Annotated in this window: 42 protein-coding genes (1 of these 42 only partly in view); 18 read left to right on the forward strand and 24 right to left on the reverse strand. The window is 69.2% G+C overall.

Going from position 1 to position 57,671, the window contains the following annotated elements; genetic code table 11:
• From Amac_RS36585 to Amac_RS36615, 7 genes are all read right to left on the reverse strand, one after another.
• The coding region (locus tag Amac_RS36585; RefSeq protein ID WP_155359045.1) for a CaiB/BaiF CoA transferase family protein at positions 1–1,095 on the reverse strand (1,095 nt) is incomplete at its 3' end.
• 257 nt (positions 1,096–1,352) lie between these two features.
• A complete protein-coding gene (locus tag Amac_RS36590; protein WP_155358996.1) occupies positions 1,353–1,532 on the reverse strand; it encodes a DUF397 domain-containing protein in 180 nt (59 codons plus the stop codon).
• Complete coding sequence (locus Amac_RS36595; protein ID WP_246268954.1) at positions 1,529–2,374, reverse strand: SAM-dependent methyltransferase; 846 nt, start codon at positions 2,372–2,374, stop codon at positions 1,529–1,531. Before Amac_RS36595 ends, Amac_RS36590 begins: the two co-directional genes overlap by 4 nt.
• Before the next feature lie 32 nt (positions 2,375–2,406).
• Positions 2,407–3,273 (reverse strand): helix-turn-helix domain-containing protein, encoded by an 867-nt coding sequence (locus tag Amac_RS36600; protein ID WP_155358997.1) that lies wholly within the window; start codon positions 3,271–3,273, stop codon positions 2,407–2,409.
• Positions 3,274–3,554: 281 nt separating this feature from the next.
• Positions 3,555–5,372, reverse strand: a complete 1,818-nt coding sequence (locus Amac_RS36605) for a hydantoinase B/oxoprolinase family protein (RefSeq protein ID WP_155358998.1) — start codon at positions 5,370–5,372, stop codon at positions 3,555–3,557.
• Positions 5,359–7,404: a hydantoinase/oxoprolinase family protein gene (locus tag Amac_RS36610; protein ID WP_155358999.1), complete on the reverse strand. Its 2,046-nt coding sequence runs from the start codon at positions 7,402–7,404 to the stop codon at positions 5,359–5,361. The genes Amac_RS36605 and Amac_RS36610 overlap by 14 nt, the downstream gene beginning before the upstream one ends.
• Before the next feature lie 91 nt (positions 7,405–7,495).
• On the reverse strand, positions 7,496–7,873 hold the full coding sequence (locus Amac_RS36615) for a hypothetical protein (protein WP_246265356.1): 378 nt from the start codon (positions 7,871–7,873) through the stop codon (positions 7,496–7,498).
• A gap of 635 nt (positions 7,874–8,508) precedes the next feature.
• Between Amac_RS36615 and Amac_RS36620 the strand changes: the two genes are divergently transcribed.
• A complete protein-coding gene (locus tag Amac_RS36620; RefSeq protein WP_155359000.1) occupies positions 8,509–11,640 on the forward strand; it encodes an AfsR/SARP family transcriptional regulator in 3,132 nt (1,043 codons plus the stop codon).
• Between the two features lie 497 nt (positions 11,641–12,137).
• Here Amac_RS36620 and Amac_RS36625 read toward each other — a convergent pair whose 3' ends face one another.
• From Amac_RS36625 to Amac_RS36650, 6 genes are all read right to left on the reverse strand, one after another.
• Positions 12,138–13,034: a hypothetical protein gene (locus Amac_RS36625; RefSeq protein WP_155359001.1), complete on the reverse strand. Its 897-nt coding sequence runs from the start codon at positions 13,032–13,034 to the stop codon at positions 12,138–12,140.
• A 209-nt stretch (positions 13,035–13,243) separates the two neighbouring features.
• Complete coding sequence (locus Amac_RS36630) at positions 13,244–13,894, reverse strand: SRPBCC family protein (RefSeq protein WP_246268961.1); 651 nt, start codon at positions 13,892–13,894, stop codon at positions 13,244–13,246.
• Positions 13,895–13,979: 85 nt separating this feature from the next.
• Positions 13,980–14,777 carry an XdhC family protein gene (locus Amac_RS36635; protein WP_218041506.1) on the reverse strand — a complete coding sequence of 266 codons (798 nt, stop codon included), beginning with the start codon at positions 14,775–14,777 and terminating at the stop codon, positions 13,980–13,982.
• 75 nt (positions 14,778–14,852) lie between these two features.
• Positions 14,853–17,222, reverse strand: coding sequence for an aerobic carbon-monoxide dehydrogenase large subunit (locus Amac_RS36640; protein ID WP_155359003.1), 2,370 nt, complete (start codon positions 17,220–17,222; stop codon positions 14,853–14,855).
• Positions 17,219–17,686 carry a (2Fe-2S)-binding protein gene (locus tag Amac_RS36645; protein ID WP_155359004.1) on the reverse strand — a complete coding sequence of 156 codons (468 nt, stop codon included), beginning with the start codon at positions 17,684–17,686 and terminating at the stop codon, positions 17,219–17,221. The genes Amac_RS36640 and Amac_RS36645 overlap by 4 nt, the downstream gene beginning before the upstream one ends.
• A complete protein-coding gene (locus Amac_RS36650; protein ID WP_155359005.1) occupies positions 17,683–18,549 on the reverse strand; it encodes an FAD binding domain-containing protein in 867 nt (288 codons plus the stop codon). Before Amac_RS36650 ends, Amac_RS36645 begins: the two co-directional genes overlap by 4 nt.
• 176 nt (positions 18,550–18,725) lie before the next feature.
• On the opposite strand from Amac_RS36650, the gene Amac_RS36655 reads away from it, so the two are divergent.
• Positions 18,726–19,637, forward strand: coding sequence for a LysR family transcriptional regulator (locus tag Amac_RS36655; protein ID WP_155359006.1), 912 nt, complete (start codon positions 18,726–18,728; stop codon positions 19,635–19,637).
• A 4-nt stretch (positions 19,638–19,641) separates the two neighbouring features.
• Here Amac_RS36655 and Amac_RS36660 read toward each other — a convergent pair whose 3' ends face one another.
• On the reverse strand, positions 19,642–20,490 hold the full coding sequence (locus tag Amac_RS36660) for an NAD-dependent protein deacetylase (protein WP_218041507.1): 849 nt from the start codon (positions 20,488–20,490) through the stop codon (positions 19,642–19,644).
• Between the two features lie 16 nt (positions 20,491–20,506).
• Here Amac_RS36660 and Amac_RS36665 point away from each other — a divergent pair, with 16 nt between their 5' ends.
• Positions 20,507–21,355, forward strand: coding sequence for an ADP-ribosylglycohydrolase family protein (locus tag Amac_RS36665; protein ID WP_281356386.1), 849 nt, complete (start codon positions 20,507–20,509; stop codon positions 21,353–21,355).
• A 75-nt stretch (positions 21,356–21,430) separates the two neighbouring features.
• Here Amac_RS36665 and Amac_RS57510 read toward each other — a convergent pair whose 3' ends face one another.
• The gene (locus Amac_RS57510; protein ID WP_155359009.1) at positions 21,431–23,143 is read right to left on the reverse strand and encodes an HNH endonuclease signature motif containing protein; all 1,713 of its coding nucleotides are present in this window, start codon (positions 23,141–23,143) and stop codon (positions 21,431–21,433) included.
• Positions 23,144–23,173: 30 nt separating this feature from the next.
• On the opposite strand from Amac_RS57510, the gene Amac_RS36675 reads away from it, so the two are divergent.
• The 9 genes from Amac_RS36675 to Amac_RS36715 all read left to right on the forward strand — a co-directional run bounded on the left by Amac_RS36675 (position 23,174) and on the right by Amac_RS36715 (position 33,915).
• Positions 23,174–23,551, forward strand: a complete 378-nt coding sequence (locus Amac_RS36675) for a hypothetical protein (RefSeq protein WP_155359010.1) — start codon at positions 23,174–23,176, stop codon at positions 23,549–23,551.
• A 933-nt stretch (positions 23,552–24,484) separates the two neighbouring features.
• Positions 24,485–25,309, forward strand: coding sequence for a polysaccharide deacetylase family protein (locus Amac_RS36680; protein ID WP_155359048.1), 825 nt, complete (start codon positions 24,485–24,487; stop codon positions 25,307–25,309).
• Positions 25,310–25,901: 592 nt separating this feature from the next.
• A complete protein-coding gene (locus tag Amac_RS36685; RefSeq protein WP_155359011.1) occupies positions 25,902–27,356 on the forward strand; it encodes a cytochrome ubiquinol oxidase subunit I in 1,455 nt (484 codons plus the stop codon).
• A 10-nt stretch (positions 27,357–27,366) separates the two neighbouring features.
• Entirely contained in the window at positions 27,367–28,275 is a 909-nt protein-coding gene (gene cydB, locus Amac_RS36690; protein ID WP_155359012.1) for a cytochrome d ubiquinol oxidase subunit II, read from the forward strand.
• Positions 28,276–28,365: 90 nt separating this feature from the next.
• Positions 28,366–29,292, forward strand: coding sequence for an acyl-CoA desaturase (locus tag Amac_RS36695; RefSeq protein ID WP_373869915.1), 927 nt, complete (start codon positions 28,366–28,368; stop codon positions 29,290–29,292).
• Positions 29,289–30,518 (forward strand): cytochrome P450, encoded by a 1,230-nt coding sequence (locus tag Amac_RS36700; protein WP_155359013.1) that lies wholly within the window; start codon positions 29,289–29,291, stop codon positions 30,516–30,518. Before Amac_RS36695 ends, Amac_RS36700 begins: the two co-directional genes overlap by 4 nt.
• Positions 30,519–30,755: 237 nt before the next feature.
• On the forward strand, positions 30,756–32,297 hold the full coding sequence (locus Amac_RS36705; protein WP_246268955.1) for a peroxidase family protein: 1,542 nt from the start codon (positions 30,756–30,758) through the stop codon (positions 32,295–32,297).
• 53 nt (positions 32,298–32,350) lie between these two features.
• A complete protein-coding gene (locus Amac_RS57515) occupies positions 32,351–33,730 on the forward strand; it encodes a hypothetical protein (RefSeq protein WP_155359014.1) in 1,380 nt (459 codons plus the stop codon).
• Complete coding sequence (locus tag Amac_RS36715; protein WP_155359015.1) at positions 33,727–33,915, forward strand: hypothetical protein; 189 nt, start codon at positions 33,727–33,729, stop codon at positions 33,913–33,915. Before Amac_RS57515 ends, Amac_RS36715 begins: the two co-directional genes overlap by 4 nt.
• On the opposite strand, the gene cutA is transcribed toward Amac_RS36715, so the two are convergent.
• The 5 genes from cutA to Amac_RS36740 form a co-directional block, all read right to left on the reverse strand.
• Positions 33,897–36,287 (reverse strand): aerobic carbon-monoxide dehydrogenase large subunit, encoded by a 2,391-nt coding sequence (gene cutA / locus Amac_RS36720; RefSeq protein WP_155359016.1) that lies wholly within the window; start codon positions 36,285–36,287, stop codon positions 33,897–33,899. The genes Amac_RS36715 and cutA overlap by 19 nt on opposite strands.
• The gene (locus Amac_RS36725) at positions 36,284–36,760 is read right to left on the reverse strand and encodes a (2Fe-2S)-binding protein (protein WP_155359017.1); all 477 of its coding nucleotides are present in this window, start codon (positions 36,758–36,760) and stop codon (positions 36,284–36,286) included. Before Amac_RS36725 ends, cutA begins: the two co-directional genes overlap by 4 nt.
• Positions 36,753–37,604, reverse strand: coding sequence for an FAD binding domain-containing protein (locus Amac_RS36730; RefSeq protein ID WP_155359018.1), 852 nt, complete (start codon positions 37,602–37,604; stop codon positions 36,753–36,755). The genes Amac_RS36725 and Amac_RS36730 overlap by 8 nt, the downstream gene beginning before the upstream one ends.
• A 38-nt stretch (positions 37,605–37,642) precedes the next feature.
• Positions 37,643–38,980, reverse strand: a complete 1,338-nt coding sequence (locus Amac_RS36735) for a uracil-xanthine permease family protein (protein ID WP_155359019.1) — start codon at positions 38,978–38,980, stop codon at positions 37,643–37,645.
• A gap of 154 nt (positions 38,981–39,134) precedes the next feature.
• Positions 39,135–40,769 (reverse strand): PucR family transcriptional regulator, encoded by a 1,635-nt coding sequence (locus tag Amac_RS36740; RefSeq protein WP_155359020.1) that lies wholly within the window; start codon positions 40,767–40,769, stop codon positions 39,135–39,137.
• 152 nt (positions 40,770–40,921) lie between these two features.
• Between Amac_RS36740 and Amac_RS36745 the strand changes: the two genes are divergently transcribed.
• The 4 genes from Amac_RS36745 to Amac_RS36760 all read left to right on the forward strand — a co-directional run bounded on the left by Amac_RS36745 (position 40,922) and on the right by Amac_RS36760 (position 49,161).
• Positions 40,922–41,818 carry an oxamate carbamoyltransferase subunit AllH family protein gene (locus Amac_RS36745; protein WP_155359021.1) on the forward strand — a complete coding sequence of 299 codons (897 nt, stop codon included), beginning with the start codon at positions 40,922–40,924 and terminating at the stop codon, positions 41,816–41,818.
• Between the two features lie 12 nt (positions 41,819–41,830).
• Complete coding sequence (locus tag Amac_RS56670; RefSeq protein WP_246268956.1) at positions 41,831–44,650, forward strand: bifunctional FdrA/YlbE family protein; 2,820 nt, start codon at positions 41,831–41,833, stop codon at positions 44,648–44,650.
• A 202-nt stretch (positions 44,651–44,852) separates the two neighbouring features.
• Positions 44,853–47,261 (forward strand): serine/threonine-protein kinase, encoded by a 2,409-nt coding sequence (locus Amac_RS56675; protein ID WP_246268957.1) that lies wholly within the window; start codon positions 44,853–44,855, stop codon positions 47,259–47,261.
• 442 nt (positions 47,262–47,703) lie between these two features.
• Complete coding sequence (locus Amac_RS36760; RefSeq protein WP_155359022.1) at positions 47,704–49,161, forward strand: MFS transporter; 1,458 nt, start codon at positions 47,704–47,706, stop codon at positions 49,159–49,161.
• Positions 49,162–49,239: 78 nt separating this feature from the next.
• Here the strand turns inward: Amac_RS36760 and Amac_RS36765 are convergent, their stop codons facing one another.
• A complete protein-coding gene (locus Amac_RS36765; RefSeq protein ID WP_155359023.1) occupies positions 49,240–49,806 on the reverse strand; it encodes a TetR/AcrR family transcriptional regulator in 567 nt (188 codons plus the stop codon).
• A 119-nt stretch (positions 49,807–49,925) separates the two neighbouring features.
• Between Amac_RS36765 and Amac_RS36770 the strand changes: the two genes are divergently transcribed.
• A complete protein-coding gene (locus Amac_RS36770; protein WP_155359024.1) occupies positions 49,926–50,945 on the forward strand; it encodes an NAD-dependent epimerase/dehydratase family protein in 1,020 nt (339 codons plus the stop codon).
• A gap of 272 nt (positions 50,946–51,217) precedes the next feature.
• Here Amac_RS36770 and Amac_RS36775 read toward each other — a convergent pair whose 3' ends face one another.
• Positions 51,218–52,765, reverse strand: coding sequence for a bifunctional 3'-5' exonuclease/DNA polymerase (locus Amac_RS36775; protein ID WP_373869916.1), 1,548 nt, complete (start codon positions 52,763–52,765; stop codon positions 51,218–51,220).
• Positions 52,766–53,392: 627 nt separating this feature from the next.
• Between Amac_RS36775 and Amac_RS36780 the strand changes: the two genes are divergently transcribed.
• Entirely contained in the window at positions 53,393–54,373 is a 981-nt protein-coding gene (locus tag Amac_RS36780; protein ID WP_155359026.1) for a leucine-rich repeat domain-containing protein, read from the forward strand.
• Between the two features lie 318 nt (positions 54,374–54,691).
• Here the strand turns inward: Amac_RS36780 and Amac_RS36785 are convergent, their stop codons facing one another.
• Positions 54,692–56,203 carry a metallophosphoesterase family protein gene (locus Amac_RS36785; RefSeq protein ID WP_155359027.1) on the reverse strand — a complete coding sequence of 504 codons (1,512 nt, stop codon included), beginning with the start codon at positions 56,201–56,203 and terminating at the stop codon, positions 54,692–54,694.
• Between the two features lie 19 nt (positions 56,204–56,222).
• Positions 56,223–57,671: the 3' portion of an FAD-binding oxidoreductase gene (locus Amac_RS36790; RefSeq protein ID WP_155359028.1), read on the reverse strand. The gene runs 117 nt beyond the window's last position; only the last 1,449 of its 1,566 coding nucleotides appear in the window; the start codon falls outside the window, past its right edge — the gene reads right to left on this strand; its stop codon occupies positions 56,223–56,225.

A 57,671-nucleotide genomic window follows, 5' to 3' on the forward strand; every position in this document is an offset into this window, starting at 1 on the left:
GGGGGGTGGGGTGTGCGCGGGGGCGGGGTGGTCGTCGAAGCGGAGCGGCGGGCCTGGGAGCGTGATGCGGCCGAGGACGGGGTGGTCGACGTCGACCAGGAGGCCCTGCGAGTGGACCTGGTCCCAGCTGTAGACCTCGTCGATGGTGCGGATGGCTCCGGCGGGAACGCCGAGGTCGGCGAGCGCGGACAGCCAGTGTGCGCGATCGTGTCCGGCCAGGGCTTTCTCCATGTCGGAGATCAACTCATCCCGATGCGCAAATCTTTCCCTATTTGTCGCATATTTCGGGATGTTGGGGTCGATGTCTAGTAGGCGGGCGACCTTCTGCCACTGGCCGTCGTTCGCGACGGCGATCTGGAGCATGCCGTCCGCGCAGTGGAAGGCGCCGTACGGGGCGATCGAGGCGTGGTGGTTGCCGTTGGCGGCGGGGAGCTTGCCGCCGACCGTCCAGGAGGTGCCGTGGTAGGAGTGCACGCCGACGACGGAGGCCAGCAGCGAGGTGCGCACCACGGTGCCCTTGCCGGTGCGCTCGCGCTCGTAGAGTGCGGCCACCACGCCGTACGCGCCGTGGATGCCCGCGAGCAGGTCGGCGATGGACGCTCCCACCCGGTACGGCTCGCCGGGCGGCCCGGTGAGCGACATCAGGCCCGCCTCGCCCTGGGCGATCTGGTCGTAACCGGGGCGCCCGCCTTCGGGGCCGTCGTGGCCGAAACCGGTGATGGACAGCACGATCAGGCGCGGGTTGAGTTCGTGGAGCCGGTCAGCGCTGAAACCGAGCCGGTCGAGCACCCCCGTGCGGAAGTTCTCGATCAGCACGTCGCTCCGGCGCACCAGCCGCTCCACGAGCTCACGGCCTTCTGCGGTCTTCAGGTCAATGGTGATCGACTGCTTGTTCCGATTCGCCGCCAGGAAGTATGTCGAAATATCGGCATCTGGGCCGACGAAGGGCGGGCCCCAGCCGCGGGACTCGTCGCCGGACGGGTGCTCGACCTTGATCACGTGTGCGCCGAGGTCGCCGAGCATCTGGGCGGCATGCGGCCCGGCCAGCGCCCGGGACAGGTCGAGCACGACGACGTCGCCGAGAGGTCCCTGCATCATCACTCCTGGAACAGGCTGTGTATATGGCCGATCCTCCGGATCGGCGGGCTTGGCCGCCTTCAGCCTGTGTCTTCCCTCGTCACTCCGGGCCGCTTCGCGACCCTGCGTTCCTCAGTCCAGACACAGGCGCGGCCAAGCCGGGACATACGACTGAAGGCGCGGCGGTTGCCAGACTTCGGGAGCTGTGTTCCTCGGTCTAGACACAGGCGCTGCCAAAGCCTACCCTTCCTGCCCTGCCAGGTGTGATTACCCGATCATTCTGTGATCAGATCGTCGAACTCACCGTCCTTCACGCCCCGCAGGAAAGCGATGATCTCGGCCGTCGTGAAACACAGGACGGCGCCGTCCGGCTGTCCGGAGTTGCGCATCGCGAAGCCGTCGCCGAGCGCGGCCAGCTCGACGGCCGGGCCGTGGCTGGAGCGGATCCAGGTCATGGTTTCACTCCCACCGCGCCGAAGATCGGGACGTCCGGGTCGAAGCGGAGCACGAGATCGTCGGGGTGCCAGTGCTTGAGCCGGACCAGGCCGGGTTCGATCATGGTCAGGCCCTCGAAGAACGCGGCCACCTCGGCGTCCGAGCGCAGCACGGCGGGCGAGCTCGCCCGGGCATAGGCCCTGGTGGCCGCCTCCAGGCGTTTCGTGCGTTCCACGTGTGAGATGACCAGGCAGGAGCCGGGAACGAGGTGGGACATCAGCGACGCCACCGCGCCGTACGGGTCCTCGGCGTCGGTGACGAAGTGCAGGACCGCGACCATCAGCACGCCGACCGGGCGGGACAGGTCCAGCAGGCCGCGCAGTTCGGCGTCGGCCAGGATCTCCAGCGGTCGCCGGGCGTCGCCGGAGATTGCCAGCGTCTGCGGATCGCGGGCGAGCAACGCGCGGGCGTGCACGAGCACCACCGGATCGTTGTCCACGTAGACCACGCGGGCGTCGGGGTTGGCGCGTTGCGCGACCTGGTGCACGTTCTCCCGGGTGGGTAAACCCGCACCGATGTCAATGAACTGGTCGATGCCCTGCTCCTCGGCCAGGAACCGGACCGCCCGGCCGAGGAAACGCCGGTTCGCCCACGCGATGTCGCGGGTCTGCGGGATCTCGCGGATGACTTCTTCCGCGCACTCCCGGTCGGCGAGGGTGTTGTCTTTGCCGCCCAGGTAATAGTCATACATGCGAGCCACGTTGGGGACCTTCACGTCGATCGTGACGGGTGGTGGCTCGGGGCGTCGATGCCGGCGGAGGTCCGCGTCGGGCGGCTCCATCGGCAGTCCGTGAGGGGTCATGGCTTCACGCTAGGAAAGCGGATCATCACCGTCTAGGATGTTGCCAGATGTTGCACGAGGGCCTCGATATGGCGCTCGATGATCTCCACTGCTTGCTCTCCGTGCACGGCCGAACGCGCAAGGCTGTCGAAGACCTTGGCGTACATGGCGACCTCGCCGGGCTGGGTGACGCGGATGAATGCGGCGTACGTCTCGGTTTCGGCGGCGGTGTCGTCCAGGATCCAGAAGTCGCAGAGCGGTGGGTAGTGGGGGGAGCCCAGGGGGACGACGCCGAGCTGGACGGTGCGCAGGCGGGCGATGTGGAGCAGGTGGCGTAGTTGTTCCAGCATGACGTCCGGCGGCGCCATGGCGGCTATCAGGGCGGTCTCGCACAGGACCAGGTGGAACAGGGATTTGCCGGTCAGCAGCAGCTCGGTGCGCTCCATCCGGGCGTCCACCGCGGACTCCACGTCCGTCCTGATGCCGGACATTTCGGAAAATTCGGTGAATCGGATGGTGGCGTAGGCGCGGGTTTGGGCGACCGCTGGGATGAGGAAGGCGGAGAAGCTGCGAATCGAGCGGGTTCGCGCTTCTCGGTCGCGTAGTTCCTGCTGGAAGGCGGCGGATCCGACCTTCTCCAGGCGGCGCAGCTCGACGTACATCTTCTCGGTGTTGTCGCGCATCGCCAGGAGTTCGGCCAGGTCAGCCAGGGCGTGGCAGTGGAAGCACCACAGGCGCAGGTCGTCCTCGCTGGGCATGATCCGGCCGTGTTCCAGCTTGGACACTTTGGTGAAGTGCCAGCCGGCACGGCCCGCGAGCTCCCGGCCGGTCACCCGCGCCCCGGCCCTGATCTCCCGAAGCCGGGCCCCCAGCGCCTCCCTGGCCTGCTGCGCGCCACTGCTCACGCCAACGCCGCCCATGTCATATCTCCCGGGAAATGTTGCTCCAGCCGCTATGCAAAGCGGTGCTAGTCCAATGGGAAGGGGAGACGGCCCTAAGTGGTGCAGTGATGTCTCTATTTACCCAGGTCATGGTTGCTATAGTCTCGGAGCGCTCTCGGCTCGGCATGTTGCACATGTTGCACGATGATCGAGAATTGCGGAAGAGATGTAGCGCAGCGGCGACTCATTGGATGGCAGGACTCCCTCACGGGAGGGTTGCCCTCATATCCGGTGACGGAAATATCCCCCGCCACCGGATATCAGCGGAGATCGACCTCCGCGTGCGGCTGGCCGCCGGACAGCTTCGGATAGCCCGGCCCGCGGTCGAAGAACGCCTCCGACAGAACGGGCATACTCGCTCGAAGCTCCTCCGTGGCCGCCTCGTCCACGACCAAGTCGGCGGAGAGCACCACGCCGTACTCGTGCCGCGCGCACTCCAGGGACACCTTCCCGTCCCGCACGTCGTCCGCCACCCGCTGCGGCTCCCGCTCGAAGGGCGACCCCCAGCCACCCCCGCCGGTGGTACGAACCCGGACGATCTCCCCTTCCCGCACCGGGAAGTCGTCCACGAGCCCGTCCATCTCGACCCCGTTGACGGTCACCACGAACGGCCGCCCGGCCCGCCCGCCGTTGACTCCCCAGCAGCTCAGGATCGACCGGTCCGCGATGGACATGAACGACGCGTCCCGCAACATCCGGATGTGCTTGTCGTAGCCCAGACCGCCCCGGAACCTCCCAGGACCGCCGCTGTCCACGGCCAGGCCGAGGCGCTCCACCCGGAACGGCCAGCGGGCCTCGGCGAACTCGACCGGGATGTTCCGGGAATCCGGCACGATGTGGATGGTGTCCTCGCCGTCGGCGTACCAGCGTCCGCCGGAGCCGCCGCCGAGGACCTCGCGCATCAGGTAGTCGTTGCCGTTGTGGTCGTGGCCGTACACACCGGTGTAGCGGATCGTCTCCTGGTCGGCGGGCATGCGCCCGCCGGTCGCCTTGGCCAGCACCCCGGCGAGCACGCCAAGCAGGCGCAGGATCACGAACGTGCGGGCGTTGGTCGGGGCCGGGAAGATGGGCGTGAGCAGGGTGCCCTTCTCCGGGAACACCATCTTGATGAGCGGGACCACGCCCTCGTTGACGTCGAGCTCGGCCATGCGTTCCGGCGTCTCGGCCAGGTTGCGCAGGATCGGCGCCAGCCACTTCTTCAGGAACACCCCGTCGGCGTAGTCGCCCGCGTGGTTGATCGGGCCCTTGGCCTGCGGCGACGTGCCGGTGAAGTCGATGATCAGCGGCTCGGGGGCGGCGTGGTCGACGGTCAGCGTGATCCGCTGCGCGTGCAGCCGGGGCTCGTCCACACCGTCGTGCTCGGCGTAGTCCTCCCACACGTGCACGCCTTCCGGGATCTTCGCCAGCAGCTCGCGGCGGAAGGTCTCGGTGGTCTTGCCGATGATCGCGTCGAAGCAGGCGTCGACCGCGTCCCGGCCGTACCGGTCGAAGAGCTCGCCGAGGCGGCGGGCGCCCATCAGGCAGGCCGAGCACTCCGCGTCCAGGTCGCCGGCCAGCGAGTCGGGCATGCGCGAGTTGCGGGTCATGATCCGCAGCGCGGCGTCGTTGGGCGTGCCCTGGTCCCAGAGCCGGATCGGCGGGACCATCAGCCCTTCCTCGAACACGCTGCGCGCCCCCGACGGCATCGAGCCCGGGCAGGCCCCGCCGATGTCGTCGTGGTGCCCGAACGCCTGCACGAACGCGACCACCTCACCGGCGTGGAACACCGGGACGGTCACGCACAGGTCCGGCAGATGCCCAATGCCGCCTTCGGACAGGTACACGTCGTTGTGGAAGAACACGTCGCCGGGACGCATGGTGCCGATCGGGAAATCCCGCACGATCGGCTGCACCAGCGCCGAATACGACCGCCCGGTCAGCTTGCGCAGCTTGACGTCGTGGATGCCGGCCCGGAAGTCGTGCGCGTCCCGGATCATGGGCGAGCGGGCGGTCCTGGCGATGGCGGTCTCGACCTCCATCTCGACCGAGGCCAGCGTGCCTTCGACGATCTCGATGAGGATCGGGTCAGCCGAGCTCACGTCGGACCTCCAGGTTGCCGTAGTCGTCCATGGTCGCCGTGAAACCGGGATGGATCGGAAGCGTCGAGCCGTACTCCTCGATGACGGCGGGCCCGGTCACCACCGCGCCGGCGCCGAGCTCGCGCCGGCGATAGATCACCGTGCGGGCCCAGCCCTCGTAGAAGACGTCCCGCGTGCAGACCGGGCTGGGCTCCTCCGGCTGGTACGGCCTGCGCGCCACGGTCGGCCGGGTGATCGGCCCGATGCCGGAAACCCGCAGGTTCACCCATTCGACGGCGTGCTGGGGGTCGTCGCGGTAGCCGTACCCGTAAAGCTTGAAATGGGCTTCGTGGAAGCGCTCCAGGACGGCCTCGCGCCAGGCCGGGGTGAGGGGGCCTTCGGGCGCGGGCACGCGGACCTCGTAGGCCTGGCCGTAGTAGCGGAGATCGGCGCTGCGCGCGTACACGTGGTCGGTGAAGCCCTCCCGGTCCAGCGCCTCGGCGGCCTGGGCCTCCAGCTCCGCGAGGATCCCGGACATGGTCTCCAGCGACGGATCCCTGGTCACGTGAGTCCGGACATAGTCGTTCTTGACGTCCACGGTGAGCAGCCCGAACGCGGACACGTTGCCCGGCTCGGGCGGAATGATCGCGGCTTTGAGGCCCAGCACGTCGATCAGGCGGCAGGCCAGCAGCGGGCCGGACCCGCCGAACGCGACCAGCGGGAAGTCGCGCACGTCGAGGCCGCGCTTGACGGTGATCTGCCGGATCGCGTTGGACTGGTTGAACGCGCTGATCTCCAGGATGCCGGTCGCGCAGCGTTCCGGGGTGAGGCCGAGCTTGGCGGCGAGCCCTTCGATCCCGGCCCTGGCCGCCGCCGCGTCCAGCGGGATCTCGCCGCCGAGCAGGTGCGGGGGGACCCGGCCGAGGAACACGTGGGCGTCGGTGACGGTCACCTCGGTGCCGCCCTTGCCGTAACACATCGGCCCCGGGTCTGCGCCCGCGGACTTGGGGCCGACCTTGAGGGTGCCCTCCGGGGAGATCCACGCGATCGAGCCGCCGCCCGCCCCCACGGTCACGATGTCGATCATCGGGATCTTGCACGGGTAGCGGCCGATGCTGCCCTCGGTGGTCTGGGAGGGCTCGCCGTCCACGACCACGGCCACGTCGGTGGAGGTGCCGCCGCCGTCCAGGGTGATCACGGAGGGGTGCCCCGCCGTACTCGCGATCAGGGCCGCGCCGAGCGCGCCCGCCGCGGGTCCGGACAGGACGGTGGTGATCGGCTGGTGCACCACCTCGGCGGCCGAGAGCACGCCGCCGTTGCTCTTCATCACCGAGAAGCTCCGCCCGAGCCGGTCGGAGAGGTTGTCGATGTATTTCCGCATGATGGGTTTCACGGCGGCGTCGACCAGGGTGGTCACGGAACGCTCGTACTCGCGGTATTCGCGCAGCACGTCGCTGGAGAGCGAGACCACCGCGTCCGGATGCTCCGCGGCCAGGACCTGCCGCATGCGGCGCTCGTGCTCCGGGTTGGCGTAGGAGTGCAGGAAGCACACCCCGATCGCGGTGACGCCCTGCTCGCGGAACCAGCGCGCGACCTCGATCGCCGCGCCCTCGTCGAACGGGCGCACCTCCGCGCCCAGATGGTCGAGCCGCCCGCCCACCGTCTTCACCCGGTGCACGGGCACGATCCGGGGCGGTTTCACCCAGAAGTAGGAGTTCCCGTAGCCGTCCGGCACGCTCTGGCGGGCGATCTCCAGGATGAACTCGAAACCTTCGGTCGTGACGAAGCCCAGGTGGGCGGTCCCGTCCTGCCGGTCTTCCAGCAGCTGGTTGGTGGCCACCGTGGTGCCGTGCACCAGCGCGGACACGGCGTCCAGACTCTCTGTGCTCCCGTGCAGTTCAAGAACCTTGTGCACCCCTGCCAGAAATCCGTCGGCCGGATTGGCAGGAGTAGAGGGAGTCTTGGTCGTGACGATCTGGCCGGAAGCCTCATCCACCAGAACCACGTCGGTGAACGTGCCGCCGGTGTCGACCCCGATACGGACGCTGTGCATGCTCCAGTTTCTACCGACGACCTGCGAGGTGTGAAATCAGCGCACTATGCCGAAGAATCTGGAAATCGTCGTCAGAGCCTGCCCGCCGACCTCACCCACGACCCGGCCGCCGCACCGGCCCCATGATGTGGTCGATGTTCTGCGGCCCGACATACGCGGCCATCCTGGTCGCCCGATCATTGGCCCGCCGCAACTCCGCCTCGGCCCTGTCCTTCCCCGACTGCCCCGCCTGCACCCCAAAGTACGCCCCGATGATCGTCCCCACGACGCCGGCCATCCCCGCGAACAAGGTCCCCGCTTCCCCCGTCCGCAAGACGGCCACCGCGAACCCGACCAGAATCACCACCAGCCCAGTGAGCACGACATAGAACCCGTACCGCCAGCGCGCCGCGTCCGACTGCGCCTCGGTCATGTCATCCGGGACCATCATCGCGTCCAGATCAGCGGGGGTCTCGCCTGGTGTGGTCACGGTTGCCTCCTGGGGCTCTCAGATACCTAGGGGAGAAATCTCCCACGAAGCCCGGATCCAGCCAATACCCAGACCAGTACCACAACATCACGATAAGCGATCGATTAGTCACCCTGGGCAAGGTGGACTCTCTTGCCTTGCACGAGAAAACCTCCAACCTTACGGTCGGAGGCTTCCCGCAAACACGGTCCAAAACTAAGGCAACAAGCCGAAACCGAAGAGATAGAAGATAAACATCGGATCTTCGGTGCCATCTTGCCCGGGCTCTTCTTTGCGCATATCAGTCTTTCTTGTATCACTAAGTGTCCGATTGGACGAAATGTCGCCTTTGCCCGGTGATCTTGGGCACGACAGGAACACCTTAATGGTCTTCTCCCTAGACGTAAAGGGCTGCCAGAACAAGGTAGGTGAGCAGACCGAAACCCGAGAGTAACTTAGATGAAGAGTTCCGAGCGAACATAATTCGGTCGCGGCTCGACAGACCGAAACCATGGCCCGGCATCCGTTTCCGGCGACCAAGTCGCCCGCGAGCCGACGAACCTTACAGTTCACGCTGAAGCGGCCTAATCCTGGATTTCCGTATCCGATGATGAGAAACTCTCGGAAAGTCCCCTGTCCCCTACTTAGGGGCTCTCGTGGAATTCCGGATACTCGGCCCTATCGAACTCTGGCACAAACAGACACGCCATAATGTCGGGTGGGCGAGAGAGCGCCATGTGCTGGCGGCTTTGGCGCTCACCCCAGGGGAACCGGTCCCGACCGAAATACTCATCGACCGAGTATGGGACGGCCATCCACCGAATAATGCCCGGCGTAATTTATACAGCAATGCCAGCCGACTCAGAACACGGCTGCAGGATATCGGGGCCGATGCCTTGATCAGCAATCGCGCCGGGGCGTACATTCTGGAGACCGATCCCGAGAACGTGGATTACTACCGCTTCCGGCAATTGCGCACCCAGGCGCGGTCCATCGCCAAAAGCGGCGACGAGCAGGAGGCCGTGCGGCTATTGAACGAGGCGGCGACGCTGTGGCGCGGAGAACCGCTAGCGGGCCTTTCCGGATCCTGGGCCAATCGCGTCAGGAAGGGCATCGAAGACGAACTCCTCGGTGGCACCATCGAGCGCATAGAATTCGAACTACAGCTCGGACGGCACGCCGACATGGTGGCGGAACTTTCGGCCCTCGTGGACGGGTACCCGTACCACGAGAAACTGGTCGAATTGCTGATGACCGCGCTCTTCCGTAGCGGCCGTCAAATCGAGGCCCAGAAGGTCTACCTGCGCGCCCGGCAGCACCTGGTCACCGGATTCGCCTCCGACGCCGGTCCGCAACTACGGGAACTCCACCAGCGCATCCTGCACGGCGACGCCTCATTGCTGCTACCCCCCGGCATGGGCCAGGCGCGGAACAACCTGCCCCGCGACAGTTCCACCTTCACCGGTCGCACCAGCGAGATCACCCGACTGCTGGCCATGGCCACGCCGCACGAGACCGCGGTCACCGTGCTGGCCATCGACGGAATGCCGGGGGTCGGGAAATCCGCGCTGGCCGTGCATCTGGCTCATCGGCTCGCCGGGCGGTATCCGGACGGGCAACTCCATCTCGATCTTTATGGTCATGACGCGGAGCGCGCGCCGCTCGATCCGCTCACCGCGCTGGACCAGTTGCTGCGCATGCTCGGCATCCACGCCGCGCGGATCCCGGACGGCCTGGACCAGCGCGCGACATTGTGGCGGGCCGAGTTGGCCCGGCGTAAGGTCCTGATCGTGCTGGACGGCGCGGCCGGGCACGAGCAGATCCGCCATCTCCTGCCGGGCTCGCCCGGATGTCTGGTCCTGATCACCAGTCGTCGCCACCTGGCCGGGCTGGACGACATTCAATCGCTCCCGCTGGAAGTGCTGCCGCCGGAAGATGCGGCCACGCTGTTCGGCCGGATCATCGGCCACGGCCGCGCCCGCGAGACGGACGAGGTGTCCACACTCATGCGGCTGTGCGGCTACCTGCCCATGGCCATCCAACTGGTCGGCAACCGGATCCAGCACCGGCCTTCCTGGCAGGTCGCGGACCTGGTCGCGATGCTCGGCGACAACAATCGGCGGCTGGCCGAGATCCGGGCCGACAACCGGGAGATCACCGCGGCCTTCGAACTGTCGTATCAAGGACTCGACCCTCCGCACCAGGAGGCGTTCCGGCTGCTCGGACTCCACCCAGGAGCCGACTTCGGCGTCGACAGCTCCGCGGCGCTGCTCCAGGCGGATCCGCACAGCACGGCACGAATGCTGGACGACCTGCTCGATCACCACCTCATCGCCGAGCCACGACGCGGCAGGTACCAGTTCCACGACCTCATCCGCGACTACGCACGCCAGCTGTCCGCCGACCGACCCGAGCCCGAACGCCGCCTGGCACGTTCCCGGCTACTCGACTTCTACCTGCACACCGCGGATCGCGCCGATCGGCTCCTCCATGCGCGGAGTACGAGCCTGCCGATGGAGATCAGCGGTTCGCCACCCGTCCTGCCCCGGCTGGAGACCGCCGAGGACGCGCGGACCTGGCTGACCGACGAAATCGACAACCTTCTTCATCTCGCCGCGTACGCCGCCGACGATCAATGGCCGGGACACGCGGCATCGCTCGCGCACGTGCTCAGCCAGTTCTTGGAGACGTCCGGGCACTGGAAGGAGGCCGTTGCCCTGCATCAGCGCGCGATCGACGCATGCCGGCATCTCGGCGACCACGCCGGGGCTGCGCGGGCGCGCGCCGACATCGCCCGCATCTGGTCGCGGGCCGGTAATCTAGACGACGCCCTCGAACAAGCCACTCAGGCGCTGACCGTCCAGCGCGCGCTGAACGACCAGCGTGCTATCGCGGACCTTCTCGATCTGATCGGCGTCATCCATATATACCGCTCCGAATACACGATCGCCCTGGAGTACTGCCAGCTGGCGCTCCAGACCCACAGGACGCTGAGCAACCATCGGGGCGAGGCGGCGAGCCTTGGCTATGCGGGCATCGCCCTGTGGCACCTAGGCGACTATCCGGAGGCCGACGACCGGATGCGCCGGTCGCTGGCCATCTGGGAGCAAATCGATGATCCACGCGGCAGGCAGAGCACGTTGAACAACATGGGCGACCTGGATTTCCGGCTCGGTCGCCCGGCGTCAGCACTCCGGTACTACGAGCAGGCCGCCGCCGCCGACCCGGAAATGGGCCCGCAGATTCAGGCCATAATCTCCAACAATATTGCCAACGTGCGCCAGAAAATGGGCGACCTCGCCGAGGCCAATCAGCACTACCGGACTGCGGTGAAGCTCTACCGGGAGATCGGCGACCGACGCGGCGAAGCCGACGCGCTGAACAATATCGGCACTTGCTACCTACGTATGGGTCGCGACAACGAGGCCTTCATCCACTTCCAGAAAGCCCGGAATATCGCCGTCGAAATCTCCGAGAGATTCATCGAATCGGAGGCCGTCAGCCGACTCGCCGACGTGCACCAGCGCGCCGGACGCCACGACATCGCGCTGGACGGCTACGGCCAGGCTCTCGAGCTCGCCCGCGCCATCGGCGACCTCTACCAGCAGGCCCGCACCCTCGACCAGATGGGATTCTCCCTGCTCAACACCGGTAACGCGGGCCGCTCCGAAGAATGCTGGCAGCAGGCGCTCGCCCTGTACGACCAACTGGGCGTACCGGAAGCCGAAGACACCCGCACCCGTCTCGGCGCCGCACACGCTCCAGATCGAACGGATTCCACCGCTTGAGATAATCGTCACTTGCACGCAAGAATTCATCCCTGATCTGGAGGCCTTCCAACGGTTCAGCAGATGTTTCCATCGCATGGCGTGTCTCGATCGCAAATTGGTTTCACGGTGAGACGTTCGGCCGGAATTCATTCTCGCTGGGTGGTTTTATTGCGAGGCATGCGATCATTCGGTTCTGCGAAGGAGCCAGGAACAGTTGGAAGTAGAATCCGCCCCTACTCCGGTCATCCACGTAGCCGAGAACGGCCGACGCACCGTCGTAAGCAGTCAACGCATCAAGGGCACTATCAAACCCGAGCGAGGGCTGGCCCCTTCGTTCGGCGGTACGCCTGCGCCTGCTGTAGATCGACACAAGGCGCGCGGTCGGCACTTCCCCGGGCCAGATTTCGAATGCTGCACCCCCTGCGAGCGCCGCCCTCGCGAGGGCGAGCACGTCATCATCACCCGCCAGGAGTCGAGCCAAGCGTCCGACTCCCATCGTGCTCTCCTCTAGAAGGTCAGCGGGTCATGTCGTCAATGCGGCGGGCGAGCTGGTCGGGTTCGGCGTCGATGAGGGCGGAGACGGCGCGCCACCAGGCGAACCATTCGGCGCTGCGCCACATCCAGTCGACGCGTTCGACGGCGGCGGTTACGTCGCCTCGGGTTTCCCAGGGTGGGCCGACGTGGTCGAGGGTTGCGCCGTGGTGGAGGGCCCAGTCGCGGAGGATTGTGCTGGGGGTGGGGTCGACTGGGTCGGCGTAGGGGTCGGGGTTTTCGTCGGGGAGGGGGTGGGGACCGAGGCCGGCGGCGACGCCCCAGCTCCATTGGGCTTCGGCGGGGCGGGAGTAGCGGAGGGAGGAGAAGTCGAGGTTGGAGCCGAGGTCGTCGTCTTTGCGGGTGACGACGACGGCGTCCAGGCGGCCGCCGGCGTCGAAGGCGACGACCAGGCGGTTTCCGGCGCGGGCGTCGGGAGGGAGGGGGACGCGGTCTTCCGCTTGCCAGGAGTTGAGGTCGGCGGTGCCGACGGGTGGGCCCCAGATGGCGTCGGCGACGTCGTCGGAGATCCAGGCGGCGAGCATTTCCAGGACGGTCAGGTCCGTCCAGGGGTCGAGGGAGGCGGCTTTGACGAGGACTTCCTCGGGGGGTGGGAGGGTGCCGCCGCGGCTGACCGTCCACCAGCCGGGGCCTAGCTCGCCCGTACCCACGAAAAGGGCCGCGATGGCGGCGAGTTCGGCTGAGCGGCGGGTGAGGGGGGCGCCGCGGGCCAGTTCGGCGGCGCGGCGGGTGCGTTCCCGGCCGAGTACGGTTCGCGCCTCGTTGAGCAAGGTGCCGGCTGTGGGGCGTTCCTCGCCCAACAGGTCGAGAATCAGTCGCTTGGCCTCAGATCGTGCGTCCTCCGCGTGAGCCTCCCGCATAGGGCAAACCTACGCCCAAATGATCGCCCACGGCGATAGTGCCCCGGTGAGATGTGCTCACGTGCGCGTCACCGTTGCTCGAACGCGACCTACGCCGCCGTGCGCAGGGGAGATGTGCTCACGCGGACGGCACCGTTGCTCGAACGCGACCTCCCCCGACGCACGCAGGTCACGCGGGCGGCACCGTTGCGCAGGTGCGCTTACGTGCGTCACCGTTTGCGGGAGCGGCCGAGGAGCCAGCCGATGACCGCGCTGCCGAGGGCGATGCCGGCGCCCATGCCGAATGCCGTGATGACCGCCCAGGGTGGGGGGCCCTGCTTCGCGGCGGCGGCTTGCGGGAGGCGGGTGAAGATCTGGGCGGTCTCCGCGGCAGCCGGGATGGGGGCTTCGATTGAGGGCACGACCACGGCAGGACCGGCGAGGAGGTGTTCCTCGACGGCGGAGAAGAACTCGCCGGCGGTTTTGCGGGCGACCGAGCCGAGCATGCGCTGGCCGACGCCGCCGATCATGCCGCCCACGATGGCTTCGGCGTCGTAGTCGACGCGGGTGCCGCCGTCCACCTCGCTGAGCTGCACTCGGACGGTAGCGTCCACCGTTCCGGGAGCGCCCTGGCCGCGCGCCCGCAGTACGAAACGCTCCGGCTCCTCGGGTTCGGCCAGGGCGACCTCGCCCTGGTAGACGCCTTTGATCGACGCCACTCCGGCGTGGACGGTCATGCGGTAGGTGTCGACGCCGATGGACTCCAGACGTTCGCAGCCGGGGATCGTCCGGACGAGCACGCCGGGATCCTGCAGCGCGGACCAGACTTTCGCACGTTCCACCCCGAGCAAAGCGCTGCCGACGACCTTCAATGCTCCCACCTCCAATGCCGCACACTAGAGAATCTAGAGCAGCGAGGATAACGGCAAGATCTGCCCCCTCGGTCGAGTCCGCGCTTGCAGATCTTCACATTCGGGCGGCGAGCACCTCCGCGTAGACGGTGAGAGCGATCTCCGCGGGGGTCCTGGCGCCAAGATCGAGCCCTGCGGGGCTGTGCACGTCTTCGGAGCCCGGAATTCCCGCCAGTACGGCACTGCCCCGCTTGCGGCTGGCGACCAGGCCGATGTATGGAACGCGGGCCTCGATGGCACGAGTCAGGATCGGGACCTCCGCCACACCATGAGACGCCACGATCACGGCGGACGTGTCCGGAGCAAGCGCCACAAGAGGGTCGTCGGTGAGCTCGGTCGCGTAGCCCAGCGCGGATCCGACCGTGTCGAGGGACTGCGCGATCGGCCCCTGGCCGTACACGAGGACGAGCCTGGGCGGGATCACCGCTTCAAGGAAGATCTCCAAGGTCCCGCCGGACAGGCATGGCTGCCCGACCGCGACCAGCCCCTCCTCCTCGTACGGCTCCGCCGCCTCCGGCGTGATCCGCAGCAACGTGGAACTACCGCCGGTCAGCAGCCGAAGCCCCTGGGTACGCACCGCCGCCAGGGCGCAATGCCCCCCGACGAACCCTTCGATCGTCCCGTCCGCCAGCACGAGCGCGCGGTCCCCGGCCTTGGCGCTGGTGGGCCGCGCCGCCCGGACGACGGTCGCCATCACGTACGGCTGCCGCCCCGCGCTCAACGCTCTCGCCCGCTGGCCGAGCCCGGCGTCCCACCCAGCCGAGCCACCGAACGCGCGACCCTGCGACGGGGCCGCAGTACGCCGGATCTCCGGCATCCCAAGGAATTCGTCGGAAGTGTGATGTGTGGTCATGATTTGACCATTTCCGTTGGTTTTGTTCTCCGTGGATGCTCGGCCAGGCGGCCCGAAGCCGCCTGGCCAGGAATGTCATGAGATGGCCAGGTCCGTACGGATGGGGTTGCCCTGCATCGCGCGCCAGACTCCGGCGGGGGTGAGGGGCATGTCCGCATGCCGTACCCCAAAGGGCCTGAGGGCGTCGAGGACGGCGTTGACCACGGCGGGAGGCGAGCCCACGGTGGCCGATTCGCCGACGCCCTTCGCGCCGATGGGGTGGTGCGGAGAGGGAGTGACCGTTTCGCCCAGTTCCCAGGAGGGGCATTCCATGGCGGTCGGGAGCAGGTAGTCCATGAAGGAGGCGCCCAGGTGGTTGCCGTCCTCGTCGAAGGCCATGAGCTGCATGAGCGCCATGCCGACGCCGTCGGCGAGGCCGCCGTGGACCTGGCCTTCGACGATCATGGGGTTGATGCGCACGCCACAGTCGTCGACCGCGATGAAGCGGCGGACCTTCACCTGGCCGGTGCCGGGGTCGACGTCGACCACGCAGATGTACGCGCCGAACGGGTAGGTCAGGTTGGGCGGGTTGTACACACAGGTGGCGTCCAGATGGCCTTCGATGCCTTCGGGGAGTTCCAGGCTGGAATGGGCGGCGAGGGCGATCTCCTGGATGGTCTTTCCCGCGCCAGTTCCGGCGACCGTCCACGCGCCGCCGGACTCGTTGACGGCCCATTCGAGGTCCTCAGGGGAGGCCTCCAGCATGGCGGCGGCCACCTGGCGGGCGCGTTCCCTGACTTTTCTGGACACCATCGCGGCGGCGGCCCCGGAGACGGGCGTGGAGCGTGAGCCGTACGTGCCGAGCCCGAAGGGCGTCTGGTCGGTGTCGCCGTGCACGACGTCCACGTCGTCAGGGGAGATGCCCAGTTCAGAGGCGACGATCTGGGCGAATGTGGTCTCGTGGCCCTGGCCCTGGGACTGGCAGGAGACGCGGAGCACGGCCTTGCCGGTCGGGTGCACGCGGAGTTCGGCGCCGTCGGCCATGCCAAGGCCGAGAATGTCCATGTGCTTGCGCGGGCCGGCGCCGACGGCCTCGGTGAAGAACGCGATGCCGATGCCCATGAGCTCGCCGCGGTCCCGCTTCTCGGCCTGCTCGCGGCGGAGCGCGTCGTATCCGGCCATGTCCATGGCGAGTTGCAGAGTCTTCTGGTAGTCGCCGGAGTCGTACTCCCAGCCGGTCGGGGAGGTGTAGGGGAACTGCTCGGAGCGCAGCAGGTTCTTCATGCGCAGTTCGGCGGGGTCGGCGCCGAGTTCCATGGCGAGCACGTCGATCATGCGTTCGACCAGGTAGACGGCTTCGGTGATGCGGAAGGAGCAGGCGTAGGCGACGCCGCCGGGGGCCTTGTTGGTGTAGACGCCGGTGACTTCGCAGTGGGCGGCCCGCAGGTCGTACGAGCCGGTGAAAACGTGGAAGAAGCCGGCGGGGAACTTGGTCGGCTGGGCGGTGCCGTTGAAGGCGCCGTGGTCGGCGAGGACCTTGACGCGGATGGCCTGGATCTTGCCGTCCCGGGTCGCGGCGACTTCGCCGCGCATGTGGTAGTCCCGGGCGAAGGAGGTGCTCATCAGGTTCTCTGAGCGGTCTTCCATCCATTTCACGGGTTTGCCGGTGACGATAGACCCGACGATCGCGCAGACATATCCCGGATATATCCCGACTTTGTTGCCGAAGCCGCCGCCGATGTCGGGGGAGATGACGCGGATCTTGTGTTCGGGGAGGCCGGCGACCAGGGCGTAGAGGGTGCGGTGGGCGTGCGGGGCCTGGGTCGGGCACCAGACGGTCAGCTTGCCGGTGACCTTGTCGAAGTCGGCTACGGCGCCGCAGGTCTCCAGCGGGGCGGGGTGCACGCGCGGGTACAGCATGTCCTGCGTGACCGTCACCTCAGCCTGAGCGAAAACGGCGTCGGTGGTGGCTTTGTCCCCAGCCTCCCAGTCGAAGATCTTGTTGTCGGCCCGGCCCTCGTGATCGTCGCGGATGATGGGCGCGTCCGGGTCCAGGGATTTCCTGGCGTCAATCACGGCGTCCAGCGCGTCGTACTCGACGTCGATCAGCTCCAGCGCGTCCCGCGCCGAATACCGGTCCTCGGCGACGACGAACGCGACCTCCTGCCCCTGGAACCTGACCTTGTCGGTGGCCAGCACGGCCTGCGTGTCGGCCGAAAGGGTCGGCATCCAGGCCAGGTTCAGCCCCGCCAGCGTCTCGCCGGTGATGACCGCTTTGACCTTCGGGTGGGCGAGCGCCGCCGAAGTGTCGATGGAGACGATCCTGGCGTGCGCGTGCGGGCTGCGCAGGATCGCGCCGTACAGCATGCCGGGCAGGTTGACGTCGTCCACATAGCCGCCGCGGCCCCGGATGAAGCGCGCGTCCTCCTTGCGGTGCATGCGGCCGAATCCCATCGGAGTGCTCATACCGACGCCTCCTTCTCCGCCGCCCAGCGCACCGAACGGACGATGTTCTCGTAGCCGGTGCACCTGCACAGCTGCCCGGAAATGGCCTCGCGGATCTCGCCCTCGTCCGGGTCGGGGTTGCGGTCGAGCAGCCAGCGGGCGGTCATCAGCATGCCCGGCGTGCAGAACCCGCACTGCAGCCCGTGACACTGCACGAACCCCTCCTGAACGGGATCAAGCGCGCCGTCCTTCTCCAGCCCCTCCACGGTCGTCACCTCGTGCCCGTCGGCCATGACCGCGAGCACCGTGCACGATTTCACCGGTACGCCATCGAGTTGCACCACGCACACCCCGCAGTTGGAGGTGTCACACCCCCAGTGCGTGCCGGTAAGGCGGAGTTCGTCCCGCAGGAAGTGCACCAGCAGCAGCCTCGGCTCGACGTCCCGCACGTAGTTCTGGCCGTTCACCGTGACACTGACCCTCATGCTCGGCTCCTCTCGGCGGCGCGGCTGAGCGCCCGGTAGGTGAGTTCTCCGGCGAGATGCCGCTTGTAGTCGACCGGGCCGCGCTGATCGGCCTGCGGCGCGCAACTCGCCGCGGCGATCCGCGCCGCCTCCCGCAGCACGTCCTCCCCCGCCGCCTTCCCGATCAGGTACGCCTCCGCGTCCGGCGCCGCGAAATGCTCCGCCCCCACCGCCGTCAGCCCAAGCCCCGCCTCGACGATCATGCCTTCGTTCGTCCGCAGGTACGCCCCCACCGCGGCCACCGGCCAGTCCCCGACCCGCCGCTCGACCTTCTCGTACGCGCTGCCCGCGCCCGGCTTGATCCGCACCCGGAGCTCGGTGAGGATCTCGCCGGGCTCGACCACCGTCTCGTACGGCCCGACGTGGAACTCCCGGATCGGGACGGTACGGCTTCCGCCCGGCCCCACGATGACGGCGTCCGCCCGTACCGCGGCGAACGCGGCGGAAAGATCCTCGGAGGGATCCGCCTGGCAGAGCGATCCCCCCACCGTCCCCCTGTTGCGGACCACGGGATCCGCGATCACCCGCTCCGCTTCATGAAATATCGGGAAATATGCGCCTACAGCATCGTCGGCGAGCAGGGCGGCGTGCCGGACGAGCGCCCCGATGACCAGCGTGTCCCCCTCCACCCCCAGCTGGGACAACTCCGCGAGCCCGTTGATGTCGATCAGCGCGTCCGGCTGGGCCAGCCGCAGCTTCATCATCGGGATCAGGCTGTGACCCCCGGCGACCAGCCGGGCCTCCGGGCCATACCGTTCGAGCAGCTCCAGAGCGTGTGGCACGCTCTCAGCCCGCTCGAACTCGAAGCTGGCGGGAACCTGCATATCGACCTCCTCGCCGAGTGCCCCCGCCCATGCGACAGCGCACGGAACGGCAGGCACTTGTCACCTTCCCCCGCGCCGAATCCCGCCACAATCCACGAATAAGGGGTTACTTAATGCCAGTGGTGGGTCTAGAAAGAAGGTCAGACCGCGGTCCTGAGCCTGGCGAGGGAGGACAATTGACCTTGACCCAGCTGAGCGCCTTCGTCTTCGTCGGCAGGCTCGGATCGGTCAAAGCCGCGGCCCGCGCCCTCGGCGTCAGCGAACCCGCGATCTCCCAAGCCCTGGCCGCGTTGCGCGTACACATGGGCGATGCCCTCGTGGTCAGATCCGGCGACCGCATGCTCCTCACCGAGGGCGGCCGCCGCCTGTTCCCGATCGCCTCCCAGATGGTCGCGTTGGGCGCCGAAGCCGAAGCCGCCGTACAAACGGTCCGCGCCGACCGCCTGCACCTGGTCGCCTCCGGCGCGATCGCCGAATTCGTCGCCTCCTCCCTCACCGACGTCTTCGGCCGCCGCCGCGCCATGGAGACCACCTGCGGCGAAGCCGCCAGCGAGGAAATCCCCCTCCTCCTCACCAGCCGCGTCGCCGACGTCGCCCTGGGCCCCCGCATAACCGGAGAACGCCTGGTCAGCGAGCCCGTCCTCCGCTGCCGCCTGGTCGCCGTAGGCTCCCCGGCAGGCCACCGGGACACCTGGCTCGTCGACCCCTCGGTCGAAGACCCCGCCAGCGACGCCAGCCGATTACTCCAGCGCCTCCGCGTCCCCGAATCCCGCATCCGCGTCTTCCCCAACCAGACAGCCGCCTGGGACGCCGCCGCCGCGGGCACCGGAATCGCCCCCGCCATCGGCCACCTCGTCACCCGCCACCTCCGCAAAGGCGACCTCACCGTAATCGAAACAGCGGCCACCCCCATGGACATCAGCTGGTACGCCACCGCCTTAGAACCAGGCAACCGCTCCCCCCTGGCCAGCACATTCCTGGAATTCCTCGGCACCCCCGCCGCCACCCAACTCATGCACTCCCCGGAAGCCGGCGTCCCCAGAACCAGATTCCGCCCAACCGTCCACGTCTCCATCTGGAAACAGTGACCGTTCAGGCTGGGCGGGGTGTCGGTATCGCGTTGACGACGGCGGTGAGGGTGGGGCCGAGGGGAACGTCCAGTCGGATCAGAGCCAAGTCGTCACCCGCCGTCGGTTCTTGGTTGACGATGGCGATCGGGATGCCGAGGGCCGCTGCCCGTGCCACGAATCGATAGCCGGAGCGGACCGCGAGCGAGGAGCCGAGGACGAGCAGCGCGCGGGCTGCGGCGACCTGTGCGAAGCACGTGTCGACCCGGGGGCGGGGAACGTTCTCGCCGAAGAAGATCACGTCGGGCTTGAGTAGTCCGTCGCAGGTCAGGCAATCGACGACCTGGAAGGCCGCGACGAGTTCGTCCGGCAGAACCGCGTCGCCGTCGGGGTTGAACTGGGAGGCGGTGGCGTGCCAGCCGGGGTTGGCCGCGTGCAGCCGCCGGTCGAGGTCGGCGCGAGGGCTGCGCTCCCGGCAGCCCAGGCACACCACCCGATCGAGCCCGCCGTGCAGTTCGGTCACCCGCTGGGCCCCTGCCGCCTGGTGCAGTCCATCCACGTTCTGGGTGATGATCGCCTCGACCAGACTATGGCGCTCCAACTCGGCGACCGCATGGTGTCCCGCGTTGGGACGGGCCAGGCCCAGCTGCCGCCAGCCGACATGGCTGCGCGCCCAGTAGCGCTGCCGGGCCTGCGCGCTGTCCGCGAATTTCTGGTACGTCATGGGTTCGGCCCGGCGGCCCCGCCCTGTTGGACCTCGGTAGTCGGGGATGCCCGATTCGGTGGACAGCCCCGCTCCACTCAGCACAACCACGCCGCCTTCGGCGACCAACCCCGCCAGCTCCGCAACTGAGCCTGGCCTCGCGTTCCGCACCCTCCCATCGTGCCCTATGGCCCCGACGGCGGAAGCCCTCGCAGGACCGCTACTGACTCACTGGCCAGCTCACGTGCGTGATCATGCTGCTGCCGGGACGCAGGGTTCTCGCCGAACGAGGTGGCCAGGCTCTGGTACGGGCGGCGACGAAACCGCCGACGGACATCGTCAAGCCCTAAGCGGAGTTGCGGGGACACAAGGCTCAAAGCCTGTCGTTGTGAATCATGTGAAGCGTGCCGCCGGCGCGGTTGTGGGTTCTGTGGTGGGCGACGCGTTGGGTGCCCCTTTCGAGTTCGGTCCAGCGGGCGCGTTCTCCGCGCGATTTCCGGTGCCGGGTACTGGTGGTGAGATGTGCGGGGGCGGCGGCTGGGACACCGGGGAGGCTAACGACGACACTCAGATGGCTGTCCATGTCGCCGAATCACTGGTGGAACGTGGCGACCCGGATCTGCCGGATATCTTCGCCCGTTTCCAGCGATGGGCGACCGATGAGCCAAAGGACATCGGGCTGCAGACTGACGATGTTCTGACCTCCGGCCTGCCCTGGGACCAGGCCGCCGCCGCCCACTTCCGGAGGAGCCACCACGCTGCGGGCAATGGTTCATTGATGCGGGCCACCCCCTCCGCCGTGTACTTCGCCCGCGAAGGGCAGCAGGCCACCATGGACGCCGCCCGCCGGATCGCCGCACTCACCCACGGCGACCCCGCGGCTTGGGAAGGCACCGCGATCTTTCATGATCTGATACGTGTCGCTTTGAACAGCGCGGACCCCTTGGACAACCTCCCGCAGACGCTCGCCGCCATCCATCCCGACCACCGTGAGCCTGCTCGAACCAGCCTGCTCGAACGCGCGGCGACCCGATGACACCCGGCTCGTGATCTTCTGTGGGTCACTGCCTCCACGCCCATGGTGCTGGTCTAGCCGCGCTCGTGGGCGAGGTTACCCGACGTCTGCCTGTAGGCGCGCGTCATCCGCCCGGGCCGGGGCCGGGTGTGGAGTCGGGTACGCAGCCGGAGTCACTTGCCACCTCCCGGGCGAGGGCTGGGTTGAGTGCGGCACCGGTGGGGGCGATGCCGGCGTCGGATGCGGTGGCGTTGGAGGCCATGACGGGGTCGGGTGTGACATCCCGGGCGATGCCGGAGCGGGGCGCAACGCCGGTGCGGGCGATGCCGGCGGCGGATGCGACGGCGGCGGAGGCCATGCTCGGGGTCGGGTGCGGCTCCCCGGACGGGCTGGGGTCGGGTTTGTGGGTGTTTGCTGCCCGGGCTGCTGGGGATGCCAGGAGCGCCCGGGTTGTTGGGGTTGCCCGGGTTGTTGGGGTTGCCCAGGTTGTTGGGGTTGCCCAGGTTGTTGGGGTTGCCCAGGTTGTTGGGGTTGCCCAGGTTGTTGGGGTTGCCCAGGTTGGTGGGGTTGCCCAGGTTGGTGGGGTTGCCCAGGTTGTTGGGGTTGCCCAGGTTGGTGGCGGGGCTGGTAGGGCCGCTTTCGGGGGTGGAGTTTGGGGTGGCGGTGGAAGCGCATCACCACGGTGCCGTTGGGTTGGTCGATGATTTCGACGCGGTCGGGGTGGCGGGATTTCCATTTGTTGTCGGGGGTGCAGAGGGGGGCGAGGTTGGTCAGGTCGGTGCGGCCGGTGGGGTGCCAGGGTTGGATGTGGTCGATTTCGGCGAGGTAGGCGGGGACATCACATCCTTCGCGGGCGCAGGTGGTGTATTGGGCGAGGATGGCTTCGCGCTGGTCGGTGGAGGCCAGCCGGCGGGCGCGGCCCAGGTCCAGGAGGGCGCCGTCGGCGTCGCGCAGCACGCGGCGCAGGTCGGCGGTGTAGGCCATGCGGCGGGCGTCGGCGGCCGGGATCGCGGTCCCGTCCTGCAGATAGGCCGGATCCTCGGACTGGCCGGTGAGGGTTTGCTCGGTGACCGCCACGTGCATCACGGTGCGGCGTCCGCCGCCGGACAGGCGCACGGCCAGGGCGTCGGCCATCCGCCGCCCATGGGTACGGGTGTCCTCGACCCCGTTCTTGACCGCCAAAGGTTCCAGCCAGGTTTGGAACTGCAGCGTCAGTTCCGGATCCAGCAGACCGCTGACGTGGCCCATCCCGCTCAGCGTGGTGGAAATGGCCAGGTGCTGGCGTTCGGTCGCCGCGGCGGCGCGGGCCAACCGCCCGTCGGGGTCGACGGTCTCCAGGATCGCCCGACCGGCCTGGCTCACATCCTCCACGGTGGTGGCCGGATCATCAGCCAGGGTCAGCAGGATCGGCTCGGCCAGCCGAGTCTCCTCATCATCCAGATGCCGGACCGCTGAGGCGACCGCCGCCGCGGCCCCGAAGGGCATACGGCCCTCGGCCAGCCGCGCGGCCAGATCCGGCAGCCGCGACAGTTGGCGGGCCAGAGTGACCCGCTCCCCCGCCCGGGCGGCACGGGAACCGGTGGCCGCGGCCAGCCACGCCCCGAGCGACCGCCGCCCGAACAGCTGCTGGCCTTTCCCGGCATCGGCCACGGCCAACCGGACCGCGATCGCCGCCTCAGCCCGATCAATCACCGCCGACCACGCCACAATCTCCGCCATCGCCGCCTCCACATCCGACGGCACCAGCGACCGGTCAGCGGCGAGCACCTCGGCCTGGCGCAGCAACTCCCGTATCGCCGCCCCGGCCAAACCCAGATCCGGATGATCAGAATGGCCAGGATGATCAGAGCGATCAGAGCGGCCAGAGCGGCCGGAATAGCCGGCGTGGCCGGAATAGCCGGAATGACCAGAGCGATCTTGGCGGTCGGAGTGGTCAGAGCGATCGGGATGGTCAGGGCGATCCCCGCATCCTGCATCACTACCAGCACCCTGATCGGTCTCCCGCCCACGACCGGAATCCCGCTCAGTCTCCTCGGCATCCCGATCCGCCCTCCAGGCACCCCAATCAGCCTTCTGGGCAGCGTGACCGGCCTCCCCGAAATCCCGACCGGCCTGCCAGGCAGCGTGATCAGCCTGCCGGACACCAGCACCGGCCTGTTGAACACGCGGGTCGGACACGTTCCCGCTGCCGGAGGGCCCTCGCCCGGATCCGGGTGAGGGACGGTGACCGCCAGGGGGCTGCACACCGGGCTGCTGGGCAGGACTGAACTGGGCAGGGCCGAACTGGGCAGGGCCGAACTGGGCAGGGCCGAACTGGGCAGGGCCGAACTGGGCAGGGCCGAACTGGGCAGGGCCGAACTGGGTGTTGGCGGGCTCAGCGGTGGCCCGGGCGGTGCTGGAACGCGCCGTTGCGGAGTCCGCTCTGCCCGAACGAGAGGTGCCGGAGTTGTTGCCGGAGTCGGCTGTGGGAACTCGGACCCGGGAAGGGTCGAAAAACAGGACCGCGCCACGGGAATCGCAGGGAATACGGCCGGTTTCCTGTGCCCCGGCACGTCGCCGGGGCGGACGTGTTTCCGGGTGGAGGATCAGCACGTCGGCTGAGTGGACGTTGAGGGAAAGTCCGGCGGGTTCGCGATCGCCGTGGTCGGGTGGAGCGCAGGATCGCGGAGAAAGAGAGAGAGGGAAGGGGTCAGCCGGAGAGCAGGTGGGGGAACCAGCGGGGGAACAAGTGGCGGCACAGTGGTCGGACAACAGGACCGCACCCGACGTCATCATCGTGGGACACCTCCTGTCTGAGATCGGCTGGCCAACTCGCTTCCCAGGGTATCGCTCGTACGTTCGATTAACAACTCTGTGTAGTCGCTTATGCTCGAATTGTTAGCGATGTGTGGCGTTGTCTTCGCGGTGAGTCCGTGCTGCCCCCTGATGCGGGGCGGGATCCATGGGAGCGCTGCGGGAGCACTGTGCGCGAGGAGACTTGCCCGTTGAGCGGGCTCGGCGCGAAGTCGCCGAGGATGCGGCGGATCTCTCCCATGGCTCGGATCTTCCGCTCAGCCGAGGGGATGACGCGGGTTCGCGGATAGGCCGGTCCGGATCGGGTCTCGGCTGGCAAGATGATGCGCCATGGCTCGGGGGATGTTGTGGCGCATCATGGTTGCTGGTGGGGCTGTTGTGGTGCTGGTGGGCTGTGCGGCGAATGAGGGTAAGACGCCGCAGCCGCTGAATACCGTGCTGGGGGCCGGGCAGCCGATCACGGTCTCGTCGCCGACGCCCTCGCCGACGCCGGTTGGGCCGGCTGGCGTGCTGCCCATCCCGGGTGAGGTCGGGAAGATCGACATGGGCGAGTTGCCGCCGGTGATCAGCTCGATTCCGACGACCAGGAAGGTGGTCTTCCTCACCATCGACGACGGGTGGGAGCAGGATCCGGGGTTCGCCAGGCAGGTGCTGAAGAAGCGGATCCCGATCACCGTGTTCGCGATGCGGGACGCCGTGGAGGCGAGAGGGCCGGTCGACCCGGCGGCCACCGGGGGGCGGTTCGTGGGGGCGGGCGGCTGGTCGTACTTCCAGGATCTGGGGGTGCCGATCGAGAATCACACGCTGACGCATCCGAATATGCGGACGCTCGGGTTCGACGCGCAGAAGGCGGAGATCTGCGGGGCGTCGCGGGCGATCAAGCGGCGAATGGGGGTACGGCCGCTGCTGTTCAGGCCGCCGTTCGGGAACTACAACACCGACACGCTGCGGGCGGCGAAAGAGTGCGGGATCAGAGTGGTGCTGCTGTGGACCGCGAGCGTGCAACCGGGCGGGAAGATCGCCTATCAAACGCCGGACAAGAAGCTGCACGCGGGGGACATCCTGCTGCTGCACTTCCGTCCGAACCTGTCCAGGGATTTCCGCGTCCTCGTCAACAAGATCAAGCGGCGGGGGTTCGCGCTGGGCAACCTCGATGCCTACCTCGACGAGGCGATGCGGTGACCTGCGGACGGCGGACGGCCGCCTCCTGCCATAGCCTCCGCCGGGACGAGCCGAAGGCCACTCCCCCAGCCGATTCCGCGACCGCTCACCCTTCCTGGGCGGGTCTGTTCTCGGTGCGCAGCTGGAGCGTGCACACGCGGCCGAGTTCCCCGAGGCCGGCGACGCGATCCCCCGCAGTCCAGCGACGCCGCCTATCGAAGGAGCGACAGGTCCACTCGGCGGCGGGACAAGGGCGGAGTGGTCATGGACAGACGATCACGAACCGTCACCCGGGAGGCGTACCTGGGAATCACCCCCGCGGTGGACGCCGTGGGCCTGGGTGTTTGCCCATGATTGGTCCCGTAAGGGCTCCCGGGAAGTCGGGGCGGCGGTCCCTGTGAACCGGGACATCGCCTCCGGCATTCTCGGTTAAGCACGGGGTTGGTGCCGGGATCCGAGGCGGGGGGCCTCGGGTCTTCGGCCTGCCGTCAGGCAGCCGGCAACTGATGTGACGTAGATCGCAGGCACCCGACCCTCCATTGCTCTACAGGCCGTAGTACTACTTGAAGTAGAACTACGTCTTGTAGAGCTCCGGAACACCCCGGAGGGGGATATGGAAGCACTTGATCTGGCACGGTGGCAGTTCGGGGTCACCACCGTTTACCACTTTCTCTTCGTACCCCTGACGATTGGTTTGGGCGTTTTCGTGGCGGGGTTGCAGACCGCCTGGCACCGCACGGGCAAAGAGCACTACCTCACGCTGACCAAGTTCTTCGGGAAGCTGTTCCTGATCAACTTCGCGATGGGCGTGGTCACCGGCATCGTGCAGGAGTTCCAGTTCGGCATGAACTGGAGCGAGTACTCGACGTTCGTCGGCGACGTCTTCGGGGCGCCGCTGGCCATGGAGGCGCTGCTGGCGTTCTTCCTGGAGTCCACGTTCCTGGGGCTGTGGATCTTCGGATGGGACCGGCTGCCCAAGCGGGTGCACCTGGCCTGCCTGTGGATCGCGGTGATCGGCTCCAACCTGTCGGCGTACTTCATCCTGGCGGCCAACGCGTGGATGAAGCACCCGGTCGGCTACCAGGTCGTGGACGGCAAGGCGCAGATGACCGACCTGTGGGCGGTGCTGACCAACTCGACGGCGCTGGCCCAGGTGCCGCACGTGGTGGGCGCGTCGTTCGTGGTGGCGGGCGTGTTCGTGCTCGCGGTCAGCGGCTACCGCATCCTGAAGGACCGCGGCACGAAGGGCCTGCTCCCCCGCAAGACCGACTTCACCACCCCCCATGAGCGGAAATTTCCGGACATGTGGCGGACGAGTCTTCGGGGGGCGCTCGTCATGACGGCGATCGCGGGGGTGGTCGTCGCGGGTAGCGGGGACCTGTCGGGGCAGCTCCTCCGTGAGCAGCAGCCGATGAAGCTGGCGGCGGCCGAAGGGCTGCGGCAGGACACCGCGGGCGCGCCGTTCTCGCCGGTGCCGGGCGTGGAGATTCCGCACCTGCTGAGCCTGCTCGCCGCGCACGACCCCAACGCCGTCGTGCAGGGCGTCGACGACATCCAGCAGCGGTTCGAAGCCCAGTTCGGGCCGGGCGACTACATGCCCAACCTGCCCGTCGTGTTCTGGTCGTTCCGGGTGATGGTCATGCTGGGGTCGGCGGCCATCGGCCTGTCCTTGCTGGGGTTGTGGCTGACCCGGGGCCGGGGCCGCCGGGCCAGGAACGTGCCGACGTGGTTCGCCAAGGCGTGCGTGCTCGCGCTGCCGCTGCCGGTGCTCGCGATGATCGCGGGCTGGCTGCTCAGCGAGATCGGCCGCCAGCCGTGGACGGTCGCGGGCGAACTCCTCACCGCCGCCAGCGTCTCCCCCGGCGTCACGCTCACCGAGATCGCCATCTCCCTCGCCGTCTTCACCCTCCTGTACGGCCTGCTCGCCCTGGCCGAAGCCGGACTCATCCTCCGGCACGTGAAGGCCGGCCCCGAGATCCCCGCCACGCGCTCCGACGAAGGTTCCGACGAGACCGTGCTGATCCCCCGCCAGCTCCAGGCCGAATCCCGGCCGACCTTGATGTACTGAGGATCCCGCCATGACCACGTTCTGGTTCATCGTCATCGCGTTCCTCTGGACGGGCTATTTCGTCCTGGAGGGATTTGACTTCGGCGTCGGCGCGCTGCTGCCGGTGCTGTCCCGGGGGCCGGCCGAACGCCGCCAGGTCCTCGGCACGATCGGCCCGGTCTGGGACGGCAACGAGGTGTGGCTGATCTCCGCGGTCGGCGCCATGTTCGCCGCCTTCCCGGCCTGGTATTCGGGCTTAATGAGCGAGTTCTACCTGGCCATGGTGCTGATCGTGGCGGGCCTCATCGTCCGCGGCGTCGGCTTGGAGTGGCGCGGCAAGGTGCGCTCGGGCAAGGAGGTGGCGCTGTGCGACGCGGGGATCGTGACCGGCAGCGTGCTGGTGGCGTTCCTGTGGGGGGCGATCTTCGGCAACCTGCTGTTCGGCACGGGTCTGGCCACCATGCTCGGGGGCGCGCTGTCGCTGTCGCTCTCGGTGCTGCACGGCGCGGTGTTCGTGGCGCTGAAGACCGACGGCGCGGTGCGCGCCCGGGCCCGGCTGGCGGCGCTGCTGGCCTCGGTCGGGACGTTGCCGGTCGCCGTCGCGGGGCTGTCCGCGCTCCCCAGCGGGGTGGACTCGGCTCCGCTGTGGGGGGTGGCGGGGGCCGCGATGGCGGCGCTCGCGGCCGGAGTGGCGCTGGTGTGGCGGCGGCGGGAGGGGTGGGCCTTCGCGGCCACCGCGTCCGCGATCGCGCTGGCCACGGCGTCGCTGTTCGGGGCGCTCTATCCGGCGCCGCTGCCCGGGCTGACCGTGGCGGAGATGGCGTCGGCGCCGTACACGCTGACGGTGCTCACCTGGATCGGGTTGGTGGCCCTGCCGGGGGTCATCGCCTATCAAAGCTGGACGTACTGGGTCTTTAGGAAGCGGTTGACCCGAGTCTGAGGCGGGGGCGCGGCTTGCGATCTTTTCCCTAGCTGGGGAGACTACTGATAGTCAGATTGCATAGCCTTGGGTAACCAACGAGGAGCGCCCTTGTCTGCCGTCGCCGGGCTCGTGCCCGCCCCCCGCTCGGCTCGTTACCGGATCTCCATGGTGGTGCTGTTCGGCGCGCTGCCCCTGATCGGTCTGGCGGTCGCCGTCCCGGCCGCGTGGGGGTGGGGGCTCGGCTGGCGGGATGTGGGCATCGCCGCGGTGATGTACACGATCTGCATCTTCGGCATCGGGGTCGGCTTCCACCGGCTGTTCACGCACCGGGCGTTCAAGGCTTCCCGCCCGCTGCGGATCGCGCTGGCGGTGGCCGGGTCGCTGGCCATGGAGTCCCCGCTCACCTCCTGGGTGTCGGAGCACCGAAGACACCACAAATACGCCGACCGCGAGGGGGATCCCCACTCCCCCTGGCGGTATGGCGAGGACTGGAAGGGCCTGGCCAAGGGCCTGATCTTCGCGCAGGTGGGCTGGTTCATCGTCGGCGCCGAACGCGCCGATCCCCGGCACTACGCCCCCGACATCCTGGGCGACCGCGACCTGCGCCACTTCTCGATGCGCACCTACGCGGCCTTCGGCGCGGTCTCGATGCTGCTGCCGCCGCTCGCGGGCGGCCTGCTCTCCTGGTCCTGGCACGGCGCGCTCACCGCGTTCGTCTGGGGCTCCCTCGTACGGTACGCGTTGGTTCACCACGTCACCTGGCTGGTCAACTCGATCTGCCATACCTTCGGGGACCGGGAGTTCGCCACCTCCGACCGGGCGGGGAACGTGCGCTGGGTGGCGCTGCTGACGTTCGGCGAGGGCTGGCACAACTACCACCACGCCGACCCGACCGCGGCCCGGCACGGCGTGCTCAAGGGCCAGTGGGACGCCAGCGCCCGGCTGATCTGGCTGTTCGAGAAGTTCGGCTGGGCGTTCGACGTGCGCTGGCCCGATCAGCAGCGGGTGAGCGCGAAACGGAGTGCGGCGCGATGAGCTATCTGGACCGTTACGAGCGGTTGTTGGCTAAGGATCCGGCGCAAGCCGTGCAGGCGGTCGCGCACTGGATCGGCGCCGAGTGGCGGCCGTTCTTCGCCGAACTCCGCGAGGCTCGGCCGGTGCTGGCGACACCCGCGTTCACGCTGGTGACCCGGTTCGCGGATGTCATCGAGGTGCTGTCGCGGGAGAAGGTGTTCACGGTCCGGCTCTATGGGGAGCCGATGGAGGCCGTGCTGGGCGGGCCGTACATGCTGACGCAGGACGCCACTCCGCTGCACTGGGCCGAACGGGGGCTGACCCAGGCGGTGCTGCCGGCGCACGACGTGCCGCGGGTTCGCGAGCTGGCCGGGCAGTACGCGGACGAGGCCCTGGATATGGCCCTGCCCGCCGGGCGGATCGACGCGGTGGAAGGGCTCGCGCGGTATGTCCTGCTGCGGATCTGCGGTGACTACCTGGGGGTTCCCGGGCCGGATCCGGCGACGTTGTCCGAATGGTCGCGGGCGTCGATGCACGACATCATTAGAAATCTTCCTCGTGATCCGAATGTGCATGCGACGGCCTGCGCGGCGGGTTCCGCGTTGCGGGCGCATGTCAGCGAGTTGATCGCGGAACGCAGGCGGACCCCCGGGGAGGACGCGCTGTCGCGGCTGGTCTCGCTCGTCCCGCCCGCCTCGCTCGGCTTCGACGAGCTCCGGCTGATGGTGAACGGCGCCGGGCTGCCGCTCGGCCTGGTGGAGAACGCCGCCCAGTCGATCGTCCAGATCATCCGGCACCTGCTCGGCCGCGAGGACGGCGTCCGGGAGGAGGCCATCGCCGCCGCCCGTGCCGGCGAGCCCTTCGACGGCTACGCCTGGGAGGCCCTGCGCTTCGCCCCCTTCAACCCGCTCATCTTCCGGTTCTGCGAGCGGGACCACCGCCTGGCCTCGGGCGCGCTCATCAAGGCGGGCACCCCGGTCTTCGCCTGCACCTCCTCGGCGGGCATGGACGAGGAGGCGGTGGCCGACCCGGCGAAGTTCCGGATCGACCGGCCGGACTTCGTCCGCCTGCATTTCGGCTACGGCCCCCACGACTGCGTCGGCAAACACGTCGGCGTCGCCGTCATCCCCGAGGTGGTCCGCCGGGTGCTGCGACGACCGGGCGTGGCCTTGCTCCCCGGCGAGTCAATCGATTTCGACGGTGGACCGTTCCCGCGCCGCTTCCCAATCTCCCTGGGAGCGTCGTGACGGCGGGTGCGGGAGCCATGACCTGGGGGTATGGGAAGGCTGGGGGCGCCGTGACGAGGGGAACGCGCTTGAACGCGCGGAAGTCACGAGCTACGGGAGCCGGGGGCATCGTGATGGGGGAGATCATGCCGGGGCGCACGGAAGTCAGTTCGGGGAAACCGGGGGCGTCGTGACGAGGGAGAGCGTGCCCATGCGCGCGGAATCCATGAACCGGGTTATCGGGAAGCTGGGGGCGTTGTGAAGCCGAGTGCGCGGATCGGCTGGCGTAACTATCTGGAGTTCTGGGTGTTGACCAGCGGGGAGCCGGTGTGGCAGTTGATTCGGGGGATTCCGCCGCTGCATGCTGCGATCAACCGGTTCCTGGTGGATCGGCTGGTGATGAAGCTGCCCATCCGGCCCAATCCGCTGAGCACCATGGGGCGGTACACCTCGTGGGAGTCTCTCACCAACCGCACCTTCGACAGTCGCCATCTGCCGCCCGTGCCGCCGTCCAGGTCGGCTCCTGACCCGGTCGACGTCGCGCAGCTGTTCCGGCGGGACGGGGAGACCGCGCTGTGCCCGCGCTCGACCGTGCTGTTCGCGTATTTCGCGCAGTGGTTCACCGACGGCTTCCTGCGCGGCGACATGCACATCCCCCGCGATCCGCGCAAGAACAGCTCCAATCACGAGATCGACCTGAACCAGCTCTACGGGCTCACGCCGACGGTCACGGCCGCGCTGCGGACCCGTTCGGGCGGGCTGCTCAAGAGCCAGATCGTCAACGGCGGCGAGTTCCCGCCGTACCTGTGCGAGCTGGGCCGGATCAAGGACGAGTTCGCGCCGCTGAGCGTGATCCGGTTCGACGACATCCCGTTCGGCGCGCGGGACGCGCTGTTCGCCTGCGGCAGCGACCGGGCCAACCTGCACATCGGCTTCACCATGCTGACCACGCTGTTCCTGCGCGAGCACAACCGGGTGGCCCGCCTGCTGGCCGAGCACCATCCGGACTGGGACGACGAGCGGCTGTTCCAGACCACCAGGAACATCCTCGTGGTGCTGCTCATCAAGATCGTCCTTGAGGAGTACATCAACCACATCACGCCCACCCTGTTCCAGGTGGTGCTGGATCCGGCCGTGTCCAGGACGGCGGTGTGGCACCGGACCAACCACATGGCGATCGAGTTCAACTTGCTCTACCGCTGGCACAGCCTCATCCCGTCGGCGCTGCTCGCGGGCGGCCGGGAGCGCCCGCTGGCCGACACCCTGGCCGGGAACCGGCTGCTCCCCGACTGCGGTCTCGGTCCGCTCTTCGAGGACGCCTCCACCCAGCGCGCCGGGCGCATCGGCCTGTTCAACACCGACCCGGTCCTGCTCCACGTCGAGGAGCTGAGCGTCGCCGAAGGCCGCGTGGTGGAGCTGGCCTCCTTCAACGACTACCGCGCCTACTGCGGCTTCCCGCGCCTGAAGTCGTTCGCCGAGGTCTCCTCGGATCCACGCGTGCAGCGCGGCCTCGCCGAGCTGTACGCGAGCGTGGACGACATCGACTTCTACACCGGCATCTTCGCCGAGGACCCGCTGCCCGGCTCGCTGCTCTCCCCGGTCATGCAGCGGATCATCACGGTGGACGCGTTCTCCCAGGCGTACACCAACCCGCTGCTGTCGCCGCAGGTGTACGGTCCCGACACCTTCTCCCCCACCGGAATGGAGATCATCGAGACCACCGCCAGGCTCTCGGACGTGCTCAACCGCAATCTCCCGGAGGTGACCCGTCCCTACCAAGCGCGGATGACACACAAGTAGCCCCGCGCTTGTTGATCTTGTCTCCCGGCTACCGACAAGAGGATGGTGCACCAGTGAGCGAAGCTGACGTGCCCCGGGACCGGCGGCGGCTGCTCCAGGCCGCCGCCGATCTCGTCGCCGTGGCGGAGGAGATCGAAGCCGTCGCCGTGCGGGCCACCGCCGCCCTCACCCGGGAACTGCGCCCGCGCGCCCTCCTCCGGGCCGCGCCGGGATTCCGTCCCCAGCGCCGCCTGCTGCGGGCGCTCACCCACCGGTCGGGCCTCGGCATCGCCTTCTCCGGCGGCCCGCTCGGCCGCCCGATCGCCCGCCTGTCCGGTATGGCCGGGCCGGGCCGGCTGGCCGTGCACGTGCTCGTGCTCTCGCTCCGCCTGCGCATCGCCGCCGTCGAGCTCACCCACCCGGAGGTGAGCCGCGACCCGGTGCTGCAACGGCTCGTCGCGGCGATCGCCGAGGACCGGGACGTGGCGGCGGCCCGGGCGTTACGCGCCCTGTTCCGGGATCGGGGCGCTCAGGACGCGCTGAGCGCGATCGCCCCCATGTTCGGCGAGATCCTCGCCCTGCGCGCCCTGCTCGACGAGAACCCGTTCAACGACGCCGTCGGCTGGGCGATGGCGACCGGGCGCGGCGTCATGAACACCGACCCCATCCTCGGCATCACCACCCGCGTCATGTCCTCGATGGACCGCGGCGCCGGCGCCGCCCGCCCCACCGACCCCACCCCCGAGGAGACCGCCCGCATCCGCACCGGCGACTCGATCGTCGCCATCCTGCGCAACATCCAGGCCATCGGCACCGACGGCCGCGTCCTCATCCAGAGCGTCCTCGGCCCCGACGATGTCGTGCGATACGTCGTGCAGGCCCCCGGCATGCGCCCCGGCGGCCCTCGCAACGACTCCCCTCAGGACCTCGTCGGCGCCTTCCGGAACACCGTCCTGCGCGCCTCGCCGTACACCGGGGCATTGAAGGACGCGATCGCCCAATTCGGCGTCCCCGACCAGGCGGACATCGCCCTGACCGGCCACAGCGCGGGCGGCTCCGCCGTCATGAACCTCGCCCAGGACCCCGACTTCTGCCGCCGCTACCGCGTCACCCACGTCATCACCGCGGGCTCCCCCATCGACTTCAAAACCCCCGCCGACCCCCGCACCTGGATCGCCTCCATCACCAACCAGCACGACCTGATCCCCGTCCTGGACGGCCAGGGCTCCGGCACCTGCTTCGACCTCCACCCCACCTGGTACACGGTCGACTACGCCGACCCCACCCACCGCTTCCCGCTCTGCCACAGCGTCGCCCAGTACGCCGCCAACCTCGCCAACGACCTCCCCGAGGCCCGCACCCACATCGACACCCAACTGGCCCCCTATCGAGGCTCGCTCGTCCGCTCCCAGCTCTACCTCATGCTCGACCACGCCCCCGAGGACCCACGATGATCGAACTAGCCCGCACCCTGGAAGCCTGCGCGACCAAACTCTCCGAACTGGCCGACCGCCTCCACGACGACCCAGCCGCACCCCCCTGGTTCACCACCACCGCCCGCACCTACGCCACCCGCTGCCACCAAGCCGCCACCGACCTGACCGCCGCGTCACACGAAGCTCAGCGTCCACGCCCCTGACGAAGGGCATGCAGGTCGGAGGGGGAGATCGGCATGCGGTCGATCGGGAGGCCTTCCGCGTCCTCGATGGCGGCCGCGATCACGGCGGAGACCGGGATGACGCCCGCTTCGCCGGCGCCCTTGATGCCCAGAGGGTTCAGTGGGGAGGGGGTTTCCAGGTGGTCGGTTTCTATGTGGGGGATTTCGGTGGCGTACGGCATGAGGAAATCCATGAACGAGGCGTTCAGGAGTTGGCCGTGGTCGTCGTAGACCATTTTTTCGTAGAGGGCGCCGCCGACGCCCTGGGCGACGCCGCCGTGGATCTGGCCTTCGACCAGCATGGGGTTGATCATTTTGCCGCAGTCGTGGACGACGGCGTAGCGGAGGATGCGGATTTCGGCGGTGTCGGGGTCGGTTTCGACGATGGCGGCGTGCATGCCGGAGGCGAAGGTGGAGCGGATCGGGGAGTAGTAGTCCTTGCCTTCGAGGCCGGGTTCCTCGCCTTCGCTGACGGGAGGGCGGTCCATGCCGCCGGTGGAGGCGAACTGGGTGGCGCGCTTGGCCTCCTCGTCGAAGGCGTACCTGAGGGGGTTGGAGAGGACGGCGACGGTGGCGAGCGGGATCGAGGCGGCGGGGGCGCCGACGACGTGCACGACGCCGTCGGTGATCTCCAGGTCGCGGGGGTCGGCCTCCAGGGCGTCGGCGGCCACGCGCAGGGCCTTCTCGCGGACCTTGCGGCAGGCCAGGGCGATGGCGTTGCCGCTCATCACGGCGGCGCGGGAGGCGAACGTGCCGACGGCGTAGCCGAAGCGGCGGGTGTCGCCGGTGACGACGGAGACGCGGTCGATGGGGACGCCGAGTTCGGTGGCGGCGATCTGGGCGAAGACGGTCTCGTGGCCCTGGCCCTGAGAGGTGAGGCCGGTGGAGACGTGCACCCGGCCGTCGGAGGTGATCTGGATGTGGCCGCCCTCGTAGGGGCCGACGCCGGTGCCTTCCACGTAGCAGCCGAGGCCGATGCCCAGCCGTCGCCCGTCCGCCCGGGCGGACTCCCGCAAAGCGGGAAAATCATCCCAGCCGATCAAATCCTTCAGTTTGCGCAGTGATTCCGGATAATCGCCGCTGTCGTAGATAAGCGGGCGGCCATCCTGAAAAATCATGCCCTGGTCGTACGGGAACTGGTCGGGCTGGATGAAGTTGGCGGCCCGCACCTCGGTCCGGTCGAGCCCCAGATGCTGGGCGATCTTGTCCATCGTGCGTTCCATGCAGAACGCCGCCTGCGGCCGCCCCGCCCCCCGGTACGGCGTCACCTGAACCGTGTTCGTGTAGATCGAGGAGAACTCCACCCGATAGGCCCCGATCCGGTACGGCCCGAGCAGCTGCGTCGACGTGATGATCGGCACGATGATCCCGTAATGCGTGTACGCGCCATGATCATGCAAGATCTCCACGGACAGCCCCAGCACCCGCCCGGCCTCGTCGAACCCCACCTGAACGTGCTGCACCTGAGCCCGCTCGTGCGCGCTCCCGATGAAGTGCTCCCGCCGATCCTCGGTCCACTTGATCTCCTGGCCGAGCACCCGCGCCGCCCACGGCACCAGCACCTCCTCCGGCCACGGATGCACGATCTTGACGCCGAAGCCGCCCCCGACGTCGGGCGCGATCACCTCGACCTTCGGCAGCGGCAGCCCCAGCTTGGCGGCCAGCGCCATCCGTACGCTGGTGGAGGTCTGGGTGGAGGAGTAGATCCGCAGCGACTGGTCGTCGGCGTCCCAGCGGGCGTACACACCCTTGCCCTCCAGCGGCATGCTGGCGCTGCGCTCGATGTCCAGCCGGAAGGAGAGCGTGTGCGGCGCGGCCGCGATGGCCTCGGCGGCCGAGCGGCCGTCAGCTGAGGGGACCTCCTGGACCAGGTGCGCGCCCACGTTGCCGGGCACGTCCTCGTGCACGAGATGCGCGCCGGAGACGGCCTCCTCCAGGCCGATCACGGGCTTGAGGAACTCGTAGCTGACCTCGATCAGCGAGCAGATGTCCTCGGCCAGGTAACGGTCGCGGGCCACCACCATCACGATCGGCTCGCCCACGTGCCGCACGACCTCGCGGGCCAGCGGGTAGGCGGTGCGGCCGTGGGTGAGCGCCGGATGCGGGATCAGCAGCGGCAGCGGCTCGCACACTCCCTCGGGCAGGTCCTCCCAGGTGTAGATGGCGACCAGGCCGTCCACCTCGAGGGCGGCGTCCACGTCGATGCCGGTGATCCGGGCGTGCGCGTGCGGCGAGCGGACGAACGCGGCCGCCAGCGCGTGCTGGCCGAGGTCGTCCAGGTAGCGGCCCTGCCCGCTGATCAGCCGCGCGTCCTCCCGCCGCCGGACCGGTTCGCCGAACAGCTTGGTGGTCACGAGGGTTCCTCCGCGAGCAGTTCCGCCGCGCGGTGCACGGACTTGACGATGTTCTGGTAGCCGGTGCACCGGCACAGGTTGCCGGAGATGCCCTCCAGCACCTCCTCGTCGGTCGGCGCCGGGTTCTCCCGCAGGAACGCGGTCGTGGTGCAGAGGAAGCCGGGGGTGCAGAAGCCGCACTGCAGGCCGTGGCACTCGGCGAAGGCCCGCTGCACCGGCGACAACCGCCCGCCGGTGGCCAGCCCCTCCACCGTGGTGATCTCCCGGCCGTCGACGGTGACCGCGAAGGTCAGGCAGGAGCGCACCGGCTCGCCGTCCAGCAGGACCGTGCAGGCGCCGCAGACGCCGTGCTCGCAGCCCACATGGGTGCCGGTCAGGCCGAGGTCGTGGCGCAGGCAGTCCGACAGCAGCCGCCGCGCGGGCACGCGCGCCTCGCGCGGCACGCCGTTGACGATGAGCGTGATGTCATACATCGGCCGCCGCCTTGATCGCCCGCTCGACCAGCACCCCGGTCAGGTGCCGCCGGTAGTCCGCCGTCGCGTGAATGTCCGCCTCCGGTTCGATCCGATCCTGTACGGCCGCCACCACCGAACCCCACTCCACCGACGCGACCGGCCGCCCGCCGCAGGCCGCGGTGACGTCCACCACCACCGGCGCGGGCCCCACGCTGACGCACGCCACCTTGGCGGCGGTGACGCGCAGGTCCTCGTCCAGCCGGACGGCGGCGGCCACCCCGGCCATGGCGTAGTCGCCGTGCCTGCGGGCCACCTCGAGGAACTTGGTCCCGCCGTCCCAGGCCGGGAAGAACGCGGAGACCGCCAGCTCGCCGGGCCTGGTGGCCGACTCCATCGGGCCGGTGAAGAAGTCTGCGGCGGCGACCTCGCGCTCGCCGGTCGTGCTCGCCAGCCGTACCGAACCGCCGAGCAGGGCCAGGACGGCGGGGAGTTCGGCGGCGGGGTCGGCGTGCACGAGGCTGCCGACGATGGTGCCGCGGTTGCGGATGACCGGGTGCGCGACCAGCTTGAGCGCCTGCCGGAGCAGCGGCTGGGCCAGGCTGGCGGCGGCGGAACGCTCCACCGCGGCGTGCCTGACCAGCGCTCCGACCCGGACGCCGGTCGCGTCCGTGCGGATCTCGCCGAGCCCGGCCACCCGGTTGATGTCGACCAGGTGGGCCGGGGCGGCGATCCGCATGTTGAGCAGGGGGATCAGGCTCTGGCCTCCGGCCAGCACCTTTCCGTGCGCGCCCACCTCGGCGAGGACCTCAACGGCCTCGCGCACCGAGGTGGGCGCGTGATAGTCGAACGGCGGCGGTTTCACGAAAGTCGTTCTACTCCGATCGCGTTACGGATAGTGGCTCAACCGTTGGAATTTTTCACCACATCCGACGGGGACAGCGCGCGCAGCAGGTGGTAGCCGCCGAGCACGACGATCGTGCCCAGGGCGATGCCCGCGAGCGAGAAGTCGTCGGTGATCGTGTGGCTCACCGGGCCGATGGCCAGGATGATGCCCGCTCCGATCGGGAGCATGTTCACGGGGTCGGCGAAGTTCACCCTGTTCTCCACCCAGATCTTGGCGCCGAGCAGGCCGATCATGCCGTAGAGGATGACCGTGATGCCGCCCAGCACCCCGCCGGGGGTGGCCGCGACGAGCGCGCCGAACTTGGGGATGAGGCCGAACAGGATGGCGATGACGCCGGCGATGTAGTAGGCGGCGGTGGAGTAGACCCGGGTCGCCGCCATGACGCCGATGTTCTCGGCGTAGGTGGTGGTGGGCGAGCCGCCGACGGCGGAGGTGAGCACGGTGCCGACACCGTCGCCGATGACGGCACGCCCGATGTACGGATCCACGTCGGTCCCGGTCATCTCGCCGACGGCCTTGACGTGGCCCACGTTCTCGGCGATCAGCGCGATCACCGCGGGCAGCACCAGCACGATGGCCGACACCTTGAACTCCGGCCCGTGGAAGCTGGGCAGGCCGAACCAGTCCGCCGAGGCCACCGCGTCGAAGTTGACCCGGGGGTGGGTGTCGACCGCGCTGGTGCCCGCGTTGAACGCGGTGATGTCGCCGAAGATCTTGTCGGCGAGCCAGGACAGCAGGAAGCCGATGACCAGGCCGAGCAGGATGCCGATCCGGCCGAGGAAGCCCTTGAACAGCGCGATGATCATGAACGTCACGATCATCGTGATCAGCGCGATCCAGTGGTCCTGCGGCCAGTAGACGTCGGCGACCACGAACGCCAGGCCGAAGCCGATCAGCATGACCACCGCGCCGGTCACCACCGGCGGGAAGATCTTGTGAATGACCTGGACGCCGAGGTAGTGGATGGCCACACCGCACAGCGCGAGCACGAGGCCGGCCACCAGGATGGCGCCGGTGACGGTGGCGCTGTCGCCCTGGGCGGCCCGGATCGCCACCACCGCGCCGACGAACGAGGCCGAGGTGCCCAGGTAGCTGGGCACCTTGCCCTGCACGATCAGCAGGAACAGGATCGTCGCGACCCCCGACATCATCACCGCGACGTTCGGGTCCAAGCCCATGACCAGCGGGAACACGAACGTGGCGCCGAACATGGCGATCACGTGCTGGGCGCCGAAACCGACCATGCGCGGCCAGGACAGGCGTTCGTCCGGCTTGACGACCTCGCCCGGCGCGAGACCGCGTCCCTCTCCGTGTACCTTCCATCCGAAAGCCATGTGAGCCCCTTTACTTGCCTGGGCCGACGTCCGGTGGCCACCCCGCGGGCATCCCAGCGCGGCATCGCTTCACGAGCCTCCTACCAGGCCCGTTGCGGGCACATTAGGACTGTGATCGCCGTTGCACACGGGCATCATCTGCCAAACCGCGTGCTCAGATACCACGCATGTTCAGCACATGGAGGGCGAGGGTGAGGTTCAGCCGAAGGTGGGCGTCCTCGGTGAAGTTGCCGAGCATGCGCTCCAGCTTGCCGATGCGGTAGCGCAGCGTGTTGTAGTGGAAATGCAGCCGGCGCGCGGTCTCGGCCACGTTGAGGTTGGTCTCCAGCAGCACGTGCAGGGTGCGGCGCAGGTCGGCGTTCTCGGCGTCGTCGTCGCCGGCCAGCGCGCCGAGCGTCTCGCGGACGAAGGAGTGCAGTTCGGTGGTGTCGCTGACCAGGGAGAGCAGGCGGTAGACGCCGAGCTGGTCGAAGTGGGCGACCGCGCCGGGGCCGTGCAGCTGGCGGCCCACCCGGGCGGCTTTGAGCGCCTGGCCGTACGCGTCGGCGAGGGCCTCCGCCCCGGGGGCGATCCTGCTCATCCCGGTGGAAAAAGTACAGTCGGCGAAGGTCGCGGAGGCGGCCGAGGTGAGCCGGGCCGTGTCTACGCCGGAGCCGACGATGGCGACCACCTCGTGCGAGAACCCGGCGACCGCGCCGCGCGGGTCGTGCCGCCGGACCGAGGCCTGCCAGGCGGCGAGCAGCCGGTCCTGCGCGGTGCGCTCGTCGCTCTCCGGGTCGAGTTCGGCGACCAGCACGGAGACCGGGCGCTCCAGATCCCAGCCGAACGCCTTGGCGCGCTCGGCGATCCGGGTGCCGCCGCGGCCGGTGAGCACGTCGCGCAGGAAGTCGGCGCGGTATTTGCTCTCGACGGCGGTGACGGCCTCCTGCTTGGTGACCACCAGGGCGGCCACGGTGGCGGCCCGCTCCAGGATGCGGATGTCACTGTCGCGGAGCGTGCCGGCCTGGCTGAAGGCGGCGATCCTGCCGTGGTGGTGGCCGCCGGCCACGATGGGTACGACCGCGTAGTGGCCGTCCGCGCGGACCAGCGGGTCGGCCGCGTCGGTGCGGGTCGGCTCCGGGCTGGTGCTCAGGTTGGCGCTCAGCACGTACGCCTCCCGCAGCATGGCCACCTGCTCCGCGCCCCCGGCCGAGGCCAGCACGTGCCCGCCCACGTCCACGGCGGCCACGGCCACGTCCAGCAGCCCGGCCACCTCGGCGGTGACCTCGCGCAGGCCGCCCCCGGCCAGGATGATCTGGACCAGCGCGCGGTGCGCCTCCTCGGCCCTGGCCAGGGTGGCGGCCTGCCGGTTGAGGATGTCGGTGAGCACCTGGTTCAGGATGTCGTCGAAGCCGACGTCGTTGGGGAGCAGGATGAGCGGGAAGTTGAGCCGGTCGGCCTGCTCCACCATCTCCTCCGGCAGCTCGTCGAGGTAGCGGCCCAGCTTGATGGCCAGCGCGGAGAGCCCGCGTTCGTCAAGATCCGCCACAAGGCGGCCGAGCGACTGGGGAGTGTTCCTGAGCGGATAGCCTGTGGTGAGCAGAAGCTCGTTCGGTTTCACCCAGGCGAGGATGTCCGGCACTTCCATGACGTTGAGCCGCTGGACGATCCGGTCCAGGCCGCCCTTGCCCGCGATCAGCCGGGCCCCGGCGAGCGTGGAGACCCCGAGCACCTCGCCTACGGCGACACCGTGAATGATCGTTCCAGTGCTGGCCAGGCGCATGGCGGGGGCCGCGGGGTCACTCGTCATCGTCTGCTCCGGGGGGGTTGGTACATCTCCCGCCGATTGTGCCCGACTATCCGACTGTCAGGAAGAGCCAAGCATTTGGCCGACTGTTGGCAGTTTTCCCCGTACGGCCTCTGGAGGGCTCGTTCTAACGTCACCCTGATGAGGGAGGTCTGGTGACCGTAGGCACCCGCCCGAGAGCGCGCCGATCCCCGGCCCGTTCTACTGGGGCGACCCTGGACCGTACGTACGTGCCCGGCGCGGCCAGCATGGCCGTGCGACCCGCGCTGGAGACGCCGCGACGCCCGGCCCGGGTGCTCGCGGCGTTCCCCGCCGCGGTCTACCTGGAACTGAGGACGGAGGTCGAGCCGCATGTCATCGCCCTGGTGACCGGGGAGGCGACCCGGTTGCCCAACGCCGTCGTGCTGACCGATCCGCTGGACGGATTCGCCGCCGGGGACGAGGCCTGGGTGGGCGACGGGTTCATCGAGGTGGGCGGCCTGGCCATCCGGATCCGCCGCTGGTGGGATCCGGCTCCGGCGCTGCCCCGGACGAACCTGGCCCGGCTGGCCGAGTCGCTGGCCCAGCTGGGTGAGATCTGCGACGCGTCCGCGCGGCGCCCCGGGCTGACCGGCGGCGCGTGCGAGCTGCTCGCCGACGGCTGCCATTCCGGGTCGCTGGTGAACGCGGTGACCTCGGCCGAGCAGCTGATGGGCCTGGGCCCGGGGCTGACCCCGAGCGGCGACGACATGCTGGCCGGGCTGCTGGTGGCGCTGCGCCAGCTGGGCGCGGCGGCGGGCGTGGACCGGGCGGTCTGGCTGGCCGGGTGGCTGGCGGCGGCCGTCACATTCGACGCCAGGACGCGGACCACGCCGATCTCGGCCACCCTGCTGGACTGCGCGGCGCGCGGCGAGGCGAGCATGGAGGTGCTGGCCGTGCTGCGCGCGCTGGCGGGCGGGCAGCCGATCGAGCCGTCGCTGCACCGGCTGCTGCATCTGGGTCACACCTCGGGCGCGGATCTCGCCTGGGGCGTACGCACCGGGTTGTCGGCCGTCCTTCACCTGTCCAACTAACTAGGGGCGTTCGTGAATCTCGTCGAAGTGCGTAGCGGGGTCTACCACGATTCGGTCAGCCTGATGCGGGTCAGCCAGGCGCTGGCCAGCCGGGCCGGGGTGTCGGTCGCGATCGTCGCGATGGCGACCGAGCTGAACGTGGATCTGGCCAGGGAGGCGGGCTTCGACGTGCCCCCGGCGACGCCGGGGGATCTGCTGGTGGCGGTCCGGGCGGATTCCGCCGAGGAGCTGGCGGCGGCTTCTGACGAGTTGGGGCGGCAGCTGTCGGCGCGGGCCTCTTCGGAGGGCGCGCGAGAGATCGCGCCGCCGCGGACCACCAGGACGGCGGCCCGCAGGGCGGAGAGCGCGAGCGTGGTGCTGGTCAGCGTGCCGGGGGAGCACGCGTTCGCCGAGGCGATGGACGCGGTGGACGCCGGGCTGTCAGTGATGATCTTCAGTGACAACGTGCCGGTGGAGCGGGAGGTGCTGCTCAAGGAGCGGGCCGAGGCGGCCGGGGTGCTGGTGATGGGGCCCGACTGCGGGACCGCCGTGGTGGGCGGGGCGGGTCTCGGCTTCGCCAACGTGCTGCGGCCGGGGCCGGTCGGGATCGTGGCCGCGTCGGGGACGGGGGCGCAGCAGGTGTCCAGCCTGCTGGATCTGGCCGGGGTGGGGGTCAGCCATCTGCTCGGTGTGGGCGGGCGGGATCTGTCGGCGGAGGTGGGCGGGCGGTCCACGCTGCGGGCGCTGGAGGCGCTGGACCAGGATCCGGGGACGGAGCTGATCGTGGTCATCTCCAAGCCCGCCGATCCTTCGGTGGCAGAGCGGGTGCGGGCGGCTGTGGAGCGGTCCGGTACGCCGGTGGTGATGGCGTTGCTCGGTCCCGGACAGGATGATTTGACGGCCGCCACCGAGAATGTGCTGGCGGCGCTCGGCAAGGAAGTCCCGGTCTGGCCTAGCTGGGGCGAGGCCAGTGCGCCTGGCAGTGCGGGGCCGCTGGTCGGCCTTTATTCGGGTGGCACATTGTGCACCGAGGCGAAGCTGATCGCGGGAGGCGGGACATTCACCGACTTCGGAGATGACGAGTACACCCGTGGACGGGCTCATCCGATGATCGACCCGGCGCTGCGGCTGGAGGCGCTGGCCGCCGTGGAGTCCGGCGTGGTGCTCATGGACGTGGTTCTCGGCCACGGGTCCGATCCCGACCCGGCGGCCCGGCTGGCGCCCGCGCTCGCCGAGGCCGGATCCCGGGGCGCTTCGGTCGTGGTCGCCCTGGTGGGGACCGAGGGCGATCCCCAGGACCTCCAGGCACAGGCGGAACGCCTCGCCGCCGCCGGAGCCGCCGTGTTCACCTCCAACGCCGCAGCCGCCCGGCACGCGAGCGCCCTCGCCGGTCTGACACCCGCCACTTCGCCCGCCGCGCGACCCGCCCCGCATGCGGGTTCCGGCGCGAACCCCGGACCTGAGCTGGCGTTGCTCGTCTCCGAGCCGCACGTGATCGCGGTGGGGACGTCCGTACTGGCCGAGGCTCTGGACCAGCAGGCGGTGCCGCACGCCGTGGTCGACTGGCGGCCCCCGCTGGCCGGGACCTCGGACGCGCTGAACCGGGTCCTCGCCGACCCGCGCCGCACCGCCGCCAACACCCGCGCTGCCGAACGGCTCCTTTCCGCCCGCCCGCAACTCGTCGGCGTACGCCGTGCGGGTGACGTCCTCGACCTGCCTCCCGGCACCTTCTTCCACGCCGGACCCCCGATCGAGTGGGAGCGCGCGTCCGGCCCGATGCGCGGCGCGCTGATGGGCGGCATGCTCTTCGAAGGCCTCGCCGCCTCCCCCGCCGAAGCCGAGGAGAAGCTCGCCACCGGCTCCATCCGGCTCGACTCCTGCCACCACCACCGCACGGTCGGCCCGATGGCGGGCGTCGTCAGCCCGTCCATGTGGATGCTGGAGGTGCACGACGCCGAACACGGCGGCACCGCGTACTGCTCGCTCAACGAGGGCCTCGGCAAGGTCCTCCGCTACGGCGCGTACGGGCCCGAGGTGGTCGAGCGGCTGCGCTGGATGGGCGAGGTGCTCGGGCCCGCCCTGCAGGCCGCCCTGGAGCTGGGCGGCCCCCTGGATCTGCGCAACCTGATCGCGCAGGCGCTGCAGATGGGCGACGAGCTGCACAACAGGAACCGGGCGGCCACCTCGCTGCTGGTCCGCGAGCTCGCCCCCGCCATCGTGGACGCCGCGCCCGGCCAGGCCGGGGACGTGCTCCGCTTCATCAACGGCAACGACCACTTCTTCCTGAACGCGGGCATGGCCGCCGCCAAGGTCAGCGCCGACGCCGCCAGGGACGTGCCAGGCTCCAGCCTGGTCGTGGCGATGGCCAGGAACGGCACCGACTTCGGCATCCAGATCTCCGGCTGCGGCGACCGCTGGTTCACCGGCCCCGCGGGCGTGCCCGACGGCCTCTACCTCGGCCAGTACGGCCCCGCCGACGCCAACCCCGACATCGGCGACTCCACCATCACCGAGACGGTGGGCCTGGGCGGCTTCTCAATGGCCGCAGCGCCCGCGATCGTCCGGTTCGTGGGCGGGGACGTGGCGGACGCGGTGGCGGCCACCACCGCCATGTACGAGATCACCCTGGCCGAACATCCGACCTACCAGATTCCCGGGCTCGGCTTCCGCGGCACCCCCGTCGGCATCGACGTCACCCTGGTTGCCCGTACCGGCGTGCTCCCGGTCGTCAACACCGGCATCGCCGGGCGTGTGGCCGGAACAGGCCAGGTCGGAGCCGGTCTGGTGAGCCCCCCGCCGGAGGCGTTCGTGGCCGCGGCCAACGCGCTGGCCGGGGCCTTGACGGGCGAATGAATGCGCGTTGACCTCTGATTGACCTACTATCAGTCCCCAACCTCTCATTTCGCACGGAGTTCTCGCGCGAACCAAACGAGGAGAATTGGGGATACTGCCTATGACAACCGACCGCCTCCTCGGTATGGTCCCCCCTATGCCGGAGGGTCAAGGCGGTGCCGGAGCCACTCCTGGAGGGGCGCCGGAAGGGCAGGGGCGACTGGTGGGCAGGCGATACCGCCTGCTTTCGCCCGTCGGCCGTGGCGGCATGGGCATGGTGTGGCACGCGCATGACGTCCTGCTGGACCGGGACGTGGCGGTCAAGGAGCTCATCCTGCCGTACGGTCTTGACGCCGCCGGACGCCAGGTCGCCCACCGCCGGATGCTGCGCGAGGCGCGCTCCGCGGCCCGGCTGAGCCACCCGGGCATCGTCACCGTCCACGACGTCGTCGAGGAGGACGGGCGGCCCTGGATCGTCATGGAGCTGGTCCGGGCGTGGTCCCTTGAGCAGGCCGTACGGCAGAGCGGGCCGTTGCCGGTGAGCCAGGTGGCCGAGATCGGCATCCGGGTGCTGGACGCGCTCAGGCACGCGCACGCCGCCGGGATCCTGCATCGGGACGTCAAGCCCGGCAACGTGCTGCTGACCACGGACCGGGTGGTGCTGACCGACTTCGGCATCGCCGCCATCGAGGGCGATGTCACGATCACCCAGACCGGGTTGCTGATGGGGTCGCCGGCGTACATTCCGCCGGAGCGGCTGCAGGGGCGCACGATCACGCACGCGGCCGATCTGTGGTCGTTCGGGGCCACGCTGTACGCGGCGGTGGAGGGGCGGCCGCCGTACGAAGGGCCGGACGCGGTGGCCGTGCTCGGCGCGGTGCTCACCCAGGAGCCGAACCGGCCGCAGCGCGCCGGGGTGCTGCTGCCCGTCATCGAGGGCCTGCTGCGCAAGAACCCCGCCGACCGGATCGGCGCCGCTCAGGTGGCCGACATGCTCGAACGGGTGCTGCTCGCGGTCGGCAACGGCCTGCGTGGGCATTCCGGCATGCCGTCCCCCGCGCCGGTCGAGGCGACCCCCATGCAGATGCTCCCGCCCTTGGACTCCCCGTCGGGCCCGCTCCCGTCGCGCATCATCGAAACCCCCTCGGGTCCGGTACGGGTTCCCTACACCAATCCGTCCGGCGGCTATGCGATGGCGTCCTTCCAGCCATCCGCCTCCGACCCCCAGCTCCAGCCTCCGGGCGGCTACGACGCCCTGGCCAGCACGTCCGGGATGTTCAACGCCCCTGGCACACCCGGCGGGCCCGGCCCGGGCACTCCCGCTTCCGGCTTCCCCGCGCACAGCCCGGGCAGGCCCGGCATGGACACCTCCGGTCCTGGAACGTCCGGTCCTAGCCCATTTGGTCCCGGCACCTTCGGCCCTGGAACGTCCGGCCCCGGCGCTTACGGTCCGGGTACCTCCGGTCCTGGCGGTTCTGGTCCTAGCGCATTTGGTCCCGGCACCTCCAATCCTGGAGCCTCCGGTCCTGGCGCGTACGGTCCCGAGGGCACTGGCCCTGGCGCGTCTGGTTCTGGAGCCACCGGTTCCGGTTTCCTCACGTCCGGTACCAATGCGCCCAACGAGGCGGCGAACCGTCCCGCTCCGCAACGCGCGATGGGTGGGCAGTTCGGTGCGCCGGTGCACGACAGCGGCCCGGGCGCGGCGTTCTTCAACGCTTCGGGGGGCGGACCGCAGTCGACCGCGCCCCGGGACCCGATGTTCGATCCGCTGGACGCGCTGACCAGCCCGTCCGGGTCGACGCACGCGCCCGAGCGACCCACCGGCGGCGGCCGCTGGCCGACCCCAGGACCCGCCGACCTGCCCGGGCAGCTGGCCCGCGACCTGGCCCGCGACCTGGCGCTCGACCCCGACGACCCGTTCTCCACCGGAAGCGGGCGCTCCCGCTCCGCGGCGTCCACGACCGGCGAGCACGCCACCCGCACCGGCGGCAGCCGCCGCCGCAGCAAGGACAACGACGACGACGCCCCCGGCCGCGGCGGCGCGATGGTCGTGGTGGCCGCGGTCGCCGTGATCGCGCTCATCGTGCTGGTGCTCCTGATCATGCTCCCCGGCGGAGACGACACGCCGGACACCAGGGCCACCGTCAACAATCCCGCGCTGACCGCCCCCGGCTCCTCCGCTGCGGAATCCGGCGGCGCCGAGGCGCCGATCCCGAAGGGTTTCAAGCGCCAGACCCTCGGCGGCGTGACCGTGGCCGTCCCCCTCACCTGGAAGATCACCGCCGAAGACGACGGCGTACGCCTCGTCGGCCCGCCCGACAGCGCCCAGAGCGGCCTGATCGTGAAGATCCCCGACGGCAGCCTCAACGCCCTCCAGCAGGTCGCCAAGAAGGCCGCCGGCTTCGACGAGTACACCCAGGTCACCCTCGGCCCGGTCAACTACCGCTGGCCCGCCGCCGAATGGGAGTACACCTACCGCGACGCCACCAACGTCACCATCCGCACCATCACCCGCTACATCCAAGCCGACGACCAGTCCTACTCCCTCACCTTCACCGCCCCCGACTACGAATGGTCCGAAACCGCCGCCACCATCCGCCAGGTCCTCTGGACCACCTTCTCCCCCGCCTGACCTCCCGAGCCCTCCCCCAGAATCTCCGTCAGGCCCCTCACCACCCTCCAGCCTGTCCTCTCCGGCCTCCATCGTTTTCCAACCCCACAACCCCTCACGGGACACGCCTCCCAACCCTCGGCCCGCACCACGACCCTCACGGCCTCCTTCCCTGGGCCTGTCACCAGGGCTTCGTGGCGCTGGCGCGGCGAGACGTGGTACGGAGATGATCGGCGCCGGATAACGGCGAGCGGCCCGGCGTCTCACTCGTTGAGCGGGCTCATCCGCCGTCTACCCTCAGCCGGTCACCGGACCTTCACAGCGCCGGTGCGGCGAGACGTGGCCCGGACGTGGTCGGCGCCGGATAGCGGCGGGCGGCCTGGTGGCTCGGTCGTTGTGTGGGGTCGTCTGCCGTTGGCAGAACTCGATTGGTTGGCGACATGAGTCATGGCAAACTTCGCGCATGACATCGGCCCCCCACATTCCCGGCATACGTTCTGCGGCGATTGACCTGCGGGCGGCGCAGCGTCGGACTCTTGGTGTGCTCGCGCTGGCGCAGATCAGCAGTGGGGTGGGGGTGGCGGTGAGTGTCGCGCTCAGTTCGTTGTTCGTCGCCAAGCTGTCCGGATCGACCGCGATCAGTGGCCTGGCCGGGACGGCCACGGTTCTTGGTGCCGCCTTGCTGGCTTTGCCCACCGCCAGGACCACCGGGCGTAGCGGGCGTCGAGCGGGGCTCACTCTCGCGTACGGGTCGGCGGTCGCCGGGTGTCTCATCGCGGTCGTGGCGGTCGTCCTCAGTTCGTGGCCTTTACTGCTGGCGGCGCTGATTCTGGTCGGCGGGGCGAGTGCCGGGAATCTCTCCGCCCGCTATTCGGCCACGGATCTGGCGCCGGAGGGGCACGCGGCTCGGCATCTTTCGCTCGTCGTCTGGTCGGCGACGTTCGGCACGGTGACCGGACCCAATCTCGCCGAGCCCGCCGCCAATCTGGCCGAAGCACTCGCTTTTCCCCGGGCGGCCGGACCTTTCGCGCTGGCCGGCATCACCTTCGCCGTCGCGACCCTCATCATCAATCTCGGCCTCCGCCCCGACCCGCTCCTCCTGGCCCGGTCCGTCCACCGCTTCTCCGCTCCGCCCGACGCTGAACCCGCCCTCGAAGGGAGCAGCCCTCAAAGCGGAGCCTTTCCCGAAGCCGCTCCCCCTGGGCGAGCCGCCACTAGATCCGCTCCCCCGGCGAAGGCCGTTTCCGAAACCGTTCCCCAGGTGGGAGCCGTCTCCGGAACTGCTCCCCAAGGGAAGGCCGATGTTGAGGTGAAGGCGTCGCTGGTGGATACGTTGCGCGATGCATGGGGGACGATCCGGGGGATTCCGGCGGCTCGGCGGGCGCTGGTGGCGATTGCGGTCAGTCACACCGCGATGGTCTCGATCATGTCGATGACGCCGGTTCACCTCGATCACGGCCACGCGGGGATCTCCGTGATCGGCATCGTGATCAGCCTGCACATCGCCGGAATGTACGTGCTCTCACCGGTTGTCGGCTGGCTGGCCGACCGTCTTGGCCGCTCCCCCGTCCTGATCTCCGGCATGGTCCTGCTCCTGATCTCGGCCGCGCTCGCGGGAACGGCGGGCTACGGAGTCCCGCAGATCTCCGCCGGATTGTTCGTCCTCGGCCTTGGCTGGTCCTGCGGCCTGGTCGCTGGTTCGGCCCTTCTGACCGAATCGGTTCCGCTCGACCGCCGCCCGGCCGTCCAGGGTCTCTCCGATCTCACCATGAACGTCTGCGGTGCGACCGGCGCCCTCCTCGCCGGCGCCGTCGTCAGCACCACTTCCTTCGCGACCCTCAACACCGCTGTAGCGGTCATGGTCGCCTTCACCGCCCTAACCTTGATCCGCGGCCACCGAACCCCCGCAAACCCCGCCTAGCGCCATCTGGCGCCCGTCCAGCCCTATTCACCGTCCACGCACAGGAGACCGAACTCGCGGACAAGCACTCGCATCCTCCTAGGTGGATGTCGTTGGCTTCGCCAGGAGGCCGTCGATGACGAGGGTGAGGATTCGTGCGGCTCTTGCCTCGCCGTCGCGGGCCGGATCGATCCGCCACAGCACGCTGAGCTGGAGCAGGACGTCTTCCGGGACGAGGTCGGGTTTGAGTGAGCCGGCGGCGCTTCCGGCGTTGAGCAGGACGGCGATGGCGTCGACGAAGGGCTGGTAGTACTCGTCGTCGAGGCCGCCGTTGGTCGCCGCGTGGATGACCTCGGCGACGCCGTACTTGAGGCGGCCGTAGCGGGCGACCTCCTCGAACCAGCGGCGGAGTGCCGCCAACGGAGGATGTGACTCCAGCAGCGCGGGAGCCAGGTCGATGAGCTGCTGAATGTCGTGGCGGTAGAGCTCGAGGATGAGGGATTCCCGGGTCGGGAAATGGCGGTAAAGGGTTCCGATGCCGACTCCGGCCTGCTTGGCGATCGCCGTGAGGGACGCACTGGTCGAGGCCGCCAGCGCATCACGGGCGACGGTCAAGATCCGCTCCCGGTTGCCGAGTGCGTCCTTCCTGGTCGGCTTCGAGTTCACGTGTCAGCCATCCGTCCCGTACGTCTTGCGAATCGGAGGGGCCTCCGTTACCGTGAATCCGTAATCGGAGGGGTCTCCGGTTCATTCTGGCACAGCGCGCCCACCGCGGAGGACGATTCATGGCCGAATTGGTGCTGGTAACGGGAGGCAGCGGCTACGTCGCCGGCTGGTGCATCGCCGAACTCCTGAACCGCGGATACGACGTACGCACGACGGTGCGCGGCCCGGGCAAGGAGGAGAGCCTCACCCAGGCCGTGTCGACCGTCGCCGACCCGGCCGGCCGGCTGACCTTCGCCGTCGCCGACCTCCTCGCGGATGACGGCTGGGACGCCGCGGTCAAGGGCGTCGACCGTGTCCTGCACGTCGCGTCCCCCCTCGGAATCACCGCCGGGGATCCGGCCGCCATGATCGCCGCCGCCCGCGACGGCACGTTGCGCGTCCTGCGCGCCGCGACCGCGGCCGGAGTGAAACGCGTCGTGATGACCTCGGCCGCGAACACCGCCAGCCCCTCGTCGTACGCCACCGAAGGCACGACGGACGAGACGCTGTGGACTGATCCCGACGACCCCACACTGATCCCCTACCGACGTTCGAAGACCCTCGCCGAGCGTGCGGCCTGGGACTTCATGAGCGGCCACGAAGGACCGACCGAGCTGACCACCGTGCTCCCCGGCGCCGTGTTCGGTCCCATCCTCAGCACGGGCACCATCGGTTCCGTCGGCATCATCGGCCGCATGATCTCCGGCAGCATGCCCGGCGTCCCCAGGATCGGGCTCGAAATCGTGGATGTCCGCGACATCGCCGACATTCACCTCCGGGCCATGACCGCGCCGGCCGCGGCGGGCGAGCGCTTCCTGGCCACCGGAGAGTTCACCTGGATGCGGGAGATGGCCCACTTCCTGCGCGACGGCCTGGGCCCGCACGGCCACAAGGTCTCCACCCGGCAGATCCCCGACTTCGCGGTCCGGCTCACGGCCAGATTCCGCGACCCATCGCTCCGCGAAATCACCCCCTCGCTGGGCCGCCGCAACCGCCACAGCACCGACAAAGCCAGCCGTATGCTCGGCTGGCACCCACGCCCCGCGAAACAAACCGTCCTCAACTGCGCCCAAAGCCTCATCGCACACGGCGCGGTTTAGGCCCTGTCCTAGAAGCCGGCTGTGGTATGGCCGCCCGCGATCGGCGAGAACTCCTTCACAGCCAGCGTGAACATGATCTGCGAGTGACCCGCTGGCGCGCCCCAGTCCAAACAGGGCTGGGGCGCGTCTTTGAAATCACGCCAACTTGCTCCAGCGATCTCTCAGCAACGCGACTTCCGTGATCACCTCCACCACTGGCCGCAGCTCTCGCTTCCATCGAGCAACGTGGCACCATTCAGCGTCCGCCCAGCCCTGTCGGGACGTCCGTGTGGCTATTTGGCGTCTGCGTAGCAGGAGACGGCGATGGCTTCCATGGGGAAGCGGACGGGGGTTTCGCCGAAGAGGAGGCGGGTGGCTTCGTCGGCGGCGGAGGTGATGGCGGCCTGGACGGTGGTGGTTTGGGGGAGGGGGCAGTGGACCATGACCTCGTCGTGTTGGAAGAAGACGATTCTGGCGGGGTCGGGGAGGTGGTTGCGGAGGATGGCCATCAGGGTGGCGGCCCATTCGGCGGCGGTGGCCTGGACGACGAAGTTGCGGGTGAACCTGCCGCGGTCGCGGGCCGCGCGGGTGCCTTCGGGGCCGGAGACGAGCTCGCGCCAGCGCGCGGACGGGGGCGGCGAGGTGCGGCCGAGCCAGGATCGCACCAGGCGGCCCTCCTCACCGGCGCGGGCGGCGTCCTCGACGAAGGCGTACGCCTGGGGGAAACGTTGCCGCATCACCGCCAGCAGTTTGGGGGCGTCGCCGCTGGTCCCGCCGTACATGGCGGAGAGCATGGCGATCTTGGCGGCGTCGCGCTGGCCGCCGAAGGCCTTGGCCAGCGCGGCGTAGAGGTCGATCTCTCCGGCCGCCCTGGCCAGCCCGCCGTCCCCGGCCATGGCGGCGAGCACTCTGGGCTCCAGCTGCGCGGCGTCGGCCACCACGAGGGTCCAGCCCTCGTCGGCGACGACGGCCCGGCGCATCAGTTTCGGAATCTGCAACGCCCCTCCGCCGCTGGTCGCCCACCGCCCGCTGACCACACCGCCGACCACATATTCGGCCCGGAACCGATCCCCCTTCACCCACTGATCAGCCCAAACCCACCCGTGAAAGCTGTAGAGCCGAGCCAGCTCCTTGTACGCCAAGAGTGGCTTCACGCCCGGATGATCAACCTGCTTGAGCACCCAGGACCGCGTGGACGCCACCGTCACCCCCGCCGCCTTGAACGCCTTCACGATCTGCTGTGGCGAATCCGGATTGACCGGCTGCCCGAACGCCGCCGCCACCTCATCGGCCAGCGCCTGCAACTTCGACGGCCGCATCCCGTGCGCCGGCCGGGCCCCCAGCAGCTCGGTCAGCAACGCGTCGTGCACGGACTCGCGCCACGGCATCCCGAAGAACCCCATCTCCGCCGCGATCAACGCCCCCGCCGACTCCGCGGCTACCAGCAACCGGAACCGCCCCGGCTCCGCCAGCCGCCCGATCCGTTCAAGCTGATCGCGATAGACCTCCGCCACCAGCTCGGCCTCGTCCACCCCGAACCCGGTCTCCCGAGGCTCAGCCTCGAACAGGATCCCCTGACCTCCCTCGGCCACCGCCTCCCGATCCTCCGGCACCGGCAGCCCATGCAACCGCGCATAAGCCGCCTCAGCCGACCGAGGCTCCCCGAACCGCCCCTCAGCCCCCAGCAACAACGCCTCGGTCAGCGCGACATCATGACACCGCCCAACCCGCACCCCTCGGGCCAGAATCCCCGGATAAACCCTCCGCGCATCCCCCCAAACCCACCGAACCCCACCGGCCCCCCGCTGCCCGACTCCTCCAGCGTCCCCACCCAACTCCACGCCGCCCTGGGAAGTCCCCCCACCACCAAGTCCGAGTTCCCGCGCAGCCCTCTCCCGGGGAACACCCAGCCCCGCAACCCCCTCCCAGGAAGCGCCCAATCCCGCAACCCCCTCCCGGGAAGCGCCCAACCCCGCAACCCCCTCCCGGGAAGCGCCCAACCCCGCAACCCCCTCCCGGGAAGCGCCCAACCCCGCAACCCCCTCGCGGAGAACGCCCAACCCCGGAACCGGCTCCACGGAATCACCCGGGTTGCGATCTCCTCTGGACCACGCGCGGATCGTCTCGGCATCCCCTGCGGACCACGCGCGGATCGTCTCGGCCAGATCCGGGACACGTGTGGCGGCGCCGCCCTCGGGCCGGATGGTCCCCCCTGGGCCCTCCGGGTCTCCCGCCACCACCACGTGCATGACTCCAGAGTGCCAGGTGGCACCGACAATCCACTGATGACCATCAGCCCACCCAGCGGACGGCGGAAAGGATCTTGGTTACCGCAGGGCGGCTGCGAGTAGGAACAGCGAGCCTGCGCGGTACGAGACCTGTGGGTAGAAACAGGACGCTCGTGGGGTAGGAGACCTGCGGGAAGAAACAGAACGCCTGTGGCAAGAGAATCGAGGACAGGGAAGGTTATGGCTGGGGCGATCGACCAGGCGATAGCGACCGTACGAGCCAGTAGCGGCACCGCGCTGGATCTGTCCGGACTCCGGTTTCGCAAACTACGCGAATCCGTGCGCGATCTCACCACGCTGACCCATCTGGACCTGTCCTCCAACCAGCTCGCCACGCTCCCGGACTGGATCGGCGAGCTCACCGCCCTGACCGAGCTCGACCTCCGCGGCAACGCGCTCACCGAACTGCCGCAGACCATCGGAAACCTCACCGCCCTCACCCGGCTCGACCTACGGGACAACCGGCTGACCGGACTACCGGACCCGATTGGAAACCTCACCGCGCTCGCCGAACTCGATCTTTACGGCAACACGCTCACCGAGCTTCCGGAGGCCATCGGGAACCTCACCGCCCTCACCCGGCTCAACCTGTGGAACAGCCGCCTGACCGGACTGCCGGACTCCATGGCCAACCTCACCCGGCTGAGATTCCTTGAGCTTTCCCACAACCGGCTCACCGCCCTGCCCAGCTGGGTGGGCGAGCTCACCGCCCTGACCGAACTCCGGCTGATCCACAACAGGCTGACCAGCCTGCCGGACGCGATCGGGAACCTGCGCTCTCTCACCGTTCTGGACGCGGCACGCAACAAGCTGACCGCGCTGCCCGACTCGATCGGCGAGCTGACCGCGCTCACCAAACTCGACCTGTGGTCCTGCGACCTCCAAGAGCTCCCCGACTCGATCGGAAAGCTGACCGCCCTCACCGAACTCGACGTGGCGAACAACCACCTGACCGGACTACCGGACACCATCGGAAACCTGACCTCCCTCAGGAAGCTCAGTGCCTATCGCAACAAGCTGCGCCGGTTGCCGGACTCGATCGGAAGCCTCACCGCCCTCACCCGCCTCGACCTGAGCCTGAACGAGCTGACCGAACTGCCCGAGTCGATCGCGGGCCACACCGGCCTCGACGTGGGCGGCAACGCGATCGCCGGATACTAATCCCGTCCCATCAAAGGCCGCATAGCCGCCAACTGACCGCGCGGCTGTCCAGATCACGAATTCCCTCCCGTCCGGTGACGCCACACAGGCGTGAAATCTGGGCCGGGTTGCCGCCAACGCCGGGTCTCTGTCGCGCCCGGGGGTCGTCATTTCCGGTCAGCGGGCTCCTCCTGGGAGGGGATCTTGACCTCGTCTTCCAAAGGTGGGTTGAGTTCCTGGGCGAAGCAGCGATGCGGAGTTCGTCGCCCCCGACAGGCGATCGCGGGCCGCACTGAGCTCGACATGCGCGGCAACACGCACGCCGGATAGCAATCCTCCTCAGGTGACCGGGAGGGGGATCTTGATCTCGTCTTCCAAGGGGGGGTTGAGTTCCTGGGCTAGGCAGCCGGTGGCGGCGAAGCAGCGGATGCGGAGTTCGTCGTTCGCGACGGAGAGGTGGAGGAAGCTTTTGAAGAAGGGTGGGGTGTCCCAGTCGGAGAGTTCGGAGATCCAGCGGTGGAAGAAGCGGCCGACGGGGAGGCTGAGGGGGAAGGGCCAGGCGCCGAGGATGCGGGCGGCCCACTTCATGCGGCTGGTGATGGGGACGGGCTCGGTCATGTCGCGGGGCGGGGTGTTGCCGACGCGTTGGGACATCAGAGCCAGGCCCTGGTCGGGGGTGAGGTAGAGCCATTTCATCCGTAAGCGGCGGCTGTAGAGCAGGCTGTAGAAGGAGAGCGAGTCGCCGCGCAGGGGGTAGCACTTGAAGGCGTCCTCGGGGACGCGGGTGACCCGGGGGATGGTGTGGGTGGCGTGCATGAACGCGCCGCCGCCGCCCGCGACCAGGTATTGGATGACGCGGTCGCCGACCTTGACCGGGAAACGCTGGTAATTGTGCACATCACCGCCGATGGCGGCCAGGTAGTTGTGCTGCGGAGCGGTGACGATCTCGTCCACGGTGCCGCCGCCCTCGATGGGGCAGGGCTTGTAGTCGTCGCGGACGTAGATGGGCTTGCCGGTGATGAGGATCTTGGGGCGCGGGTCGGCGGAGACGTGGCGCAGCCATTCGCCCTGCTCGCGGTCGAGGGTGCCGCGGATCCCGGTGTCGATGCCGACGACCAGGAGGCGGCCGAGGTCGAGCACCCAGTACGGCGCCGGCTGCACCGCCTGCTGGGACGGCCGCCCGCGCAGCTTCCAGGCTTCCGCCAGGGCGGGTTCGTCGATCGCCTCAGGCTTCTTCCAGAGCAGGCCGCGCAGCCCGGCCGGAGACAGCCGGAAGCCCTCCCCCTGCACCTGCAGCGGCTTGGACCCGCAGAACACCCGCATGAACCCGCCAAGCCCGTCATACCAGTCGTGATTGCCGGGGATGGCGTAGATGGGGGCGTCGTAATCCTTGAATGGGCGGAAGAACTTGTCGCCGTAGTCGCTGGCCGCGCCGGTCGGGTAGATGACGTCGCTGGCGATGACCGCGAACGAGGTGTCCGCGCCGAGTTTCAGCAGGCCGGGCACGACCGCGTACTGCGAGGCGTCGCCTTCGCCGGTGTCGCCGATGACCAGGAAGGAGAAGTCCTGGCCGACCTCGCGCGTGATCCGGAAGTCGGGGTCGGCGCCGTTCTCCCGCTGGGAGGCCACCCAGCGGCGCCGTACCTCAGTGGAGGGGTCGCCGAAGAGCCCGGCCAGGATCTCGTTCCTGGAGCGCCACAGCGTGCGCGGGTTGAGCCAGGTGAAGGTGTCCTTGCTGGGGCGCAGCGCCTCGAAGGTGCCGATCTGCTGGCCGTCCCAGCCCGCGCCCTCCTCGGACACCCGGGACGAACCCTGTTTCCCCCGCGCCGCCGCGACGTCGACCGTGACCATGAATCAATCTTGGCCCTTCCTAGGGGATCAGGACACCCGGGTTGAGAATCCCGTAAGGATCGAGTCGCCCCTTGATCGCGCGGACGATCTCCACGCCGAGGTCGCCGATCTCGCTGGCGTAGGCGGCCCGGTGGTCGCGGCCGACGCCGTGGTGGTGGGAGATGGTGCCGCCGGTGAGGACGATGGCCTTGTTGACGGCTTTCTTGGCACGGTCCCACTGGGCGAGGGGATCTTCGTCTTGGGCGGCGACCACGGTGAAGTAGAGGGACGCGCCGGTGGCGTACACGTGGGAGACGTGGCACATCACCAGGGGGTCGTCGAGCGTGGCGCGTAGCGCGAGCCGTACGGCGTCGTAGAGGCGTGGTAAGTCCGCCCAGAAGCCTGCTGTCTCCAAAGTCTCCACGGTGGCGCCAGCGGCCAGCAGGGAATCGCGCAGGTATGGCGCGGCGTAGCGGCCCTCGTTCCAGCGGTCGCCGGGTTCGGTACCCCGATATGTCCCGCCAAGTTCGGACAGGATCGCGGCGACGGCCTCACGCCGGTGGGCCACGTCATCCTCCGAGCCCTCGAATCCGGTGATCATCGCGCAACCCGCCTCGGCCAGGGTGCCGAGTTCGGCCGGACGGGAGAGCCCGATCATGCTCTCCGTCTCGTCGGCGAGCCGGAACACCGTGGGCAGCGGCCCTTCCTGGGCGATACGCCGCATCGCCACCTGTCCGGCCGTGAACGAGTCGAACCGCCAGCCTTCGTACACCTTGGCCCGCGGCGCGGTCCTGACCCGCAGCTGGAGGGCGGTGATCACGCCGAACGCGCCCTCGGAGCCGAGGATGACCTGGCGCAGGTCGGGGCCCGCCGCCGACTTGGGGGCCCGGCCGAGTTCGAGGGTGCCGCGCGGGGTGGCCACGGTGAGGCCGACCACCATGTCGTCGAAGCGGCCGTACCCGGCGGAGGCCTGGCCGGAGGAGCGGGCGGCGGCGAAACCGCCGAGGGTGGCGTACTCGTAGGACTGCGGGAAGTGGCCCAGGGTGAGCTCGTGCCTGGCCAGGATCTGCTCGGCCTGGGGGGCGCGCAGGCCGGGCTCGAACTCGGCGATCATGGACACCTTGTCCATGGAGAGCACCCGGTTGAGCCGGGCCAGGTCGAGGGCGATCACGCCGGTGAAGTTGGCCCGGGAGGCGACCAGGCCGCCGACCACGGAGGTGCCGCCGCCGAACGGGACCACCGCCACCCGGTGCTCGGCGCAGAGCTTGAGCAGGTCCAGGATCTCGCTGTGCGAGCCGGGCAGCACGACCGCGTCGGGCGCGTCCAAGCCGTCGCCGGCGCGCATCCGGAGCAGGTCGGGGGTGGACTTGCCGCGGGTGTGCCGGATCCTGGCGTCCTCGTCGCAGCGCACGTGCTCGTCGCCGACCAGCGTGCTCAGCCGGGTCATGACCGGCGCGGGGAGCGCCGAGATGGGCAGTTCGACCTCGCC

It is taken from the genome of Acrocarpospora macrocephala (assembly GCF_009687865.1).
Lineage (GTDB): Bacteria > Actinomycetota > Actinomycetes > Streptosporangiales > Streptosporangiaceae > Acrocarpospora > Acrocarpospora macrocephala.

Bases quoted from the DNA above. Each gene is read 5' to 3' on its own strand.
- Amac_RS36590 (WP_155358996.1), bottom strand. From the start codon at position 1,532: ATGACCTGGATCCGCTCCAGCCACGGCCCGGCCGTCGAGCTGGCCGCG.
- Amac_RS36595 (WP_246268954.1), bottom strand. From the start codon at position 2,374: ATGACCCCTCACGGACTGCCGATGGAGCCGCCCGACGCGGACCTCCGC.
- Amac_RS36600 (WP_155358997.1), bottom strand. From the start codon at position 3,273: ATGGGCGGCGTTGGCGTGAGCAGTGGCGCGCAGCAGGCCAGGGAGGCG.
- Amac_RS36610 (WP_155358999.1), bottom strand. From the start codon at position 7,404: ATGCACAGCGTCCGTATCGGGGTCGACACCGGCGGCACGTTCACCGAC.
- Amac_RS36625 (WP_155359001.1), bottom strand. From the start codon at position 13,034: ATGCGGGAGGCTCACGCGGAGGACGCACGATCTGAGGCCAAGCGACTG.
- Amac_RS36635 (WP_218041506.1), bottom strand. From the start codon at position 14,777: ATGACCACACATCACACTTCCGACGAATTCCTTGGGATGCCGGAGATC.
- Amac_RS36640 (WP_155359003.1), bottom strand. From the start codon at position 17,222: ATGAGCACTCCGATGGGATTCGGCCGCATGCACCGCAAGGAGGACGCG.
- Amac_RS36645 (WP_155359004.1), bottom strand. From the start codon at position 17,686: ATGAGGGTCAGTGTCACGGTGAACGGCCAGAACTACGTGCGGGACGTC.
- Amac_RS36650 (WP_155359005.1), bottom strand. From the start codon at position 18,549: ATGCAGGTTCCCGCCAGCTTCGAGTTCGAGCGGGCTGAGAGCGTGCCA.
- Amac_RS36665 (WP_281356386.1), top strand. From the start codon at position 20,507: ATGGCCCCGACGGCGGAAGCCCTCGCAGGACCGCTACTGACTCACTGG.
- Amac_RS36675 (WP_155359010.1), top strand. From the start codon at position 23,174: ATGATCAGAGCGATCAGAGCGGCCAGAGCGGCCGGAATAGCCGGCGTG.
- Amac_RS36680 (WP_155359048.1), top strand. From the start codon at position 24,485: ATGGTTGCTGGTGGGGCTGTTGTGGTGCTGGTGGGCTGTGCGGCGAAT.
- Amac_RS36685 (WP_155359011.1), top strand. From the start codon at position 25,902: ATGGAAGCACTTGATCTGGCACGGTGGCAGTTCGGGGTCACCACCGTT.
- cydB (WP_155359012.1), top strand. From the start codon at position 27,367: ATGACCACGTTCTGGTTCATCGTCATCGCGTTCCTCTGGACGGGCTAT.
- Amac_RS36700 (WP_155359013.1), top strand. From the start codon at position 29,289: ATGAGCTATCTGGACCGTTACGAGCGGTTGTTGGCTAAGGATCCGGCG.
- Amac_RS36715 (WP_155359015.1), top strand. From the start codon at position 33,727: ATGATCGAACTAGCCCGCACCCTGGAAGCCTGCGCGACCAAACTCTCC.
- Amac_RS36725 (WP_155359017.1), bottom strand. From the start codon at position 36,760: ATGTATGACATCACGCTCATCGTCAACGGCGTGCCGCGCGAGGCGCGC.
- Amac_RS36735 (WP_155359019.1), bottom strand. From the start codon at position 38,980: ATGGCTTTCGGATGGAAGGTACACGGAGAGGGACGCGGTCTCGCGCCG.
- Amac_RS36740 (WP_155359020.1), bottom strand. From the start codon at position 40,769: ATGACGAGTGACCCCGCGGCCCCCGCCATGCGCCTGGCCAGCACTGGA.
- Amac_RS36760 (WP_155359022.1), top strand. From the start codon at position 47,704: ATGACATCGGCCCCCCACATTCCCGGCATACGTTCTGCGGCGATTGAC.
- Amac_RS36770 (WP_155359024.1), top strand. From the start codon at position 49,926: ATGGCCGAATTGGTGCTGGTAACGGGAGGCAGCGGCTACGTCGCCGGC.
- Amac_RS36780 (WP_155359026.1), top strand. From the start codon at position 53,393: ATGGCTGGGGCGATCGACCAGGCGATAGCGACCGTACGAGCCAGTAGC.
- Amac_RS36785 (WP_155359027.1), bottom strand. From the start codon at position 56,203: ATGGTCACGGTCGACGTCGCGGCGGCGCGGGGGAAACAGGGTTCGTCC.